The organism is Paenibacillus sp. FSL R7-0302 (assembly GCF_038006885.1).
GTDB lineage: Bacteria > Bacillota > Bacilli > Paenibacillales > Paenibacillaceae > Paenibacillus_AQ.
The window spans coordinates 56,909-114,579 of record NZ_JBBOWB010000001.1 but is presented as its reverse complement, the minus strand read 5'-3'; the positions used below and the strand labels follow the sequence as shown (position 1 = coordinate 114,579).

Sequence of the window (57,671 nt, the reverse complement as noted above, 5' to 3'; positions counted from 1 at the left end):
ATATTCATCCCCGATGCGGATCAGCGGAGTCTCGATATCATGCGGGTTCAAGTAGACAATCTCGCCGACCCGGCCATCGGTTAGGACCACTTCACGCCCAACTGACCGCTTCACGATATTTTCCAGAAAAACGGTTACAATATGCGGGTCCAACGCGCCGAAGCTGCCTCTTCTCATCTGATCGACAATCATATGAAACGGCGTCGGTTCATGATACGGACGTTTGCTGGACATCGCATGAAAAATATCCGCCACGGCCACAATTTTGCTGTACGGATCGATCTGTTCTTCCTTCAGGCCCAGCGGATATCCCCTGCCGTCATTTCGTTCATGATGCTGAAGCGCCACCAGGGCAATGCGTGAATTGGCTCCGGTGGTTTCTTTGAGAATCTCGTAGCCGTAGACCGTGTGCTTCTTCACCTGGCTGAATTCCTCGTCCGTCAGCTTGCCGGGCTTATTCAGCAGCTCTGAGGGGATCTTCAGCTTGCCGATGTCATGCAGAGTTGCCGCCATGGAGAGCACGGACAGCTCCGCTTCACTCATCTCCAGCCATCTGCCGATCAGGGTAGAGAGCACTGCAACGCCGATGTTGTGCTCATATGTATAATCATCCTTGCCCTGCACCGAATGGAACAAGGCGAAGATATCCGGGTTGCGCGAGATCTCCTGGATGACCGGAAGCACCTCCTTGCGGATATCCGCCAGCGGGATTTTGCGGGAGATTCGGTAGGATTCGAATAATTCCTTGGACAGGTCCACTGTACTGTTGACCATCTTCTGATAGGAGGGCGCCTGGTCAGCCTCATCTGCAAAAAGAATGTCGAACCTGTCGATTTTTTGTTTGCGGATAAGCTCCAGATGCTCGGCATTCAGTCTGCTTCCCGCCGGAATTACAGTCACTCCGTAGGCATTAATCAGGTCATTCTTAATCGTTCTTCCCAGATCATTGTCCATACTATCCAGCCCTCCCCAATAACCGCAGCTATGTATTTATTGCCCATATAGCTATTATCGGTTGCAGGCCGGGAAATCCTGACAGGCAGTCCGTGAACCTTACATACTCAGGCTTCTTCCTCCTGCTTGCGGTATTCTCTTGGCGTGATTCCGGCGTTTTTTTTGAAGACACGGCTGAAATACTTCTCATCCTCATAACCCACCAGCTCCGCGATCTGCGACAGCCGCAGATTCGTATTCTGGAGCAGCGTCTTCGCCTTCTCCACCCGGAGGCCGGTCAGATAATCCGACAGATTCTCCCCGGTGATCTGCTTGAACTTGCGCGATACATTCTCCCTGCTGATAAAAAAGCGTTCCGCAATATGCTGCAGCGTCATCTCCTGCGCATAGTTCCGGTCCAGGTACTCCCTGATCTCCTGGACGAGCCGGCTATCCGGCGTCTGCGGACTGCCCTTGGACAAGTGGTGAAGCAGCGATTTCAGCCGGCACTGCCAGTTCTCCACCGAGAACAGCCCTTCAGCGTCATAACAGCGCTCCAGGCTAATCTCTGCCTCCGGCCGCCAGCGCTTCAGAACATCCAGAAGCTCCGTCTGCTGATGCAGCAGAACGCGCTCTGTGAGCAGCGGCAGCCCGGCCAGATGTCCGGCCCATTCTTCTGCCACCCGCTCCATCCGCTCCAGATCGCCGGACAAGACGGCGACTCTAAGCTTGTCCAGCCGTTGTTCCAGGCCGTAGTCTTCCACAGGTCCACGCCCGTCCTCATGCTTCCTGAAGGGATGAATGCGCCCGTCCCGCTGCAATAGATTCCGCTCCGCAAGCGCCTGGCCTGCCTGTTCAAAAGCAGACCGCAGCCCCTCCGGCAACGGGTTCACCGGACTAAGCCCGATATCCAGCTGAACGCCGAACGCCCGGCGGATGGCTTCATTCATGCGGGTAAGCATCTCCTCCGCCTGCGCTACAGCACTCCACAGCAGAACTACAAGCTCGCCCCCGCCCTGCCAGTTGCGGAAGGCGTAGCCGCTCTGGCCCTCTGCCATCACTTCATTGCAGACATTGGCCAGCACGAAGGCTGTCAAGGCCACATCTCCATGGAATCTCCGCAGCAGATGGCAATCTGCGCCTTGCAGCGGGATGACGGCGATCCTGCACTCCTGCGCCCCAATCGGCATCCCCAGCTCTTCACAGAGGGCCAGCTTCAGCTCATGGAAGGAGGCCTGTCCGCTCACCAGATCGGACAGCATCTTATCCCAGAAGAGCGGACGCAGTGCGTTCAGCTGCATATTCTGGCGCTGACGCCGCTTCCGTTCCGCCTCCTCCTCCATCCACAGCTTGAAGGCATGCTCCGCAGAGGCAATCAGCTGCTTGCTGTTCAGCGGCTTCAGCAGATAATCCGTACCGCCATATACGATAGCCGGCTTCACATAATTGAAATCCTGATACCCGCTGATGACAATCGTCTTTGTATGCGGATAATGACGGTGCAGCCATTCCAGCAGCTCCGCCCCGTCCATCAGCGGCATCCGCATATCCGTGAAGACGACGGCCGGCTGATGCTCCTGCATGATCCGTATCGCCTCCTGCCCGTTGGTCGCCTCATAGATCCCGGAGATATTATAGCTGTCCCACGGAACAAAGTAACGGATGGCCTCCCGCACATGCTTCTCATCATCTACAATCAGCACCTTCATCTCAGCCGCTCCTTCAAGAAATAGTCTCTATTCGCAAAAGCCGCCGGAATTAACCGCCGATCTCCTCCAGCGGAATAATCAGCGTAACGGTAAGCCCCTGGCCGTCTTCATTATTCTTAAGCTGTATCTCCGCTGCGCTGCCGTACTGGAGCCGCAGACGGGCCAGCACATTGTACAGGCCGATCTCCTCCTGGCCTTGCTGGCTGCTGCCTCTGAGGCAGGCCGTAATCTCCTCCAGCCGCTCCGGGCTCATGCCCCGGCCGTTATCCTTCACGGCAAGCACCAGCCTGGCCGCCCCTTCCAGCCTGCACTCGATCCGGATCAGCCCCCCGCTTATGCCGTCAGCGAAGGCATGCTTGAAGATATTCTCCACAATCGGCTGCAGGATCATCTTCGGCAGGATCAGCTCCAGAGCCTCCGGTCCCGCTTCCACCTCCAGCCGCAGATTCTCTTCGCCGAACCGCTCCGTCTGCAGAATCATATAGTTCTGCACATGCTCAATCTCGTCACGCAGCGGTACCCGGGTACGCTCGGTATTCATCGAATAACGCATCATGCTGCCCAGGGAATAGATGAGATCATACACCTTCGGCGCATTATAGCGCAAGGACAGGCTGGCGATGGATTGCAGCGCATTGTAGAGAAAATGCGGGTTCACCTGGGCCTGGAGCGCCTTCAACTGATTCGTCTTGTTCGCCAGCTCCAGCCGGTATTCCTTAACGATCAGTTCATTGATCGTACGGGTCATGCCAGTGATCTTGCGGGTGAGGAGCCCGAACTCGTCCTCCCGCTCAGCTTCCATATGCGCATCCAGCTGGCCGGTCTGCACCTTCTGGGTGAAGTGAATCAGCTTCTTGATCGGACGGGTGAAGCCGATGGAGATCAGCACGGCACTGATGCCCCCGATCAGCAGGAACAGCAGTCCGATGCCCATATTGAACCGGGTAATTACCCTTGCATCTGTGTAGAGATCCTCATAGGGCACCAGCTTGATAATGCTTCCGCTGAACAAAGGGTCCTTGATCTGCTTGTACATTACAATCCCCTGGAAGCCGTCCTTCTTCCAGGCGAAATGCCCGCTGTCCTGCTCTGCGGGCAGACGGCTCCAGCCCGCTGTGACCGGCTTCCCGATCCAGCCCGGGCCAGAGGCGAACAGCGCCTCGCCTTGCTCATTCAGCACATACAGGCGTTCTGTGTCCGAATTGTACATCGATTCCACGATGCCCTTCAGCTCCTCCAGCCTGTAATCAATCGACAGATCCGCCAGTACGCTGTCACTGGGGGTCCGGTAGATCGGAAAATGGGCGGTAAAGACCGGCACACTCCCCGGCTTAAGATTCGGGAAGCCGGACTTCACCCCGTATTGATGATCCATATGCGTCACTTCGAGATAAGGGCGGTACGTCCCTGCGGCATGGCCGTTCGCGGCGTAGTCTCCGTTATCCTCGCGGCGGAAGTATCCCTTAAGCAGGAGGTTAGACTGCCTGGCGGCCCTCACGTACAGATGAATCTGATACGTATTGCGGTCGGAGAGAAACAGATTGTACAGCTGGGTGGAGATGATGGCCCGGGTGTCCGGCAGAATCGTGCCGGGCGGGGCCTGGGCAGCGCTTTTGGCGGTAAGCAGGGTGGTGTAGAAGGAGCTGGGCACATTGATTCCGCTGTAGAGCGACATCGCCTGCTGGTTCATGCCGCTGAAATAACTCCGGAGATTCGCCTCCCCCAGCGTCAGCAGCTTCGTATTCTGCTTCACGGACTGGTCCGTAACCGACTGCCTCGTATAGAGATAAGAGAAGGTCACAGAGATGCCTGACGGGATCACTGACGCCAGCAGCACTAAGGCCATCAGCCGTGTCCGGATGCTGTTTTTGAACATGGGGGAACCTCCTACAAGTTGTGTGAGCCGTATGGCCTGCAATATAATCCACTTTTCCCGGCATGAAATGAAGTGTTAGCGGTGCACCGGGCTTTCTATAATCAAGCTGTGAACCCGTAGTTATCTTACCCAAACTTACCCAAAGGAGAGTCCATATGAGAAAAACTCTGCGTATGCAGCGCGGCTGGGGACAGCAAATCGTATTTCTCGGCCCCTGTCTGCTCTTTTTCCTGACCATTGTGGTCACCCCGTTCTTCCTCGGCTTCTACTATTCCTCCACGGACTGGAACGGGCTGGATCTGGACAAAGCAGTCTGGACCGGCGCGGCCAACTGGAAACGGATTTTCATGAATGACGATAAGTTCTGGGAGTCCCTGGTGTTCACCCTGCGCTTCACCGTGATCTCGGTTGTGGCTGCCAACGTGCTTGCACTGCTGCTGGCCTTCATTCTAATGACTACGCTGAAGACGAAGAAGCTGCTCCGTACGGTCTTTTTTATGCCCAATGTGATCGGCGGCATTCTGCTCGGCTACATCTGGCAATTCATCTTCACCAAGGGCTTCGCTACGATCGGCGAGCTGACCGGGATTTCGTTCTTCCAGCTGCCCTGGCTGGGTACGCCAAGCACCGGGTTCTGGGGGCTGGTCATTGTGTTCGTCTGGCAGACGGCCGGTTATATGATGGTCATCTATATTGCCGGGCTGGCCGGGATTCCGAAGGATCTCATTGAAGCGGCCCGCATAGACGGTGCACGCGCTCCGCAGCTGTTCAAGAGCGTCTACATCCCGCTGATTATGCCGGCGATCACCATCTGCCTGTTCCTGACGACCTCCAATGCCTTCAAAATGTTCGACCTCAACCTGTCGCTGACCAAAGGCGGACCCGGCACCTCGACCCAGTCGCTGGCCTATAACATTTATGCGGAGGCACTGATCAACAACCGGTATGGCCTCGGTACAGCCAAAGCGCTGCTCTTCTTCGCCGCCGTCTCCCTGATCACCGTCACCCAGGTCTGGCTTACCAAACGAAAAGAGGTGTCCGCCTAATGAACAGCAGCCGCTACCGCCCGGGCAACTTCGTCCTCGAAATTGCCGCCATTCTGCTGGCTATTGTCTTCCTGTCACCGTTCTATCTGGTCCTGAGCAATTCGGTTAAGGGGCTGAAGGACATCCTGATCGATGCCGCTTCCTGGCCGCAGGTGTTCCACTGGAGTAACTATTCCAAGGTCTGGGATGCCATTAACTTCCCGCAGGCCTTCTTCAACTCTCTGACAATTACGATTCTAAGTGTAATCTTCATCGTCCTGTTCAGCTCGATGGCCGCTTATCAGATTGTGCGCAAGCCGACGCGCTTCAATGCCTTCGTGTTCCTGCTGCTGGTCTCGGCGATGATCATTCCGTTCCAGTCGCTCATGCTGCAATTGGTCCGGGTGACAAGCCTGCTGGAGCTGCGCGGCGAGCTGTACGGCATTGTGGCCTGTTATCTCGGCTTCGGGATGCCGCTGTCGGTCTTCCTGTTCCACGGGTTCATCAAGACGGTGCCGCTGGAGCTGGAGGAAGCCGCGCGGGTGGACGGTTCGAATCCGTACGGCGTGTTCTTCCGGATCGTCTTCCCGCTGCTGCTGCCGATTATTGTTACCGTCATTATCCTGAATACGCTGTGGATCTGGAATGACTATCTGCTGCCTGTCCTGGTGATCGGCGGGAATAAGGATCTGACGACCCTGCCTGTAGCTGTGACCAAGTTCTTCGGGCAGTACACCAAAAAGTGGGATCTGGCCCTTGCCGGTCTCGTCATGGCGATCACGCCTATTCTCTTGTTCTTCCTGTCACTCCAGCGTTATATTGTGGAAGGCGTAACGGCAGGCTCTATTAAGGGATGATCTTAGGATCGGCTTTCCTATGCAGCAATAATATCCACTTTTTCGAGCAACATATGAAGTGTAAGTCATCTATCCATTCCATTACGCTCTAAGAGCAGGAACCACAGACCAGGGAGGTTATTCTATGAAAAGAAAGTTCGCGTTCATCATGGCAACCGTTTGCACCCTCATTATCGCAGGTTGCGGGAACAGCGGCAATACGAATTCCGCAGGCAATGGAAGCGCTACGAATGCTCCTAACGCGTCAACCGAATCCGCAGCACCGGAAGCCGGCAAAGCGCCTGCCAAGGATGTTACCATCAAAATGTTCCAGTTCAAGGTGGAGATTGCCGAGCAGCTGAATGCCCTCGCTGAAGAATATGAGAAGGAGACGGGGGTGAAGGTGGAAGTCGAAACGCATGGCGGCGGTGAGGATTACGGCGCGCTGCTGAAAGCTGAGATTGCCTCCGGCTCTGAGCCTGAGATTTTCAATAACGGCGGGTATACAGCCCTTGTTCCTTATATGGACCGCGCCACTGACCTGAGCAATGAGCCTTGGGCCGCCCAGCTGATCCCAACTGCCAAGACACCGGCAACCGTAGACGGCAAGCTCTATGGCATGCCTATGAATGTAGAAGGCTACGGGCTGATCTACAACAAGGATCTGTTCGCCAAAGCCGGCATAACGGAAGAGCCCAAGACACTCCCGCAGCTCAAGGATGCCGTAGCCAAGCTGAAGACCGCCGGCATCACGCCGTTCGAAGCGACCAATGAGTGGTGGTCCATGGGGATTCACCTTGTTAACGTGGGCATGGCGCACCAGCCTGATCCGAAGCAGTTCATTGACGATGTCAAGGCAGGCAAACAGACCATCAAGGGCAATGCCGTCTTCAAGCAATGGCTGGATCTGGTCGATGTGATCATAGGTAACGCCCAGGATAACAAGATGACTACCGATTACGCGACCCAGGTGGCTGAATTCGCCTCCGGCAAGGCCGCCATGATGCTGCAGGGGAACTGGACGCAAGGCGATATCGACAAAATCGATCCGGCTCTGAACCTGGGCCTCCTCCCGCTCCCGATCAATAACGAAGAAGGTACCATCCTGGTAGGCGTGCCCAACAACTATATCGTGAACAGCAAATCCGCCCATCCGGAGGAAGCCAAGGCCTTCCTGAACTGGATGGTCAGCTCGGAAACCGGCCAGAAGTATCTGACCAAGGAATTCAAGTTCATCCCGGCGGAAGCAAATATCACCGCAGATGCCGCTGATATCGGCCAGGTCGCCGTTGCCGTGCAAGAGAAGTCTGCGAGCGCGCTGGGCTGGAACTGGGATATGTTCCCTGACGGCGTCACCCAGGGCTTCGGCGCAGCCATGCAGGAGTACCTCGGCGGACAGTTGAACCACGATCAGCTATTGGAGAAGCTGGATAAGGCTGTGCAGGATATTGTGAAGCAATAGGATGGAAGCCTTTTTTTAGACTAGGGGTGTCCTCAGCAGCCGGCAAACGGTACTGTGGCACTCCTTTTTGGGGTATGCGGCTGACATCCACGGGCAGTTTGCATCCGGATAAATTTTGGATGTAAAATTTGTTATATCCCCATACCCCTCTGTTCAAAAGGATAGGAGTGTTTTCAGTGAAATTAGAAGACTATGCATGGAATACGCATGAGCAGATATTAAAAGAAGCACAAATCGAATTTAAACATAGCAGCCCTAAAATAAAAATCATAGATAACAGCAATTTGCGGAATCGAATTGAAGAAGCTCTTGAAAAAATGCCGCAAAAGTTACTTGCGGAATGGGCTTTGCGAGTAGCTACTCCGTACTTAGATTATCTTGATGACTCTTTAAAGGAGGACCCGCGAATACTTCTGGGGATTGAGACATTACAAAAACGAATAGACGGAAGGATTCGAGCCTTCGATTTACGAAAGGTTGGATTTGTAGTGAATGATTTGGCGAAAGAATCCAAAACAGAGATTAGCAAACATGCTGCGCGTTCCTTCGCCCAAGCCATTGCAACAGGACATATGAGGGGACATGCTTTAGTTAGCAGTGACTACGCAATAAAGACAACGAATTCTTTAACAAATAACTCTATAGATGCTTCTACTAAGGAACGGGAACGACAATTAAAGTTAACAGAGCTTTTAGGCTGAAATCAAAACAAAAGGCCCTCCTCTCAAGCCATTTTATGGCTAAAGGACGACCTCCTGGATAATCTGTTATAGCGTGTTACACAAACATCTCCACTACCAGGAACAGGTTCAGCGCGACCACCAGGGCGGAGATCATCCAGCCGAGAATGGTGGTGATCCGGCGGTTCACCAGCCCCTGCATGATCCGGCGGTCACTGGTGAAGATGACGAGCGGAATCAGGGCGAAGGCAATCCCGAAGGACAGGACGACCTGGCTCATTACCAGTGCGCTGGTTGCGTTAACGCCCAAGGCGATGATGACGAGCGGCGGGATAATGGTGATCGCCCGGCGGAGGTAGAGATTGATTTTTTTATTAATGAAGCCCTGCATGACCACATCACCGGCCATCGTACCTACCGACGAGCTGGACAGCCCTGCGATCAGCAGGCCCAGGCCGAAGGAGACCGCCGTAACGGGTCCTGCCAGATTGCGGAACTGCTCGAAAGCGACATCCAGGTCTTCGACCACCAGGCCGTTCTTGAAGAACAGTGCGGCGGCCACAATGACCATGGCCATATTGACCGCACCGGCAATCAGCATGGCAATGAGAATATCGATGAATTCCAGCCGGAAGATCTGCTTCTTCTCCCGCTCATCAATCCCGACGATCCGGCTCTGGGTTAGCGAAGAATGCAGATAGATCGCATGGGGCATCACCGTTGCGCCGAGAATCCCGGCAGCCAGCAGGATGCTGTCCACGCCCTCGAATCTTGGAGTGAACATGCCGGCAACCACGCTGCCCGCATCAGGCTTCGCCATAATGACCTGGAATGCAAAAGCCAGCACCACGATCATCACCATTCCCGCGATTCCGGCCTCCAGGGTACGGTACCCGCGCCGCTGAAGCTCCAGAATGGCGAATGACCCTACAGCGGTAATCAGTGCAGCCGGGAGCATCGGTATCCCGAACAACAGATAGAGTCCGAGCGCCGCGCCGATGAATTCAGCGAGATCGGTGGCGATAATGACGATTTCACTCTGAATCCAGAGGAAAATCGACACGCCCTTCGGGAATTTCTCCCGCGCGACCTCCGGCAGATTCTTGCCAGTCGCAATGCCAAGCTTGGCGGATAACGATTGAATCAGTACGGCCATCAGATTCGAGGCGAAGATGACCCAGAGCAGCAGATACCCGTATTTCGAGCCTGCGGTTATATTGGTGGCGAAATTGCCGGGGTCCAGATAAGCTACGGAAGCTATAAAAGCCGGGCCCAGAAAAGGAAGAAGCCTCTTCAGTCCCTTGACATCTCCGTTAAGCACCGATTGCGCCGAATGTTTGTTGGTATGAGCTTTTAGTATAGGGGATGATTCTACTGCGGTATTTTGCTCCATCATGTTCTGTCCTCCTCTTGCCCGGAAAAAGTTGTCTATACACACGAAAGTTTCCCTGGTGCAACATTTGATCTGGTTTTATTATAATCCTCAAAATGAGAAATGTAAATGTATTTTCATTGGGTTTTCATGTAATGCCTGCACTCCTAATCCTCCACCCATATTATGTAAAGTCACGCGATAAAGTGAGGCTCATACCCTTATGTTATTACCCGCTCCCATTATCGAGTTGACTCCTCTGCCGGGGGTGATTGTACTTTGTGCAGTAGATTACACAATAATTTGCGATAAAACTCACTCTGTTGTATTTCATACATTTGATTTTCGGTTTTTTGTTTTAAAAGGCCATTTTCCCAATAATCTGCTGTATAAACTACAATAGAAGCTGCTTTTTGGTCGATTATAATGAAATCTAATGTACAAAGTGCAGCCAACGCTTTACTCCCAACCGATATTTCTCCCACTTGTCAAACATTAGCCTGGCAGACGCATACGCAAATCAGCGATCCTCCAGTAACAGGAGCACCGCTGCTTGTGTAACATTCTAAACTTTTTAAGAAGTTAGCCTGGCATAGCCTGCACAACCCGCCAGATTCTAGATTCACCCACTAACTTATTCGCTGCTGCTTACGTGTCCTGCGTTGCCCTTCCAGGTGTCCTTGAGCGGAACGATTCTATTGAACACCAGCTTCTGAGCTGTGCTAAGCCTGCTGTCAATGCAGAAATAGCCGTGACGCAGGAACTGGTAGGTGTCCCCGGGCTGAGGGTTACCCGAAAGCGGCTCCAGCAGGCAATCCTTAAGCAGAGTTATCGAATTCGGATTGATGTATTCCTCCCAGCTCTCTCCATCCTCCTTCGGCCCGTTATTATCCGTCAGCAGCTGCTCATACAGGTATACGTCACTCTTCAGCGCATGAGCAGCCGAGACCCATTGCACAGTCCCCTTCACCTTCCGGCCGCTTAGAGGGCCGCCGCTGCGGGTATCCGGGTCGTAGGTGCAGCGCAGTTCGAGGATGTCTCCCGTCTCCGCATCCTTCATGACTTCATTGCAGCGGATAATATAACCGCCCTTAAGCCGCACCTCGCCGCCCGGAACCAGTCTGCGGAAGCCCTTCACAGACACCTCCATGAAATCGGCCCGCTCGATATAGAGTGTGCCGGAGAACGGCACCTCTCTTGAACCCAGCTCTGGGTTCTCCGGGTTGTTGTTGACGGGAAGCAGCTCTGAGGCTCCGGCTGCATAGTTAGTAAGCACGACCTTCAGCGGGTCCAGCACAGCCATGACAGCCGGCACCTTGGCCTTAATATCCTGCCTCAGACAATGCTCCAGCAGCGAAAAGTCTACCATTGCCGTATTGCGCACCATCCCAATCTCCTCTACGAAATCCCTGATGCTCCCCGGCGTAAATCCCCGTCTGCGCAGCCCGCTAAGCGTGGGCAGCCGCGGATCATCCCAGCCGTCCACGAAGCCTCCGGCTACCAGTGCCCGGAGATGCCGCTTGCTTGTAACCACTCCGGTCAGGTTCACCCGGCCGAATTCCCTCTGTCTCGGCGGTTCCGGGGTGCCCAGCTCGTTCAGCACCCATTCGTACAGCGGCCGGTGATCCTTGAACTCGATCGAGCAGAGCGAATGCGTCACCCCTTCCAGCGCATCCTGAATCGGATGGGCGAAATCATACATCGGGTAGATGCACCAGGCATTGCCGGTGCGGTAATGCACTGCGTGAATGATCCGGTACAGCACCGGATCACGCAAATTCATGTTCGGCGAGGCCATGTCGATCTTGGCCCGCAGCACTTTAGCGCCATTCGGATAGCTCCCCACACGCATCTCCCGGAACAGCCGCAGATTCTCCTCCGGCGTTCGGCTGCGGTAAGGACTGTCCTTCCCCGGCTCGGTTAAGGTCCCCCGGTAAGCTGTTACCTCCGCTGCCGTCAGATCACAGACATAGGCTTTCCCCTTCAGAATAAGCGTCTCTGCCCTGCGGTAGATCTCCTCCGAGTAATCAGAGCCGTAGTAGATGTGCTCTCCTGGACTGCAGCCCAGCCATTCAAGGTCACGGATGATCGCCTGCACATATTCCATATCCTCTTTGAGCGGGTTAGTATCATCGAAGCGCAGGTGGAAGCGTCCGCCATATTTACGGGCGATTCCCACATTCGTGTGGATGGCAAAAGCACTCCCGATATGCAGATAGCCATTGGGCTCCGGCGGAAACCGGGTGCAAATCTCCCGGCTGAAGACTCCCGTCTCCACATCTTCTCTAATCAGCCTCTCCATATAATTCTCCGGCAGAGCCGGGTCATTCGTAGTAACAGTATCGTCAGTCATTCACTTTCCTCCTGTTCATGGGTGGTACGCCGCCTTATCTGGATACAACAAAAAAAGAACCTCACCTCCAAGACCCTAAGTCTTGGGGACGAAATTCTCGCGGTACCACCCCAGGTTCATTAATATGTCACCATATTAATCTCATCAAGTACGGCGCTGCCGTCCGGCAGGGCTTATACTCTAGCTCTGTAACAGGAGCTCCTGTCGTACCATCCCCGGCTGCTGCCTGGTTCCGGTAAGCCGCTCAGAGGCTTGTTTCCATCCAGTCTTCCCTGCTCCTTCACACCAGCCGGAGCTCTCTGTGAGGGAAGAACCTGAATGTACTCTTCTCGTCATCGCGTTTGCGTTATTGGATACAGAATAACAAAACTCACAACGGGTGTAAAGGGCTGCACCGGACTGCCGGGAGCAGCAGCCTAAGCCTCTGCCGGGGGCTGGCTCAGTGCAGCCAGCAGCTCCAGTGCTTCCTCATGCTCCGGCTCGATCAGCAGGGATCTGCGCGTATAATCCAGCGCCGCCGCATCATCCTCCTGCTCGTAGCTGCAAATCGCCAGGCAGTACAGCACGGTAATTACCGGCTCCTCCTCACTGGACTGGAGCGAATGCTCCAGGAAGCGGCGGGATTCCCCGTACTGCTCCATCTCGAACAGCAGCAGGCCGCAGTCCAGCGCCAGATCATACTTTTGCGGCATCGGGTAGAAGCCCCGCCACATCCGGTCGATCCCCCGCTGAAGGTCCAGCAGCTCCTCGTCGCTGGCATCCGGCAGCAGCGCAGAGATCCGCTCGGCACTCTGAATGAACAGCTCCGCGTCATAGCCCCCCAGCCGCCAGAAGGCCAGGATCTGCTGCATGCCGATGATGTCGTAATTCTTGTCGATCCACACCTTCAGGCTGAAGAAATCATCCGGCCCGAACCGCTCGACAAACCGCCGGTAGGCCAGCCGGGTATGCGGATGCAGCATCGGCTCCTCCAGCATCATAATGCAGCCCACATTGAGATTCTTATAATGATGCTGCGTGAACTGGGATTGTGCGCCCTTCCGCTCAAAATAATGCACCAGCGCATGATAATTCGCCGTAAGCGAGATGCTTCCGTGATGAATCAGCTTCGGCGGCTCGGCGAACTCCCAGTTCTCCAGCCGGTGGTCTCCCTTATCGGCAGTGAGCAGCAGGAAGCTTCCCCGGGAGAGTGCACCCAGACGCTCCATACAGGACAGGGCTGCCTCCGGGAACAGTACATGTGAATCCTCCAGCTTGTCCAGATAGAACGAGATCACTTCGTGATAAGGATACGAGGGGTCCTCATAGCCCGCTGCACGCTTGTAATGGTATTCCGGCACCAGATCACGGAGCACCTCGGACGGCCCCATGGCAGCGGACTGCTCAGGATATTTCAGCGAGACCTCACATTCATAAATCTTGCCTTCATCCATATAGAGCAGCTCCTGCGGGATACTGTCGAAGAAGTAGTTGGCGATTACCATCAGCGGCTGCCCCAGCTCCCCGGGCTTAATCACCAATCCGCTCTGCGTTAAGCTCAGCTCCGTATCCCGGACCGCATCGAAGCGGGCAAAGTCAAGCATTCCCTGCTCTACAAAAGGCTTCAGTCCCTCATGCTGCTGCCAGCCCTCAATGTTCTTCGAGGGCAAATCGCTCATCACGTAACGGAACGGCGGCAGCAGCACGCCCGCATACTGGATCAGCTCACACAGCTGCTGCAGCACATGGAACGCCAGACGCCCCACTCCCGCACCCAGCTCCAGCACCACTACCGGCTCTGTAGTGAATCCCTTCTGCGCACGGTCCTGAAGAAAGCCGAAGATGATCTCCGCATATGCTGTTCCAATCATCGGATTGCTTGTAATATACTGCGGAACCTGGTCATTGGCCCAAGCCTGAAGACCCAGCTGTTCATAATAGGTGCGCTGCAATTCCCATATAGGCGCTTCGCTGAAGCGGTAGCGTTCTTGTCCACTTAATGTCATTGGCTCTAACCCTGCTCTCTGATTATCGTACGGATCTTTGTCCGGTAGTCAAATATTATCACATTTGCGCATATATTTTCTTGAAATGCTGTGCGTTCAAGAAAGGAGCCTATGCGATGAATCCTGAGCATCCCCGTTCTCCAGGCCAGTCCGTCATTCCCCAGCCCATACGCAGTGACGGTGCAGGCAATATCGACCTGGGTCCACGTGACATCATGCGCGACCGGGAGAATCCCGATATGTTCGTTCCTCCGGTCACGGACAACGGGCTGATCCCGAATCTGAAGTTCTCGTTCTCCGACGCCCACATGCAGCTGAATCATGGCGGCTGGTCCCGTGAGGTGACGGTCAGGGAGCTTCCGGTGGCCACTACGCTTGCGGGGGTGAATATGAGCCTGACGCCGGGCGGCGTACGTGAGCTGCACTGGCACCAGCAGGCAGAATGGTCCTACATGCTGCTGGGCAGCGCAAGGATTACAGCCGTGGACCAGAATGGCCGCAACTTCATTGCCGATGTCGGTCCCGGCGATCTGTGGTATTTCCCCCCGGGTATCCCGCACTCCATTCAAGGTCTGGCTGAGGGATGTGAATTCCTGCTTGTGTTCGACGACGGAGGCTTCTCAGATCTGAACACCCTGTCCATCTCCGACTGGTTCGCCCATACGCCGCGCGAAGTCCTGTCCGCGAATTTCGGCGTACCTGAGTCCGCATTCGCCTATCTTCCTAACAAGCAGGTATACATCTATCAGGACCAGGTGCCCGGCCCGATCCAGAGCCAGCGGATCGAATCGCCTTACGGGGAAATTCCGCTGAGCTTCAAGCATCGGCTGATGGCCCAGCCGCCGCTCAAGACCCCGGGTGGCAGTGTGCGGATTGTCGACTCCAGCAACTTCCCCGTCTCCCGGAATATCGCCGCAGCCCTGGTAGAGATTGAGCCCGGGGCGATGCGGGAGCTGCATTGGCATCCGAACAATGACGAGTGGCAGTATTATCTCAGCGGACAAGGACGGATGACCGTCTTCGGCGGGGACGGCGATGCGCGCACCTTCAATGTAAGAGCCGGGGATGTCGGCTATGTACCTTTTGCCCAGGGGCATTATGTTCAGAATACCGGCACCGATACGCTCTGGTTCCTGGAAATGTTCAAGAGCGACCGGTTCGCCGATGTCTCCCTCAACCAGTGGATGGCGCTCACGCCGAGGGAGCTGGTCAGCAGCAATCTGCATGCCGGGCCGGAGCTGATGAACGCCCTGCGCAAGGTGAAATGGCCTGTGGTGAAGTATCCGGATCAGCAGGAGCAGCCGCAGGGAAAGGAACAGGAGCATGGGAAGCAGAAAGGGTAGGCGTTGTTACATTTTTCGCAGTTCCAATTGCCCAGGGACACGCCAACAACAAAAAGCGGCCAGACTCACCGTCTGCACCGCTTTTTCTTATATCATTTTTCCAGTAAATTACACAATTCTCACAGTGCTTAGCTATTCACCGGTCACTGCAAAACGCCTGATCCGCTTAGATTAGAGCCACTTCAGCTCCAAATATAGACCCAGCAACGTGATGAACAGTGTGGGAACCGTCAGGATCATTCCTATTTTGAAATAGGTGCCCCAGGAGATCTTCACACCCTTACCGGACAGCACATGCAGCCACAGCAGGGTGGCCAGTGAACCAATCGGTGTAATCTTCGGGCCCAGATCCGAACCGATAACATTGGCGTAGATCAGAGCCTCCTTCACCAGACCAGCGGCATGTGCGGTATCAATGGCCAGCGCCCCGATCAGCACGGTCGGCAGATTATTCATCACCGAGGAGAGCAGCGCGGCCAGGAAGCCCATCCCCATCGTGGCTGCGAACAGCCCGTGCTTCGCAATTCCGCTGATCATCTCTGCGAGCACATCCGTCAGTCCCGCATTACGCAGGCCATACACCACTACGTACATGCCAATGGAGAAGAAAACAATCGCCCAAGGCGCCCCCTTGACTACTTCCATCGTCTTCACGTAAGGACTTCTGCGGGCCATCAGCAGGAAACAGATTGCGATCACTCCCGCTACCACGGATACCGGAATGTCCAGGAATTCACTGACGAAATATCCGGCTACCAGAAGCGCAAGTACGAACCAGGATAGCCGGAACATCCGCTGGTCCTTAATGGCATCCCCCGGAAGCTTCATTCCGGCGGTGTCATACTCCTTCGGAATACTGCGGCGGAAATACAGATATAAGACCAGAATGCTTGCTCCAAGCGAGAACAGGGTAGGCAGCCACATATGTCCTGCATACTGCATGAAGGTGATGCCGAAGAAATCGGCGGAGACAATATTCACCAGATTGCTGACGGTCAGCGGAAGCGAGGTGGTATCGGCAATGAAGCCGCTGGCAATAATAAAAGGAAAGACTTTGCGCTCGTCCAGATTCAGCGCCCGGACCATCGCCAGCACAATCGGCGTCAGAATCAGCGCTGCCCCGTCATTGGCGAACAGCATCGCCACGACTGCACCCAGTACAATTACATAGATGAACATCAGCGTGCCGTTGCCGCGTGCCGCCGCCGCCATATGCAGCGCCGCCCACTCGAAGAAGCCGACACGATCGAGAATTAAGGAAATTAGAATAATCGCTACGAATGCAAGCGTTGCATTCCATACAATCAGCGTCACATCACGGACATCGCCGAAGCTGACCACCCCTGCCGCGAGCGCGAGAATCGCCCCGCCGCAGGCGGACCAGCCAATCGATAAATTCCGCGGCTGCCAGATCACAAAAACCAAAGTCACAACAAAAATCAGGCAGGCTATCACAACCATAATGCAGCCCCCCATTTGATCTGCAGCATTCCCCGATGCACTCCTTACAGTAGATATAAATATAAGCCAATTTATATATACTAAAGCAGCCTCATGTGAAGTACAAGATAAAAATTGCTGGAAGGTTCACCTGCGTTACGCAAGCCTGTTCAGAGCCATCGCCACCCCACCCGGCAGCCGTCTGCTGCAATAATATTTATATGCTTAAGTACTAAGTGTATGTATGAATACATAGGCTGGATTATGGGGAACGAAGCAGCTTCTTGGAGAGGAGACGCGGTCCGGAAGAGCCATCCTTGTTACGGGATTGGAGGTTCGGACTACCATGAGTACAGACCAGCTCATCGCACTGCTCGTTCTTGTCATTATGATCGTACAGCTTGCCGTCAAGAAGGATAAATCCTGAATCCTGAAGACAACAAGCCGCCAAAGAGGCCGGGGAAATCCGGTCTCTTTGGCGTGAGAACAAGTGTGGATCGCACCCTCACACTGGTCCAATTGTAATCGGTTTTCGATTACATTCGACCTACGAGCCGCATCTGCTCCAATTGTAATCGGTTTTTCGATTGCATTTCTCCTACCCGTCGCACCCGGTCCAATTGTAATCGGTTTTTCGATTACATCTCGCCTACGCGCCGCATCCGCTCCAATTGTAATCGGTTTTTCGATTACATTTCTCCTACCCGCCGCACCCTGGCCCAATGTAATCGGTTTTTCGATTACATCTCGCCTACGCGCCGCATCCGCTCCAATTGTAATCGGTTTTTCGATTACAATTGTTGCCCTGCTTATCACGGAGTCTTCTGTATACAATAATAAAAAAACAAAATTCGTCCATTTCACTTACTAAAGTTGAGAAACATTAAAAAGTATAGTAGAATGATGACATGAAGAAAGGGGCGGATGAACATGGCCGATGAGAAGAAGATTATGGAAATAGGAATAAGCACGTTTTTGGAGACTACACCTGACCCGGTGACGGGGCAGACGATCAGCCATGCAGAACGGCTGCGGGAAGCTGTCGAGGAGATTGTGCTCGCTGACCAAGTGGGCCTGGACGTATATGGAATAGGCGAGCATCACCGTAAGGATTATGCAGGGAGTGCCCCGGCTGTAGTCCTCGCCGCAGCGGCAGCGACAACCAAGCGGATCAGACTGACCAGTGCGGTCAGCGTCTTGTCTTCAGATGACCCGGTGCGGGTCTATCAGGCGTTCGCTACGCTGGACGGCCTCTCGAACGGCCGGGCAGAGATTATGGCCGGACGCGGTTCCTTCACTGAGTCCTTCCCGTTGTTCGGTTACAGTCTGGAGGATTACGATGAATTGTTCGAGGAGAATCTGGAGCTGCTGCTGGCGATCCGTGCCTCCGAGAAGGTCACCTGGCGCGGCGGACATCGTCCGGCGATTCACAATCTGCCGGTCTATCCCCGTGCCGTTCAGGACCCGCTTCCGGTCTGGATCGCCAGCGGCGGTAATCCTGAATCTGCCGTGCGGGCCGGAACATTGGGTCTGCCAATTGCCTTCGCCATTATCGGCGGAATGCCAGAACGGTTCGCTCCGCTGGTGAACTTGTACAAGGAAGCCGCAGCACGCGCCGGACATAATCCGGATAAACTGCAGATCGCCACACACTCCCACGGCTTCGTAGGTGAAACTAACGACCAGGCTGCGGCCTTATTCTACCCGTCCACCCAGGCACAGATGAATGTCATCGGCCGCGAACGGGGCTGGGGCGGAACCTACAACCGCGCAGCCTTCGACGATGCCCGCAGCTTACGCGGAGCACTCTATGTCGGTGACGCAGAGTATGTCGCCGAGAAGATCATTCTGCTGCGCAAGAATCTCGGCGTGTCCCGGTTCTTCCTGCATGTGAATGTCGGCTACATGCCGCACCGCGAGGTCCTGCGTGCCATCGAGCTGCTGGGTACTAAGGTTGCGCCTATTGTGCATAAGGAATTGGCCCGGATCGAGGGGAAATAACTGCACGCAAGCACAGCAAAGCATACCGAAAACACCTCAAGGCCCATTCGGCGCCGGAGGTGTTTTTTTGTGACGTCATCTGAAGCTTCTTATCTTATCTTCGTATCGTCCGGCGTTCCTTCTCAGCCAGCTAAGATTGCACCAACGCTTGAATCACAGGATACGAAATCAGATTCCGGTCCCTGTACGCCGCCGTGATTACATCCTTATGAGAGCTTAGAATCCCATTTTGCAGCAGCACCGCCTTGATTCCCCTTTCGGCAGCCCCGTTATAGGTGAACAGAACGCAATGCTCGGCGGCATAGCCGGAGAGAATCAGCAGATCGATGCCTTGCTCCCGCACAAGCTTTTCCAGATCCGTCTTCCAAAAGGCATTCGAGTATTCCTTCTTCACGTTGAAATCCGTCTCCTGAATCTCAATTCCGGGGATGATCGCGAATTTCGCTTCCTCAGAGGGCTGCATCCCTTCAATATCCTGAATATGAATCACGGCATGGCCCTTGGCCCGCAGCATCCCGGAGACATAATTGATATACTCGCAGGCGCGGTCAATCTCCTTCTGCTCTACCCCGCTGACATGGACCTCTTGCAGATCAATAATTAACAATCCGATTTTCACTCCTGCTTCCCCCTATCCGCTTATCCTTCAACATTACCCGATGACGGCTGTTCATTCAACCAACCGCATACAAAAAACTGCAGTAGAATGATCCACCGGAATGGACCTTCTCTGCAGTATGGTTTGTCTTCACAGCTATCCTGATCCGGTTATTCTTTGACTCCGCCCAGTGCTACACCTGCGATAATATAACGGGACAGCAGGAAGTAGACTATGAACAGCGGCAATGCGGTCAGCGCCAGCCCCATATAGATAGAGCCGAATTCCGTCTTGTAGATGTCCCCGCGCAATAAGCTAACCATGATAGGCATCGTATATTTCTCCTTCTGAGTAAGGAGAATTAACGGCATGAACAAGTTGTTCCAGTTGGCTACAAAAGCAAAAATGGCTTGTGTCGCAATGGCCGGCATCATCAGCGGCATAATAATCCGGTTGAAGGTTTTGAATTCACCAGATCCGTCAACACGAGCAGCTTCCACGATCTCAATGGATAGTGTAGCGAGCAGGTATTGACGCATGAAGAACACCACCGCAGGCGCTGCAATGGCCGGCAAGATCAGCGGAAGGAAGTTGTTGGTCCAGTGCAGCTTATACATGAATTGATAGAAACCGATCGCACTGGCTTGGGAAGGAATCATCATCACGCACATAATGAAGGTGAAGAACGCGCCCCGCAGCTTCCAGCTGTAGGTTACCAGTCCGTAAGCAGCCAGTGAGGAGAAGTAGACGGTACAGAGCGTTGCACCGCTGGCAATAATGAAGGAGTTCATGAAGCCTTGCAGTGGATCAAAGCTCTTGTCGAGCAGCACCTTCAGATTGCCCATCATGTGGCTCGAAGGGAGCAAGGAGAGTCCGCTCTGAATCTCCGGTGTAGAGCGTGTAGCGTTCACGAACATAATCCAGAACGGCAAAATGCTGAGTACTGCCAAAGCAATGCAAACCACGTAGATAATCGTCTTGTTTACAGTTTGGGTGACTTTACTGCTTTCCCGATTCTTCTCCATGGATTACACCTCCCTAGCCGCTGCCTGGGCAGCATTTCTGTGTGTTTGTTTTTGGATCTTCTTCAACTTGGCTGCGTCCCGGTCACGCATCACGTAGAACAGGAGGCCGGACAGTAGAGCAGAAATCAGGAACATAATCATACTTGCGGCTGCAGCACGGTTATACATGTAGCTGCCCTTGAACGCCTGCCCGTAGATGAACATGGACGTAGTAAGCGTAGAGTCATCCGGTCCGCCCGCCAGGAATAATTGCGGAATATCGAACATGGTCAGACCGCCGACCATCGAGGTAATCAGGGTGAACAGCAGGATGGTTCGCAGACTCGGCAGGGTGATCCGGAAGAAGGTCTGGAACCCGTTCGCGCCATCAATCGCCGCCGACTCGAACAGCGCCGGGTTAATCCCCATTACGCCTGCAATCAGGACGATCATCGTGTTCCCGTACCACATCCAGAACTGGATGAAGGCGATTATGCCGCGGGCTGTCGTCTTATCCTGCAGGAAGAAGATTGGAGAATCACTCCAGCCCAGCATCTGAAACAGGCTGTTGACCGGACCCATAGGATAAGCGAACAAGGTACTGAACAGCACGGCAATCGTACTTGCAGTGATGATATTCGGCATATAGAGCAGAACCTTGAACAAGCCTTGTCCTTTGACGTTCAGACGCTTGTTCGTGAACCAGGCGGTCAGCAAGAGCGCAAGGGCCATCTGCGGAATAAAGTTGGTAATCCACAGGAGGAAGGTATTGATCAGGGACTTGCGGAATGAAACATTATCGAACAGGAGATCCTTGAAGTTCTGGAACGGGTTATCAAGGATATGTATAGGCTTCGGAATGAGCCCCTTCATATCCGTGAACCCGATGACTGCTGTATACAGAATCGGGTACAGCGAAAAAATCAGAAAGGCAAGTACAAATGGAAAAGTAAAGATATAGCCGAATTTCGCATAGCTGACATCCTTGCGGCGCATGCTCTCACCTCATTAGTTGATTATAGGGGCGGGGATAATCCCCCGCCCCCTTCGAATTCCTCTTATTCGCTTTCAATACCCAGCTGGTCTTTGACTTGCGACTTGAAGGTTTCGATTGCTTTTTCCTTGGTCTTATTGCCTGCAGTGTACTCACGTACCTGTTCGCGCCAGGCTTTGTTAATCGTTTCATCGAATTGGGTCAGGTTCTTACCTGAAGCATTCGCGTTGGCCGGAACGAAGACGTCGAACATGTTCTGTCCGCCGAGCAATGGAACTTCACCATTGGACTTGGACATCACCACAGAAGAAGCTACGCTATCCTTCGTGCCTTGTTCGCCCGCTTTCATCGTACCGTTAGCCCAGTAATACTGGAGGCCCGTCTCGGAACTGTCGAGTGTAACCCATTTAACGAAGTCTGCAACGGCTTGCTTCTTCGCGTCATCCTTGGTTACTTCGGCATTGGCCAAGAGCCAAGTACCGCCCCAGAAGAAGCCTGTTGTCGGTTCAGTCACAGCCCAGTCGCCGTTGGTATCCTTCACCTGACCGTTCATCACGTAGTTGATGAGCCAAGCCGGACCGAAGAATCCGAAGATTGGTTGAGCGCCTGCACCCGACATATCGGCATACCATGCTTCTGTCCAGTCTGTTGTATCGTTATGATAGCCGTTGTCTTTCAGCTTCTTGGAGAGATCCATGAATTCTTCACGCTTCGGATCGATGTGCAGCTTGCCGTCCACGATCCAGCCCTTGTCTGAGCTATTCTCGATCGGGTGCCAGATATCGCCGTCGCCGGATACGATACCATAGCCTTTAGCCTTCAGCTTCTTCGCTGCATCGAAGAATTTATCCCAGCCGGGCCCAACCTCTGTTTTGATCTTAGCCGGATCATCGGTTCCGAAGACATCCTTGGCAATGGAGCGGCGATAGATGAAGGCACCGCCTGTAGCCTGGTAACCGAGGCCTTTCAGATGACCGTCAAGGCTGCTGCCGATATCTACAGAATACTGGGCGATGCCAGCATCTTTTACCATTTGATCATCAAGTCCGAGGTCTGCATAATTTGCAGCATAGGTGGATGCATCGCCTTGCGTGTATTTAAGTACAAACGCGGATTCCGCTGCGTAAATATCCGGGGCATCCTTCCCGCCGCCTGCCAGCGCCTGGTCAAGTGCAGGCTGATAAGCACCGTCTGTAGTTGCAATTACCGTAGTTTTGAATTCCACATTCGCATCAGGATGCGCTTCCATATACTTCTTGGTCATGTTCGGAATTTCGTCGGTAAAGCTCCACAGATTGATCGTTACCTTCTCACCGCTACCCGCTTCCGGAGCTTTGGTAGCCTCTGCAGCATTCGATGCGGCCGGAGCCGTTGTCACGGCTCCGCCGGATGAGCTGGAATCCGAATTCCCGCCGCCGCATCCTGCCAGAGCAGATGACATCACGAGTACTGTTGAGAGCCCCGTTAAAACACGCTTCATACTTTTCATACTTTGCCTCCCCTTTTATATTCATCCTCGGTTTTTTGTAACCGCCTTCATATTATAGTGCTTGTCTCTCCCCGGCATAAGGAACCCCTCATTGGGAAAAATACCACTATTTATGGGTTTTGCTCTAAAAAGTACAAAAAAGACGCCAGGGCTAAATGCCAAAGCGCCTTAACACGCAGGAGAAGAATCAATCGTGATGGATCTCTCTACTCTTAATGACTCTTGTCAGAAGCAAGCCGTCACTGAAATAGTATGCCTCATTCCTGGCAATGATAGATGGGTATAAGTTGATCGCGAGGGTCCATCCATTCTGAATAATGAAAATCAGCGGAAGGAAATAGTTCTCTTCGTTGCCGATTCAAGCAGAACCCTGCCTTTACGAAATATTTTTCACCTTAACGAATAATTATCTGAATTCATTCTATCTAACTATGGTCTATTGGGGTATAAGTAATTAGCCGCCCGAGCTGAGAATAATGAAACTTGTCGTGCCATATAACGTAAATTTGGACCATACAGACTAAAGAATAACAAACGGGAGAGGAGCTTGTACCTGATGGAGTATTACCGCCGCAATAGTTCAGACACCCTGGAAGACGTCAACAGTTCCGCAAGCGGGCTTACGTCTGCTGAAGTAGAGGACCGGCTAGCCAAGGAAGGCTACAATGAGTTGAAGGGCAAAGCGAAAGACCCGCTCTGGAAGCTGTTTCTGGAGAATTTCAAAGATCCTATGGTCATTGTGCTGCTCATCGCGGCAACCGTTCAGATCATAATGGGACATATTATGGAATCCGTCATCATCTTCGTGGTGCTGATTCTGAATGCTGTAATCAGTGTGGTTCAGACTCGGAAGGCGGAGAGCTCACTGGACGCCCTGCGCCAAATGTCCGCACCCGAAGCCAAGGTCATGCGCGACGGGGCCTTACTGTCGATTCCGGCAAGAGAGCTGGTCCGGGGCGATATCGTCTTCCTGGAGGCTGGCGATTATGTGCCTGCGGATGGACGGATTATTGAATCCGGGAGTCTGCGGATCGATGAGGGCATGCTGACCGGCGAATCCGAAGCCGTAGAGAAGCATACTGACCCGATCCCGCAGGAGGCTCCGCTGGGCGACCGGCGCAATATGGCCTTCAGCGGCTCGCTGGTCGTCTATGGCCGGGGAACGCTGGTCATTACAGGAACGGCACTCGGCACCGAGCTCGGAAAGATTGCCGGGCTGATCGAGAGTGCCGAGGCCAAGCAGACGCCCCTGCAGCGCAAGTTGGAGAGCTTCGGCAAAAAGCTGGGGATCGCCGTCCTGTTGCTGTCTGTACTGATCTTCTCCATTCAGGCCGCACGCGTCTGGCTCTCGAATGAAACTGTGGATACCACCGAGGCTATTCTGAATGCCCTGATGTTCGCTGTAGCAGTAGCCGTTGCCGCTATTCCCGAGGCATTGTCTTCTATCGTGACCATTGTACTCTCCGTGGGCACGAATAAGATGGCCCGGCAGCATGCCATTATCCGTAAGCTGCCTGCTGTAGAGGCACTGGGATCAACGAGCGTTATCTGTACGGACAAGACCGGGACGCTGACCCAGAATAAAATGACGGTTGTCGATTATTACCTCCCCGGAGGGCCAGAGGAGCAGTTCAAGCTGAAGGCTGATGACTGGTCGGAGGAGGCCCGCAAGCTGTTGCATATTGCCGTGCTCTGTAACGACTCCAATATTAATGAAGAAGGCAAGGAGCTGGGCGACCCGACCGAGGTAGCGCTGATTGCCTTCAGCAACAGCAGGGACAGGGATTACCGGGAGATCCGCGATAACTTCCCGCGCGAGGCAGAGCTGCCGTTCGACTCTGAACGTAAGCTGATGACTACGCTGCATACGTTCGAAGGACAGAAGGCCCTGCTGACCAAAGGCGGCCCGGATGTACTGTTCAGCAGATGTTCCCATGTCCTGCTGGAGGGCCGGGAGGTTCCGCTGACGGCGGAGGTCCTGGAAAACTTCAATGAAGCGAATGAACAGTTCTCCGGCAGAGCGCTGCGCGTGCTTGCTTATGCCTATAAGAACGTGCCGGATACGGTGACTGAGGTGGGGCTTGACGATGAGCAGGACCTGGTGCTGGTCGGCCTGTCGGCGATGATTGACCCGCCGCGCGAGGCTGTATATGGCTCCATTGCCGAGTCCAACAAAGCCGGTATCCGCACAATTATGATTACCGGAGACCACAAGACTACGGCCCAGGCGATCGGCCGCGACATCGGACTGATGGCGGAGCATGAGATCGCCGTCACCGGCCAGGAGCTGGATGCCATGTCCGACGAAGAGCTGGACAGCAGACTGGAGCAGATCGGCGTGTATGCGCGCGTCTCCCCGGAGAATAAGATCCGGATCGTCCGGGCCTGGCAGCGTAAGGGCAAAATCACCGCCATGACCGGTGACGGCGTCAATGACGCTCCGGCACTGAAGCAGGCTGATATCGGGGTGGCCATGGGCAGCGGAACCGATGTCGCCAAGGATTCGGCGGCTATGATCCTAACCGATGATAACTTCGTATCGATTGTCAATGCAGTGGCTGTTGGCCGGACAGTGTTCGATAACATTAAGAAGGCGATCGCCTATCTGTTCGCCGGCAATCTGGGTGCGATTATCGCCATCCTGTTCGCCCTGATCTTCGACTGGATCAATCCGTTCACGGCCATTCAGCTGTTGTTCATTAACCTGGCGAACGACTCCCTCCCGGCGATTGCCCTGGGCATGGAAAAGGCCGAGCCGGATGTAATGAGCCGCAAGCCGCGGGACATCAGCGAGGGCATTTTCGCAGGCGGGATGATGCAGGCAGTGATCACCCGTGGTCTGCTGATCGGGATTGCCGTAATTATCTCCCAGTATATCGGGCTGCAGCATTCGGATGAAATGGGGATTGCGATGGCCTTCACCACACTGATTCTGGCGCGCACCCTGCAGACCTTCACTGCCCGCTCCAACAGCCAGACCTCTGTGGAAGCCGGCTTCTTCAGCAATAAATATGTAATCGGCGCGGTCTTGATCTGCTTCGCCTTCTACGGCATTGCGGTCCTGCCGGGTGTCAGAGAGATCTTCTCGATCCCTGCCACCTTCGGGATGAACCACTGGCTGACCGCCACCGGACTCGCCCTAGGCGCAGTCATTGTGATGGAGCTGGCGAAGCTGGTCCGCCGTCTGCTGCCTGTGAAGCAGGCTGCTTAAGCCAGGCTAAGTGAATGGAACTAATAACAGCAGGAAGCCTGCACTCCCGGTATGGGGTGCAGGCTTTTTATACTCAATCACTTCTTCAAATGATAAGGCACTGTAGTGACAATCACATCGCTGCGGAACAGCAGACGGGCGCGTATCAGCAGGCTCGATTGATTATGAAGGATATTATGCCAGCCTTTCTTCGGAATGAACTGTGGAATAATGACCGTTACCCTATGGTTCAACTCTGCAGCCTTCCAATTCACTTTATCAATAAACTTGGTCAATGGCTGTACGATGCTTCTATAAGGAGTATATAAGGTTACTAACCTTACGTCAGGCTGCCACTTTCTCCACTTCTCCTCGAACACCGCTTCATCTTCCCGCTCGAAGGGCACGTAGACGGCTATTATCTGCTGCGGAGACAGCGACTTGGCATATTCCAGGGAGTTCATCACGACATGAGTGATTCCGGCGACCGGCACGATAATCACATTGCCTTCAATCTTGATCGTTTCCTCACAGGTCGAAATTCTAAGCTGGTCCGCAATGGCCTCATAATGCTTATGGATCCGGTGGAACACCAGGAGCAGAATCGGCAGAAAGACAAATACCGGCCATACCTGAGTAAACTTGGTCATGAAGAACATCATCGTCACAACGAAGCTGATTAGAGCACCAACCGTGTTGATGATGAACTTTTGCACCCAGCCCGCAGGCTTTTCCCGGAGCCATTTCACCATCATTCCGCTCTGCGACAACGTAAAGGGAATGAATACACCTACGGCATATAAAGGAATCAGCTGCTCCGTTTTCCCCTCAAAGACATATATCAGAATCATGGACAAAACACCCAATATAATAATTCCGTTAGAGTAACCCAGCCGGTCCCCCCGCATGGTGAACATTCGCGGAATGAATTTATCCTTGGCAAGGTTCACAGCCAGCAACGGAAAGGCGGAATAGCCCGTATTAGCAGCCAGGATCAGGATTAATGCAGTCGTTCCCTGGATAAAATAGTACATGGCATTCCGGCCAAAGGTTTGCTCGGCAATTTGCGAGACAACAGTAACGTCAGCGCGGGGAGCGATCCCGTAATAATAGGCTAACACCACAATGCCTGAGAACATCACAGCCAGTAACGCTCCCATGGCGATTAAGGTTTTGGAGGCGTTGGACGCTTCCGGGCTTTTGAAATTCGGTATGGCATTGGAGATCGCTTCAACCCCCGTTAACGCAGAGCTCCCGGACGAAAATGCGCGCAATAACAGAAATAGGCTGATTCCCGCTACCGGAGTACCCAGTGAGGTATGCAGTTCTGCCGGAACGTTACCTGACAAGATGTTGTACAGACCTGTACCAATCAGGATGAATAAGGCCAGGACGAATAAATAGACCGGATAAGCGAGGACGGAGGCAGATTCTGTGACCCCTCTTAAGTTCAAAATCGTGATCAGAAGCACAAACCCAATGGCAATCACCACTTTATGCTCATGCAGGCTTGGAAACGCTGAGGTGATGGCATCCGTACCCGCCGATATACTTACAGCCACCGTTAAAATATAGTCAACCAGCAGCGAACCGCCGGCTATTAACCCCGGATACTTACCCAGGTTCTCCTTGGACACCACATAGGCGCCCCCGCCGTGGGAATAAGCAAAAATAATCTGCCGGTAGGACAGAATGAGCGCGGTCAGCAGGATCAACACACCCAGCGCAATCGGGATCGAATACCAGAAGGCGGCTGCCCCAATCGTAACCAGAACAATCAGAATCTGCTCCGGCCCGTAGGCCACGGATGACAGCGCATCTGAAGACAGGATAGCCAGCGCTTTCTTTTTATTTAACTTTTGCTCTCCCAGTTCACTGGACTTTAAGGGCCTGCCAATTAAAAATCGTTTTAAAAATGAAATCACTCGGTTTCACCACTCGCTTGTTATTTGTAGGAATCTTGGTTGTACCCCATCTGCTCCTGTTCTCGAACACAACAAAAAGACCACAGAAGACTATTCTGTGACCTTCAACATATCATGTCCGGCATTAATATAGCGTTAAGGAATACGCAAGGGCATTAAGATTGCATTAAGATTATTCTTCCACGTGTTCCCCCTACTTTGCAATAGTCTATTCCTTCGGTTCTTCCCGCCACTCTCCATCCTTATAGATGAAGCGGCTGGGCTTCCCTTCCTTGTCCTGTGCAACAATCTCAACCGCAGGCCCTTCGCTGATCTCCTCCAGCACTTCAAATGAAGCCTCATCCCCGGCAGGGAGCTTCCGGTATACTTGCTCCAGCCCGTCTTTTCCCGTCTTGCTGCGGACAACGTCACTCTTAACGGCAAAGATCATATTCAAGTCTAAACGGACCTCTCCGCCCAAGACAGGCAACACCCCAAGCACCCTTCGCTGAGAGTCGATGACATCAAACCCCATTTTCCAAAAATCGCTCAGCTTGTGCACCTGATTATCTCCCAGCGGAGACACCTGTATGGCAGCCTGTGGAGTGAGCGTGAATTTACGTGGAAGCCCTTGCTCCAGCTGCACTAGCATAGCAAGCTTAAGGCCGAGATAGATCACAATAAACCCAGCACACCCCATACTAAGCACCCGTCTCCTGCCCAAAGACACCGGAAGCACGAAACTCATAACCCCCACAAACATAGGCACCCACACTGTTGGATCACCAAGATAGATCAAAGGAAGGGTATAAGCTTCGCTGGACAGCGGATAGATCAAATGAACCCCATGCCCCAAATAGTCCACCAGAATATGCCCCAGCACACTCCCCGCTAGACACAGATATAACTGGGTATACGAATATTTTTTCAGCAGCAGCCTGAACAGGAACACAATCGGAACCATAACCAGTCCCATAACTACAATGGAATGCGACCAAGGAGATACATACCTGTTCCCCAACAGATCCGGCACAATTCCCAAGAATGAGGTCAGTCCGAGCAGAACAAACTTTTCCCTGAAAGAAATCTCATAGCGCATGAGCACCATCGATACAATGAAACTGCCCGTAAGCAGATGTGTAGCAATATGCATAGCCAATATCATAGACACCTTTAATCCCCCCGCTTTGGTTGTTAAGCTTCACTACTCAGAGCCTGACAAGTTATAAACAAATGGAGCGGGGAAAAGGTTCATTTGCCTAGTTCATTCTTATATGTTTGTACCTTTATACTCATTCTATACGGTTAGCTTAACGAAGCCCCCGGACCTGCACCCCCTCTGTATCATCCAGCGTGATCTCACAAACAGCCGTCTTAATAGTTAGCGGATGCGGATAGGCTTCCTCCTGATCAGACATGAACCAGACCCGGCCTTGCTTCACAGCAATAATCAGCCCATGCTCGTCACCGGCAGCAGCGAACTGGTTACTATAGTCCTGCCAAGGAACGATTCCTACCCGGGATAGCTTGAGCAGCGCCTCCTCCACATCGGGTACAGGCAGACCGATCTCACTTACACATAACAGACTGGCTGGAGAAAAGGCTCCATTGGCGGAATTGTTCAGATTGTGCCGGGCAATCAGCTCTACAATATTACCTGACGGATCATAGAAATAGATGGAATCGGCATTCCAAGACTCGAAGCGCACAACCTCCTGGCCCTCATTAGGAATGACAGACACCTTAGGAGTAATCCACCGCAACGCTTCATTGATCTGATTCTCAGGAATATTAAAAGCAAAATGATATTTCGGCTGTCTGCTTGGATCAGACTCATTGAAGGTTAGACTGGACTCGCCCGCTCGTACACTGAAGGATGCCCGATGTTCCTGGACTACCGTCAGCCCAAGAGTATTCTCATAAAAGTATTTCATTTCTTCTAAGGTATGGGTCCACATCTCTACTTCTTTTATCATCTAGGATCACCTCTGTTTGTGGCATAACAGCCAGATCTTTGCTTCCATGGTATCCATGAAGAACATTGAAGTCAAACCCGCATCTGCAACTTCTGTGCAGCATCCGCGTCCATAACAATATGGAAAATCTATCTATTCTCTGAAAACAATAGGACAATAGAACATTACAGGAGGTTTCTATATGCGCTATATGGCAGCAATTGTGCTGGCGGCAGCTCTGCTCTCAGGGTGTCAGGGGGCAGACAAGGCCGGTGTGAACGGCTCTTCCCCAGTTCCATCCACAGCTTCCCCAACCATCGGATCACCCACGGCTACACCAGCCGTCTCTTCCCCTTCGACACCTTCAAGCGAGGAGGAGCCGTTGCTCTACATTGAGCAATTGCGAATGATCGGCGGAGGCGGACAAGTGATACAGGTAAAATCGAATAGCGATATCGAGCAGCAATCATTGGAGCAAGCGCTGAAAAGTAGTCTGCAAACCAGTGCCCCGGAGGTTAAGTTCCGCTATACACTGGAATGGGAGTCCCCGCGGTTTGTGCAAATCCGCCTGCATCTCGATGAGGGCAGTGTCTGGTCCGGGACGTTCAATCTGGATGAAGCCGTCACCACAGACGGGCGCAAGTATGCTAGTACAGAGCAGCCGTACCGTAACACGGTAGTGATCAGAGCTGGGAACGGTGAAGGCAGCCTGCTGTTCCAGGGTATCACCTCCGGCACCCGGCGCGTAGTTCCTGCCTGGAACACGGGCTGGATCAAGCCGGTCCAGACCCGGGAATCGGTGGCTCCCTCCTACCTGTTCTACGGGCAGGAGAAGCATCATCTGGTGCACGCCCTGACAGGCGAGGCGCTGGAGATTCCGGTTTTTGCTCAGGAGAAGGATGCCTACGGCAATGACTATGGTTACCATGAGATGTATTCTGACCGCTTCTATGGGGATTTCACTTATATGATCTCGGGCAATAAGACGCTGTATCGTGTAGACCTGAAGGACTTCACCCGTACGAAGCTTCATGTATTCAGCAAGCCGGTCTACGGCATGTCCTCCTCGCCTGACGGCAAGCGAATAGCTGTACTAACCGCTCATGACGAGTTCATTGGCCCCGGGGCAGACTTGACTGTACTGGATCAGCAGGGGGAAATACTGCATTCGCGGGAGAACGCCGCCTACATCTCCCATAGTGATGGCTTCTTGTTCGTGTACTCACTGGCCTGGGAGGATGACTCACATCTGATTCTTCCGGCAGACAGAGATGAGCATAATCCGCTTGGCCAAATCCGTTACAACACCGGAACCGGGGCATCTTCGGTGATGGAGGATCAGCGGATCACGGACCAATTGAAGCAGGATCTCAAGGAGCATGAGCGGCAGCCGCATAATGACCTGTTGCTATCTGGGCTGAAGTGGTCACCGGACAACCGATTCGCAGCCTTCAAATCCGGCACAGGCGCCATTCAGATGTACGACACACAGGAGCGGACCTTCACGTTCGTATCCGCAGGCACATTGCTGGGCTGGATGCCGGATGGAACGCTGGCCTGGGCGGATATTAAGGATTATGTGTATACTTTTTGAGTGAGAGTACATCCACGTTCGTTTCTTCTATATCTAATCCGGCAAAATGCCTGCAATCCTGGTTATGGGTTGCAGGCTTTTTATAATCCCTTCTGAGAGGCATCGTTATTCTAAAAAAATATTTTTGTGTAACATAGTGAGAATATTGAATGGTTTTTTGCATCTTAGAAGTAGAACAGCAGGAAAGGAGGATTACAAATGAACGACAGGGAACAGGAGCTTAGCATAATCCACGATGTTTTAAGAGGCAATAAGGCATCCTACACTTTCCTGGTAGACAAATATAAAAACAAGATTTATGGCCTGCTTTTAAAAATGGGCGCCTCTTCTGAAGATGCAAAAGATATGACACAGGAAGCCTTTATAACAGCTTATCGGAAGCTGGAAAGTCATCGCACAGACCGAAGTTTTGCAGGATGGATTTATACAATTTCGATTCATATCTTCCAGAATAGATACAGAGGAAAAAAGCACCAGGTTCATCTAGAAATCACTAACGATCTCTTAAGCTCGTTACCTGATCCGGAAAGTGAAGCTATACATCAGGAGAATAGAAAAGAACTCTCCGTTCTAGTCAACAAGCTTCCAAGCAAATACAGATTAATGATACTACTGAGATATACAAATGACCTGACTTATGAAGAAATGGAGCAAATTACAGGGTACAGTATTAATCAAATCAGAAACGGATTGCATCGGGCTAAAAAAAGACTTCATAAATTACTCATAAAGGAAGGGGTGAACTTAAATGAAATGTTGGAGCATTGCGGAGATGGAAGAGTACCTCATTAGGGGGCACCTGGATGAGTTGGAGAAGCATATTGAAAACTGCCCGGGTTGTTTGGCTTGTTATAATCAGCTCCTGCAAGAACAATCTGAATTCTCTGATGCCTTATTCCCGGCTGTATTACCATCTTCATTCACCAATCAAGTCATGGAATCACTACAAGGAACTTTAATAGACCCTGTTGTAGAGCCAGTGCAAATGAATCTCCCTTCTAAAGATTCTCCTCATCGGACACATAGAACCTTACAACGATGGACGGTTGCTGCTGCGATGCTTCTTATATTGTGGGGATCCTTAATATATGCAAAACCATCTATAGCAGAATTCGTTCGATCCATGTTTTCATCTAACGCCTCGTTAGACCCTGGACTGCTACAATCCAGAGAATTAGGGCTGATTCAAGATCCAGGAATAAATGTTAGTAATCACGGTTACAGAATTCAGGTAAATGAAGTTTCAGCAGATGCGGTCAGACTCACCATAGCGTTGAAGATCACTGACCGTTTTGGACAACCGATTAAAGACGGATTTGATCCAGAGAAACTTATCGTTAAAGATGAGCAAGGAAATGAGGTCGGCTTAGGGAGTGGGATTGCAGGATATGTTGGTGGTGTATATGTTTATAAATATACTTATAAAGGAGAACTTACTTCATCAACAATTATTGTAGAAAGCCATATTGATCAGATCAAAGAAACCAAAGGGAACTGGAAATTTTCTTTTCCTGTGGATTTGACTATAGCAGCTCCTCTGACTACTGTAAATGAGTTGAATGAGCGCTATGTTACCCCAGAAGGCCTGACAATTCAGATGGACAGACTGACCCGTACCCCGAGCGGAGTTAAATTAGAACTTACAACATCACTAAGCCAACAAGCAAGAAATAAAGTTCCGGCTGATATGGAAGAGAAGCAGAAACTGATATTTCACTTTGAAGATGAACAAGGAAGAATAATATCACAAGTTAATGGACTAGGTTCTTTTAATATGTTGGTGGGAGATACATCAGAGCGTACTGAAAAAGGGGTTCATTGGGCTTATACCTTTATTGATTTGCCTTATGATACACAACAAATAAAGATGGTTTTAGATGGATACTCCATACCCGAGAAGAGCGAGGGTTCCATAGTCATTTATCCATCAAAGCTAAGCAAAGAAAATGCCGTATTTAATATTTCTGGTGATATAGTTAGGCTCAAATCCTTTAAAATCACTCAGGACCCTGATCAACAAGCAGCAATAGCGGCTGGAGTTATTGAGAATCAAGAACCAAAATTGGCGGGAGTTTTCGAAATTAAGGGTGCCTATGTAAATACGGGCAATCCTGATATTGATAAATGGCAAGCCATTGATGATAAAGGCAATAATTATCCAGTAGAATTTCGAGGGAGAACGAGTCTCGAAGAGAAAGAACAAGATGGAATTTTTATCGTTAAAGGCTTAAACAGTATACCAAAGAGACTAACTTTAATTAGAAGTATTGTCGATCGGTATTATTCAGATTTTCAATGGTCTTTTGACCTTCCAACAGGCAAACCAATCCCGGATTGAAACTAGTATTGATATATTCTGAGAATGAAAAACGCAGAGTTGTTGATTACAACTCTGCGTTCTCGATTATCCATTCACCCGGTTCTCAACCTTCAGCGCCAGTGTTAGTGCGCCCTCGGTGTGTATACCTTTTAACTATACTTCTCCCCAAAAAATCTCAGTCTCATATTCAAATGGAACCACACCGCCCTGATTATGCCTGTCAAATATATTCTGCAGCTCTGTCATCATCGGATTGTAATTCGGATGTCCCGGAACAGGGCTGTAGGAGGAGGATAACAGCCGGCCGCTCAGACCCTCGAAATCGAACTCCTGAGTCATTTCAAACTGGCTTTTATGCATCGTATTCTCTTTAAAAAAAGAGACAAGCATCGCCTGAGAAATGTTTTTATGATTCACTTGTTCATAGTCGGTTCCGTAGGTGTGAAGCAGTTGATCGTACTCTTTACGAAATGAAGTACCGTGTGTAAGCCGGGAATTCCATATGAGTATGACTTTCCCGCCAGGCTGTAGTATTCTGCGGAACTCCGTTTGCGCGGCTGCTTGGTCAAACCAGTGAAAGGCCTGTGCACAAACAATAAAATCAACCGACTGATCCGGTAACCCGGTAGCTTCCGCAGACCCTGATCTGCTCTGAAAGCCCGGATGGCTGGATAATCTTTGCTCTGCGGCTTCACGCATGGCCTGATTGGGCTCGACCGCGATTACCTCGCTGCCGCGTTCCAGAAGCAGCTTGGACAGGCTTCCTGTGCCTGAACCGATATCTGCTATTTTACTGTTCGGGTGCAGACCAATATCGTTGTACAAATAATCAATAGCCGCTTGTGGATAGCTTGGGCGGTACTTCAAATAGGAATCGACCCGGTTCGAAAACCTTTCACCATTGTTCATCGCTGTTCACTCTCCTATCTAGTTCGTAATCCAAGGATACCGATGAATTCCATATAATAATAGAGAAGTTTTCCAGATTTCATTACCTATTTTGTTTTCTTCGGAAAACCGTATACGAATAGTATCACACCAATTAACGTAAGAATGGGCACAAAGATATTATCGAAGAAGCCTGCGATAGGAGTTTTAGGCTGGGCATCGTACATTTGCGCTTGGTATAACGCAGAAATTTCATAATTTCGAGCGATCAAAGTCCCGACACGTTCGATCGTGTAGATTAATCCGGCCGCAATCAGAAAAGCCGCCCCTAGTTTTCGGTACAGGTTGTTGCCCATAAAATATTTTTGCCTCCTCTACTCTTGGCGAATGGATTGAGTTACGGTTTCACCACTCCGGCCGGAAGCCCGGAAGCCGGCGGCCAGACGATGGTTCCGCTGCGGTTCATGTACCCTCTGATTTCCTCGCGTGTATCCGGAACCAGCAGGGTGATTTCCGCCAATTCACCGTTAAAATCAGCTGCCCAATAGAGTTGGGGCTTGACCACGAAGCGGCCGGAGGTATTAATATAGCCGTACCGCTGCCCCGGGCTGGCCGAAGCCAGACCGCCCTTAAACAACCCTCCGGCCGTAAATCCCTGGATGACTTTGGTGCCCTTCTTATTAATATAGAAGGTGACTCCATTGCGCTCGACGAACGCCAGTCCTTCCGAGAACGGCTGCGCCATGCTGAACTGCGGTTTGATCAGGTAATTGCCTTTTTTGTCGATGTAGCCGTATTTTCCGTTCACATACACGGCTGCCGCCCCGTCGGAAAACGGTGTGGCATAATCATACCGGGGCGTAATGCGAAGCTTGCCGGTAGTGTCGATATAGCCGTATTTGCCGCCAACGGCAAGCGTAACGGCCGCCATGCCATCAGAGAAATCAGTCGTCGAGCTATACTGGTACGGAACGATAAGCTTGCCCTTTGTGTTAATGTACCCTGAGGCTTTGCCCATATTGACCCGGGCCAGACCTTCGGAGAAATTAAATGCCCGGACGTAGATTGGCTGTATGGCCACCTTGCCTTGACTGTCGATATACCCGTACCGGGTCGCCTTAGCTCCACCAGCGGTCTGAATCTGCGCAGTATACAGGGCGCGGTCATTATACAGAATGCCGGCATCTCTCAGCTTATATTCGAACAGCTTGGTGCCTGCTGAACTGAAATAATATTGCTTTTTAGCCGCATGGTCCTCAACATACAGCGTTCCTCCAGGCACTCCTGAATACCCGTATCCGTCATACACCGCTTCGATGACTACTCTGCCTTTGCCGTTGATGAAGCCGTATTTCCCGTTCACTTCAACCGGATACAATTGATCGGCCGTCTTCGCCTGCACAGTGCCCGCACTGGCGGCTTGAGCCTTATCCTGTGATGGACCCGCTATGCCTGCACTGAACACCATCGTCGTCATTAATAGGGTTAAAGCCAGCTTTTTAAACACCTGTGGTTCACTCTCCTCAGAGGCTATTTTCCATTCTTTAGTATAGACGGTGATTGTACCGGTTTTGTTGTGCATGATTTGGAAGAAAAAAAGAGGGCTGCCCCAAGCAGCCTCTCAAGGCTACCGGGACAACCCTTTTATGATCACAATTAGCGAATCTCGCCTCTGGAAGCAATCAGCTTCTGATACCAGTAGAAACTCATCTTACGGATGCGGCGCAGCTGCTTCAGGTCGAACTCCTCGCGGTCTACATAGATGAAGCCGTAGCGTTTACTGGAGCCCTGATGCGTGCTGACCAGATCGATCGCTGACCAAGGACAGAAGCCGAACACCTCTACCCCATCGGTAAGCGCGAGCTGAATTTGTTCGATATGCTTGCGGAAGAATTCAATCCGGTACGCATCATTTACGGTTCCGTCCGCTTCTAGTTTGTCGAATGCCCCTAACCCGTTCTCCGTAACAATCAGCGGCAGGTGGTAACGGGAATAAATCTGGCGGAGCGTTGTTCTGAAGCCGACCGGGTCGATCTCCCAGCCGAATTCTGTGGTCTGAAGGTTAGGGTTCACCGACCCCCGGTATGCTCCCGGCTCGCCGACGATTTCGTGCTGATCGCCTGTGTGGGAGAAGTCGTTGCCGTCATTTTTGCTCTCCCCAACGGTCTGCGAAGTGTAGTAATTGAAGGCAATGAAGTCCGGGTGGCCTTGCCGGAGGATGTCCATATCCCCTTCCTCGATCTTCGGCTCATAGCCCTTCTCCACTAGATAACTCCAGGCAATATGGTTATAGCGTCCGTAGACCGCCATATCCAGGTAGAGCCAATTGCGGATCGCTGCATAGTTATCTGCGGCCAGCATATCCTCTGGCTTGGAGCTGGCCGGATAGATCACACCGATGTTGGGGGCAGGCCCAATCTTCGCTTCCGGCAGCATCTGGTGGCATAGCACCATAGCCTTTGCCTGCGCAACGAGCATATGGTGATTCTGCTGGTAGAGCTCTTTTTGCGGGTCGGTCATGTTCTCATTCAGGGTTCCGATTGATCCCGGGTGCAGAATCAGCATGTTCTGTTCGTTGATGGTCAGCCACCACTTCACGCGGTTCCCGTAATTCTCATACAACGTCTTGGCATATTGTTCAAAAGCATCGATTGTCGCCCGATTGGACCAGCCTCCCCGCTCTTCCAGCCCGTAAGGCAGATCGAAGTGGTACATCGTGACGATAGGCTCAATGCCATATTTGATCAGCTCATCGATCAGATTGCTGTAGAATTCAAGCCCCTTCGGATTGACGGCACCGTCTCCTTGCGGGTAGATCCGGCTCCAGGCGATGGAGAAGCGGTAGGCTTTGAAGCCCATTTCCGCCATCAGGGCGACATCCTCTTTGTACATATGGTAGTGGTCACTGGCTACCTTAAAGTCCGTTACCCCTTCCACATGGTTGGCCAGATCAATGACGGAAGGCCCTTTGCCGTCCGCATCCCAGGCACCCTCCAGCTGATAAGCCGAAGTGGAGCCCCCCCACAAGAAATTCTCTGGAAAAGCGTGAAGTTGTTTGTGCAGCATACCTAATTCCTCCTCAGTCTTGTATTAATCCACCAATGTCAAAAGCACTTCGTTCTGCTTGATCTGCTGCTGATCTGTCTCGAAGATCTCGACCTCTTTGGTCGTTAAGGTTACGATCACCGGCGTGATCGTCTGATACCCGGCTGCCCGGATCTGCTCCAGATCGAAGCGGATCAGCAGATCGCCTTGGCTCACCCGGTCGCCTTCCTTGACCACTGGTGTGAAGTGCTTTCCTTTCAGGCCAACGGTATTAATTCCGATATGAATTAACACCTCTGTTCCGGCTGCGGACGTGATGCCAATGGCATGACCTGTCGGGAAAATGGAGGTCACCGTCCCGTCCACCGGGGCTACTGCTTCTCCAATGACAGGATCAATCGCCATCCCTCTGCCCATGGCTCCGGTTGAGAAGGCCTCATCGGGAACGGTACTGAGCGGGAAGGCAGCGCCGGTAAGCGGGCTGTAGATCTGCTCCTTCTTCAGGTCCACCGACGGCGCTGCCGGCTTGTCCGGCTGAATGGGTTCAAGCACGGCTGCCGGAGCGGAAGCTTCGATTTTACCCTTACCCTCATATCCAAACAGCCAGGTCAGCAGCAGCCCTGTCCCCATGGAGACAACCATCGAGACAATGAATATCGACATCGGCTGCTCCACCGGAATCGAGAAAATATTATGGAACACATACGCCGTATACAGTACACCGAAGTGTCCGTTAATCGCTCCGCCCAGCGCCCCGGCAATAATAACGATTGGAATCACCCGCTTGTAGCGGAGAATCAGGCCGTATACAATCGGTTCGCTGACACCGGCCAGCAGTCCGGTAATCCCGGAAGAGGCGGCGATACTCCGCAGGTTCCGGTCTTTCTTGGCTCTTAGGAAGATCCCGAAGGCCACCCCGATCTGGGCAAACACCGCTGCTGAAGCCATGGCTTCAATCGGGTCACCGCCGTTCGCAATATTTTGCAGCGTGATTGGAGTGAAGCCCCAGTGAAGTCCGAACACAACCATGAAGGTCATCCCTCCGCCAAGTACAACCCCCGACAGAATGCCGCTTACGCCAATCAGCCAGGTCACACCGGAAGCGATCCAGTCGCCAACACTTGTACCGAATGGACCGAAGGCAATAACCGACAGTGGAACCATAATCATCAGCGAGAGCATCGGAACCATGAAGATCTGCAGGTCCTTGTGGATGATTTTCTTAAGCAGCTTGTCCAGCAAGGCATAGATGCTAATCGCAATGAAGATCGGGAAGACACTGGAGGCATAACTGACCATCACTACCGGAATTCCCAGGAAGGAACGGGCACCGTCTCCCTCCAACATCGCCGTAAAGTTCGGTTCCATCAGCGCCGCCCCTATGGCTCCTGCTACGTAAGGGTTGGCTTTTAACTTGATGCCCAGGGTAATTCCCAGAAAGATAGGCAGGAAGTAGAAGACGGCATTGCCGGCCGCAGACAGAATCTTGTAGGCATCGCCTGAATCAGACATCCAGCCCAGCAACGTAAGTACCGTCAGCAGCGCCTTCAGCATCCCCGATCCGGCCATTACAGGAATCAGCGGGGAGAAGCTCCCGGAGATAACCTCGAACACCTTCGACACTGCCGAGGTTTTCTGGCCGGAATTCTGCGCATCTGTGGAGGTGCTGGACAGGAAGCTGGTATTCTTGACAATTTCGGCATATACATTCGCTACATTGCTGCCAACCACGACCTGGAATTGCCCCCCGCTCTCCACCACGGTAATGACGCCCGGATGCTTCTCCAGCGTCTCCCGCTCGGCCTTCTTGTTATCCTTGAGGCTGAATCTCAGCCGGGTGGCACAATGGACTAGATCGTTAATATTCTGCTCCCCGCCTACGAGACGGATGATGTCTTCCGACATTTTTTTGTTATCCATGCTGACTCTCCTTTGCTTTACCGCCGTAAATTGGCATAAAAAAAACCTAAACGAAAGTTGTGAGACCACAAGTGTGATCCACATCCCGTTTAGGTATCGCCTGCTGTAGCAGTAACAATCCTTAGATTTAAGTTGTGACTCCAATATAGCGGAATAAGTAATCGTTTGCAAGCCCTTTTTGACTTCCTTTTTAATCCAACGGGTCCATATCTCTTGAGGTAACGCGCTGAATATGAATCGTCAAATAGACCTTCTCGTCAATGGACATGGCATTTCCGTACGTCTCCTCCAGGTAGCGGTTGATCTTGCCCGTACACGCAAAAGCCTGCGGAAATTTCACCTTAATCTGATCGTACAAGAAGTTGTCGCCTAATGCGGACCGCTCCTGTTCCCCGCTGATCATGCGCTGGAGGAAGTACTGGAGGTGGGTTAAGAACCGGGAATAATTGAACGAATTCTCATTGAGCTTAACCTGGTATTCCTCTGTCAAAATGCTGAAGATATCGCTCATCGCCTTGGTCACCTCGACCGTCCGCTGCATCTCCTGCCCATCCTGACGGGCATTCACGAAGTGCATCGCAATAAAGCTCGCCTCATCCTGATCCATCTCGATGTCAAAATGCTTGCGGATCAGGCTTAGCGCCTGCACCCCGATAGCGAACTCCTTGGGGTAGAACTTCTTGATCTGCCAGAACAGCGCGTTCTTCAGATTCATCGCCTTCCGGTAGCGGGCAATCGCAAAATGAATATGATCAATTAACGTAATATAGATATTGTCGTTGAAGATGTCACCCATCTCCGCCTTAGCGTGAGCAATAATCTCATCGGCCAGCGAGAAATATTCAGCAGACGTCTCCCCGATCAGATCAATCAATTTACGCGGAACCTTCTCAGGCTTCAGCATGAAGGTCTTCTCAATCCGTTCCTCTTCGACCCGCTGCCCCGCCTTCTTTTTAAAGCCTAATCCGTTCCCAATGACAACGTATTCATGTCCAACCTGATCTTCAGCCCGAATCACATTGTTATTGAAAATCTGCCGGATAATCATGGTGCTTCACCTCTTCTGTATATCTCCCTGAAAATATATCCTAAGATAACACAGTGGTGTTAGAAAAGACAAGGGGTGGGGGCTTCTGTTCATTTGGAACGTATTGGTACTAAAATGGTAGCCACGAATTGAACCAATAGGATCAGGAAAAATACGTTCCAAATACTCGGAATAGTTGCAAGGGCAAAATAGAAGGAATAGGGTGCCAGCCAGACCAACGAAATGGCCATAAGTAAGCGAAGACCACGCCAGATTGAAATAGCCATGACGGCTGAAGGTACTATGAGCATGAGGACCACAATCACTTGTGTGCTGATGGATGCCACCTGATCACTGTATGGGTTAAAAAACAGAAACAGGAAACTTAGTCCAATACCCAGCAGCGATAAGAAAAAGGCCGACCATTTCACCCCTGGACTCAAATGCCTCACCTCCTGTTCACTGTGGATGATAATCAGAGAAGCCCGAAATCAGAACTCTAGACCCCTTGGTGAGTGTTGCGGTATCCAAATCAACATATTTTCGTGATGGTGTATCTGGCCGAGATTTTCGGAGACAGCACGTAAGGGAATTAATACTCGGCCGTTGTTTATTTGACCATTGTTAATCGTTGTAGATACTCTCTCGCATCTGGTCTCTCTAAGAAAATACAATTCGGTCAAACAAAAACTCCCCAATTAGCAACAGGATTTATTAGTTCACCTGTTTACCGTGTGGGGAGTGATTTACTTACAGTAATATGGTATTAATGGAATCAGCCTTTACTATGAAGAGTAATCATGTAACCGTCTGGATCAGCAAAGGTAAAGGTACGTCCGAAGGGGCCGTCGATGGGTGCGGATGTAATTTTGACGCCTGCTGCTGCGAGTTTATCGTGAATGTCTTGCGTATCCGGGGCATAGAGCCATAGCGCAACACCAAGTCCAGGCTGAGTCCCCGTACTGAGTTCGACTCCCGGCATGAGGTCACGAAGTGCAAATGCAATAGGCTTGGTGTCAAAAACCACCGCATGAGGCGGGCCCGCCTGTGAACGGACGAGTCCAAGATAGTGTTGATAAAATTCAGCAGAGCCTTCAAGATCGCTGACCTGAAGGGAGATAAAATCGGGTCCAATGACTGACATAATAGCCTCCTAATATTTGCGTTTGTAGGTTAACATGTCTTCATTATACCCACCCTTCCTGACAGCGTTATGTCAGTAGCGTTTTATTAAGATCCGCATCCCTTTTACGCAATTTCTGAAATACCGAGTATTCGTGACTGGACTTAATATAGTTAAGGATCTGTTCGGCGCATTCTGCCGGAGTCAGCTCTTCCGTGTTCACTTCAAGGTCATATTCATCAAAACGATAGACGATGTCGAACTGGGCATCCGCCAGTCCAATCTGCCGGTCCCCTCTGGCCTGCTCTCTTCGGATGAGCTCTTCCCGGGAGCATAGGACACCAATAAACAGCGTAGTCCGATCAGCAAAATGATCCCAAAACTCATTAAATCTCTTATCGTTGTCGAATACGGTATCCACGATGACATTGAATCCCATTTCGGATAACAGCTTAATCGTCGAGTAGTACACGGAGACTATGGAGTCATCCAGTATTTGCGAGACCACCTGATGGTCTATTTCCCGTACAGGCTCGTCTGGAAATTTATGATTAATGAAATCATTGTAATTCATGAAAAAATCATCAATCGATACATGATAAAACGGAATCTCTTTCTGTTTCGTAAGTTCAGCCGAGATGGAGCTCTTCCCGGAGCTTGAAGTTCCATTTAGAACAAGCAACATACCTTTATTCAATTCGTTCCCTCCTATTCATCCATCCATTATAAACCATAGGCGATAGAGGACGGAACTCATCAGTTGTATCAGTTGAATCCGCCATTCACACGAATCGTCTGCCCTGTAATCCAGCGGGCCTTGTCACTGACGAGCAAGTCGATCACATTCGCAATATCCTCAGGCTCGCCGAGCCGTCCAAAAGCATTCATCCGCCGGAAGGAATCCACCAGCTCATCAGATTTTCCATTCAGGAATAGCTCCGTCGATACTTGCCCGGGTGCTACGCAATTCACGACGATATCCTTCGCTCCGAATTCCTTCGCTAACTGGCGGGTTAGCTGCTCAACGGCCCCTTTGGTTGCGGCGTAGACGCTATAAGTCGGCAGCATCGCGCCCGATACGGAGGTCGAGAAGTTAATAATCGTTCCGCCCCGCTCCATATGCTTCATCGCTTGCTGGCAGGCGAAATAAGTCCCTTTTACATTTACAGCAAACTGCCTGTCGAACATCTCCTCCGTTACGTCCGCAATAGGTACGCAGTCCATAATTCCGGCATTATTCACCAGAATATCGACACGCCCGAATTGCCCGATTGTCTCCGAGAAAAGTGCTTCGACCTCACTGACTTTGCTTACGTCGCCTTGAACGGCTATCGCTTCCCCGCCAGACTCCTTAATGATTTGCACGACCTCTTCCGCTTTTCCCCGGTTAGATGAATAGTTGACAGCCACTTTTATTCCTAACCCGGCCAACTGGATGGCGATTTGTCTTCCGATACCCCTTGATGCACCTGTGACGATGGCTACTTTTCCATTCTGACTCATTAGGACCACTCTCCTTAAGTTTGCTTAGGCCGGATGATGATCGGTTGGCCTTATGCATTCATTGTAAATCAATCGAAGAGTATCCAGTTATAACAGACCTGTTCACTTCTTGCCTATTTCTCTTCAACTCGTTATGATTAACAGCAAACCCCATGAGTATGGGAAAAGGAGGCTTCTAACTTGGACGATATATTGCGGACCGGACCGCTTTTGCAGCAATTGGCTGCACTGATCCTTCGCCATGCTCCATCGGCAGGTACCCGCCAGACGCACATTCCTTCCTTGCAGCTGATGCACGCCACGGATGCAGCCGAACCGCTGGAGTCTGTCTACAAGCCATCGATCTGCGTCGTTGCCCAAGGAGCCAAAGCAGCCACCCTGTCTGGCGAAAGTTACCATTACGATCCTTCCACTTACCTGGTCACTTCGGTGGAGCTGCCGATTAACGGGAGAATTACCCGGGCTACGCCTGAGCATCCTTTTCTGGGCATCAAGCTAAGCTTCGATCCGGGCACCATCCTGGAAATTGTAAAAGAAATGGATGACTCCTCCCTTATCCCGGGTGAAACGTCGCTTGGCATCACGGTTGCCCAAACCTCCAGGCACTTACTGGAAGCCATTGTACGGCTCATCCAATTACTCGACGCGCCGCAGGATATTCCTGTTCTGTCCCCGCTCGTGATCCGTGAAATTCTCTATCGCGTTCTTCAGAGCGACCAAGGCTCACACCTTCATCAATTCGCCATCATCGGCAGCCATGCGCACCGAATTGCTCAAGCCATCCAAGTGATCACTAAGCAGTACGATCAATCCCTTGTCGTTGAACAGCTTGCTGAGTCCGTAAATATGAGCACCTCTGCTTTCCACAAGCACTTCAAGCGCGTCACCGCCATGAGCCCGCTCCAATACCAGAAGGTCATCCGCTTGCAGGAAGCCCGCCGCCTCATGCTGACCGAATCCCTCCAAGCCTCCGATGCCGCCTTCCGCGTAGGCTATGAGAGCCCCTCTCAATTCAGCCGCGAATATGCCCGCCAGTATGGGAGACCTCCGGTGTCGGATGTTCAGGAGATTCTTGGGTTATCGAAGTAGCTAACTTCTTCAGACTTAGCTGTTCACATGACGACATCCAGCTTTCCGTCACGGTTTGATGAGCAGTAGGAAACTCTAACGGTTTTAACGATGAGGTGGGGTTTATTATTTGTTTCTTCCCATCCAAAAAAATGAGCCGCCCTAATTTCTCAGGACGGCTCAAGACGAATTAACTTAATCGTTGAATATTTTCATATCAACATTAATCAAAAAATTGTCAGGTGAGATAAATGTCGTGAACTTAATTTGTTGATTTTATTGGGTTTATAAAGGCATTTGATAAAGACGAAAAAAAGAAAGTCGTGAACCACCACGAAATAACGTGTAAAGAATGTTGTGAACCGCTTAGTATTATAATAATCCCTTTAAGATAAGTCTAAAAACTCGAATTGCCTATTTGAAGCTCTTCTTCCTCCTCCTTCTCCTAGGAGGTCTTGGCCTTGTTGAATTCGAAGTTTTAACAGGGAGTCGTTCTAACACTTCCAAAGCCTCTTTGGCTTCTCTTACATTTAACGACAATAGTATTTCAAATAATTCTATCCCATTCTTTCTATGAAGAATATTCCTTTGCAATGATATTGAAATACTTATAAGGTCATCAGCAACTACAGCTAACGAGTTACTTACATTAGTAACTTTCTCCCCTGTAGAATCAAGCAAATGCTTCGAAATAAGATACGCAAGATCCGGATAGTCATTTACTATTTTTACTACGTAAGTTAATAAAGGTTCAGCAACTCTTTCTAAGACCAAAGAATGGCCACTGATTTTTATCATTAAAGCCTCAAGTTGCCCATCCATTTCAGCCTCATTTAATTCATAAAAAATTGATCCGATTGCTCTATGAGCAGGTTCATTATCAATTTTTAAGGACTGGGAGAATATCTTTATGAGAATCAATTTTTCATTAAAGTGTCCCCACAATTCTGATGCAGCATAGGTTAACCCGAGCAATACTTTAGGATCATTTTCATTGATGACACTTTCAAGTTCTGTCCTTGTCCATTCATCTTTATGATAATAAAAGTATGCCAGCAGTAACTCTCCGAATGCCTGATTGGTTACGGGATGTTCTAAACTCTTTATGGCATATAAACATTCTTGTTGAATCAAACTCTGATCTTTAATTCTTAATATTGGTGCAATTGAATATAAAGCTTCCTCATATAAAAAAACTTCTGGATTTATCATTATAATCTGTTGAAACAAATTAATAGCTTTTTCAGCTTGTTTATTCTTCAAGCAGTATCTAATAAAACTGATTGCAGTTGATAATACTAAGGTATTATTACTCTTGCGCAATAACCGAGTTAAAAAAGATAAATATTTTGAAATAGCCGGTCTTTTTCTTGCTAAATAACATGTTGCAATTGCTCTTAATATATTTCCTCTGCCACCTGGTAAAACATAGCCCCCTCCTCCATTAAAAAACAATGAACCGTTACGATCATCCTTACTCGTGACTTTATAGTTATCGTTCTGTGAATCGTCAAAACTTTCGAACCATCTTTCTAAAATCTTGACAAACTCATCCGATAAACCATTATTGCGTCCCGCTCTATTATCTAGCCCAGAAACAGCTCGTAATATAAATTCTGTATTGTCGAACCCTTTCTCTATTAACTCATTCAGTAGAGCTAATAATTGTTCGTTAGATAACCCAGATTCCGACAGTCCCTGCACCCCACTACCAGCATATATCTGATGATAATTAGGAATTAGTTGTTTAAGAAGAGAAATAGATCGACCACTATGTTCTTTAGAGAATTCTTTGAAGACATTTCCTAATTCACTCGCACCTCCCGATCGTGCGAAGTTTTTTTCTGATAATCTTTTTGACATTCTTTCATCAATTTCATCTGTGATTTTATTGAAAAGGTGAATGATATCTTCATTCTTCGCGCGCTTCATTTCCTCTAAAGAGATTCTGGCTCCTATAAAGCCTCCAAATACCATACCATCATTTTCTTCTGGAAAGCCAAGAGCTCTTTCTTCCTCTCCTATGATTTTCTTTAATGGTTCTGAAATAAGGTTGGTTGGCAATGCCCTGAGTAGGTATAATCGGTGTTGCCTATTCCAATAGATTCTATTACGTTTATCAGAGACGTTCCAGTCAGGCATACTTTTCTTATATCTATTGTACCGACAAAGGTAATCCTCCAATAATTGTCTATCACTAATATTTAGATGTGGATATATTTTATCGATAAGTTTTTTACTAAAATAATGTCCTTTTCTACTATTCTCCAAATTAAGTCTTCGGGTATCCTTTAGCAGATACTCTAAAATGAAATTAGAGTAATGATCTTCTAGCTCTAATAATCCAACTGCCAGAAACTGATGCACTGCCTGAAAATCTTCTTTTTCATTCTGAGAAACAAATTCAATAAACTTCTTAGGATTATTTGAAGCAAGGGAATTAATTGCGGTTAAAACTCCCTCACCAAAAGATTGTTTATAATATTCTTTTTCCTCAAACAAATCTTTATCTAGGGTATCATGCCGATATTCTTCCAACCATTCATGATGCTCATACGCCGCATAATGTAATATCCTTATAAATAAATCCCACAACTCTTCAAGGAAATGCCCAGGTTCTTCATCAGCTAATGATACAATATCAAATGAAGAAAAAATACCCTCTGTGAGCAAATCTTCAAATGGTTTTCTAAAACTCGAGAAGATTGAACTCACAGGAAGATGCTCTTTCTCACTTGCTGAAAGTGAATTTAGAGCATCTCCAAATTTTTTCTTAAGAACCTTGTAGTATAATTTTATTGCTTGTTTTTTTTCATTCTGCGAAATACTTTCAAGAACGTAATTTACATAGTATGAATCTGTAGTTATTGCGAGTTTTTCAACAATTAGTAAGGAATTCTGATCCCATACCTGAAAATCAGACATAATAATCCAAAGAAGATGTCCGTATTTTGGAATATTATCTAACCAAGTAGTTACAATTAAATTAGTTAAATGTATGTTCCCCGATTGTGCAGCCTTACTTAGTACAGGCAAAGTGTACTTAGCGCTTTCTGGCTCCTTATTTAACCAATCTCTAAAAGATTTACGAACTAAAAAGAAATTCACAAAGAGAGTTGAATTAGAAATAGCTCTTAAGACAATAGGTCCTTCTGCATCAGTAACCATAACCTGTTCCAAAAGATCCTTCTCTACTGGTAAAGGCTCATCTTGTGATCCTATGAATTCTAACAATAGTATCCATAAATGTTTTCTCGGTCTGTCTTTAAATAGGCTAATTAATTCTTCAGTATAAGTTTTTTGCGCAGAAGTTCTTAAGTAATTCAGAGTGTTAATAACTGTCCCACGTATAAATAAAGTGTCTTGATTATTAAGAATATATTTAGAAAGTCTTTGACCTTTTCTCGCAAATGTTTTAGTTAACACAAAATCTAAATATGTTTGGTGTCTAAATCCAATTGTCCTTCCATTCTCAGACATAACTAATATTTCTGAGCTAAGAAGGTCATCCTTAGTCCTTCCATTTCCATCGAACATTGATAATGGTACCCAAAACACTTCTTCTTGCGACATATAATGCGCAACTTGTTCTAATAATTCAACTTTTTTCCAACTATCTCTATTCTCAACTTCCTTATCCCATAAACCTTGCAACAAGGCGTGAAGTGAATCATATACATCTCCCAGTTGAGCTACATTTATGAACAGATTAAGATGAAGTGGGGTTCTCAATAGTTCCTTTGTTAGCTCTGTAAAAATCTCAGTATTAAAACCTAATTCTTGAATAATAGGTTCTATTTCTCCCCAGATAGGCAATTCTAAGTAGATTGGATCAGCATTAATATTTGAGAGTCTTGAATCATGTCGATATTCAAAATCTCTACTAGAAGCCACAATATGGACATTCGGTACATCACTTAAGGTTCTAATAAGATTAAGTAAAGTGTTCAGTCTGTTAGTTTTTTGATCTGTCAACTCAGATAGAGCATCGAGCTGATCAATAATAATAATGACTTTCTGGTCTAGTGCTATCGTTCTTACAAGTTCTATTAAATTAATATCCAAATTCAGATAATCAAAAGATAACTTCTGAATACTATCAATATTTGTTGGCAAAGTATCCGACTTAATACCTAGTACCACCAAACCTTCATCGATAAGATTTTTACCAAACATGGATAATAAACTTGATTTCCCAGTACCCTTGGGTCCCAAGACCAATTGTATAGAATTAAGGTTATGTTTTATTGTTTGCTCTATTTGAATCATTTCATTACGCACAATATAGTTTCCATTTTTCAAACAGCTTGGCCATTTTAATAATTCTTCAGAACTTAAAAGTAATTTATTTTTATACTGACTATAGCCAATAGAAACACCTGCATAGTTTAGTAAATGATTAACAATATATGATCGAATCAAATTTTCAAATTCAGTAGAACCATTATACATCTTCGCTAAAGCTTTATGATCACTAAAGACTTTATTAACGAAATGGTTTAATTTATCAACTTGTTTTTGATCATACTCTAAGAAAGGGATATCTTCCTTGTTGAGGAAGAGCGAAACCCGTGGCTTACCATTCCCTTGCTCATTCATTTTCAGGGCTAAATTCCACTCTTCTTCAGTGCCAGTCCATCCACTACCAGCATCACTTCCAAGTCTCGACCAAAAGATGAAGATGATAATGTCCGGATTATACTTCCTTATCTCATTATTTATTATCGATTGTGGTCTTCCAACATCAGAATATATATCTTCCCAGCCTTTTACATCAACACGACAATTTGTAGCCTCGCAAACGGTTTTAATGGTTGGATCATTTGAAACTAACGATCTTATTACCTTACGCTCATCATTACAATCTCCGGGCGAAGCTATAAATACTTTTATTATATTGCCTAATTGCATTTCAAGCCCCCTAACCATTTTTTAATAGTTTCTATATATTAAAATTAGTTCCCTGAGCTCTAAACCTATGAGGAACTCCTTTTAATTGCTTTACTTTCCACAGAAAATCACCATCAATAAATACCTTTCCGTCAGACTTTAGTATGTTATATTGCTTATGCCGAGCATCTAATAGTCTTAACTCAAAAACAAAATCCTCTTCGCATATTCCATACTCATCACTATTTAGAGATAACGCCTGCGATGAATTAAAGCCGACAAATAGATTTCCAACAACTTCAGACTTTGGCTGTAATACTAATTTAAAATCGGCCCCGACAAACTCGTTTAGCCCAAAGACTGGGTGGCTAGTTAGCACTATTGCTCCGCTCTTATCTTTTATAAACAACTCACCTGCAATTATAGTAATAGGTATATCAGTCGTATTAGAAAAAGCTAACTCAATAGATGCACAACCTACTATATCGTATACTGCATGCAAATTCTGCTCTAGAAATCTGATTTCAAATTGACCTTTATTGAGGTACATATTATCGAAGTCTCTTCGTTTTGCTAAAGAGTTCGTACTACCTTTACGAATTAAGCATAGTCCTTCGTTAAGGCGTTCATATTTTTTCTTCAACATATATGGTTTATTTTCAGTACCGTAAATCCTGAAAACACCTAAAGTTGCCCCGTTGTATTCATACTTAAAATAGTCGAACTCTATATCGGGCTCAATATTACTGTGAACTACTTGGTTGTAGTTAGATGAGTCAATGAGTTCTTCTGGGTTAATCCCTTTAATTTCTTTTCCCCCAGGCCGCTCCTTAATTCCCACAATAATAAATTTATCTCCATTATGGCTGGAGTTAGCCATAGCCATTATATCCATAATCAAGTCCACATTTTTTTCTTTAGAGTATTGTTTTTCCTTAAAATCTAAATAGTCACATTCATATCCATCTTCTATTAACGCTTTTATAATTTTATCCATATTCACCTCGTCTGCTCTAAGCAGTTAGATAGAATTGACTTTATGATATATGTAAAATTCTACTTCAGTCATGAAAACCTTACCATTTCGTAATAAACCCAATTTTTTAGACTACAGTAACAAAATAAAAAGGATAAGCATATGCGACTATATTTCGCTGTACCCACCCTTTTTAGATCGTTACTCATCCAAGCTTTTCCTTTAAAATAAATTTTAGATCGAAATGTATTAACGTTATTCTTAAAAGAATTAAAAATCAACATTAGAGATATGCATCTCATCATCCGAACTAACTTTAGAAGCTGATAGTTTATCATCTCTAGCATCAATACAAAAATACTCAATAAGCACACCATACTTTATGGACATCTCGTTTGCTTTTTTTCGATAATAGTCACTTTTATTATATGAGCTATCATCTAAACAAACTATTGAATAAATCCCATAATCGACTTCTGTCACATGCTGATATAGTGGTAGTTGAAATTCTAACCCTTTGTTTAAGTTGCTATTTGTATCCATCTTAAATTCTATTACAACTTTATATTTTTTCCCACAGCTAATCTTAAAATCAAGGCTACCTCTTCCAGTGTCTACTTCAGGAGAAATATCGAGATCAAAACCTTTCAAGTAAATTTCTAAGTAAAAACTAAATAAAATTTGAAATTCCTTTTCGCTAAAACTCTTATTTTTTCCATTTATCAATTTATGCAATTTCTTATTCCGAACATAATGAGAAAACTTATTCATTGTTCCTCTAATAACTTCAATGAACTCCTCTTTTGAATCAAAGTTAACAAAATTGATATTTGAATTGGGATTCTTTAAGGCTTTATTTTCATTATCTTTTTTTATATGGTTATATTTCTTTCTAATATCATAAGGCATCAATTCTACATAAAGATCTAAATCAACATGAAAAATCTTCTCGAAATTGACTGGATTAATTACATAGTGTTGAAACAGCAAGCCAACATCCAAAAAGTCAACATCTTCAAAAATCAGACCAATGATATCATTAATATTATTTAATGAATTAATAACTTCAAGCTGCTCTTCCAACAATCGGCTTCCATAATCCTCGAATAGCTTATTTTGCACAAAAGTAAAGATATTGCTTTTTTCCTCTAGTTCTAATGCTTCGTCCATGTAAGTCAAAATATGATAAATTATATATTCATCTAACGGTAAAATATCGTGATAAAAGTCATCTATTATATTTTCATTTAATTGTTCTAATCTTTCTAAACAACTTTCTGGTTTGTCTCTTAAATGTTTTGGAAATGCCTCAGCATAAATATCCTCAAATTCAAGGTTATTAGCAAACTCAATAAACATTTCAAAAAATTCTTTTAAGACTTGGTTTATATATTTGATCGTATAGCTACGTTCTTCGTAAAAATTGATCATTTTTTCTCCCCCACCACATTTCAAAAATTGAAATCATTTGTTTTTTATCAAAGTTTTTCAAAAAAATATGTTAAGAAACTATACTCCCACTTTTACATACCGGACAATCAAACCCACAACCATAACTGTCCCCTTCAAATTTCGAACTATGTAAATCAATTGGAACAAGCTTTTCGCAATCTAAACAAAAAAATTAAGCAACGCTATTTATTAAAATAATCGCTAGGATTCACTGTGCCTAACATATCACTTAATTTGAAGACAATTAATTAATTATTGTATATTTTAGTAGGATTTTCAATTTTTCATAGCTCATACAATTTAAGAACTATATTGTATATATAAAATAATAGATGTGGAACTTGTTGTAACTGTATAGAATAATGCTGAAAAGGGGAGTACGTAACCAACTTCATCATAGCTGTATGCCTTAGACTTAGAAGAAAGTGGCTACCCCTTGTACAAGGCGAAGCCACTATTATAGCTACACAAAACAAAGCCCTTGCTCGCAAAAATATCATCTTGGAATCATGGTTCCAATATAATACATACTCACCCCTAGTAAAATAAATCAAGTGAATGATTATTTATTGAAAAGCGCTTCAAAATTAATTAATGGATTTAGAAAATATTTAATCAAATTAGTTCATTGTCATCTTCGAGATTCCAATATGGTATATCATAAAAAGAAGTAGCACTTGAATAATCACGTTTAGAATTATTGCAAATGTTACACAGGATTTGAATGTTCGAAGGGTCATTAGTTCCATAGAGCGATAAGGGAACTATATGATCCATATCAGGATCAATACCAAGAAATAAATCACCACTCAATGGATTTCTACATATGGTACATACTCCCTTATCGCGAAAGAAAATCCCCTTTTTAAGCCATGCCGGCCAGTTAGACATCCTCTTTATTTTACCTGTTTTTGTAATATACGAGGGAATGGTCTGATTTAAAAAATTATGATTTTCTAAAACCCACTGACCTAATCTTGTATGGAAATCAACCAAGAAGGCTTTGTCTAACATTATAATATGAAATGAAGAATGAATAATATGAGGAACTGCCTTTGCTTTTAACCTTTCAAGATGATCTGTATACTCACGAATACCCGAACAAATTTCACAAGTGTTATCTCCTGTACATTCATCATCTTCATGTTCTAATACAGGTCGAGGAAGAGAAATTGTAGCGAAAAGAGAGATGTTTTTTTCTTCAGCATCTAAATAATTCGGGTCATAATCTGTATCTCTTAAAGTATCGTAAATGTCTCTAATGTTCCCATATATCCAATTTATAAATAAATGCAAAACAGTCACTTTTGAAGATACAGCAAGTTTAATAGGAATATGTTCTTTTTCTAAATCCAGAAATGAGCTAAATTGATTTTCACTGTAAGGTACATCACTATAAAATTCAGATATAACTAAGCTCGCCAAATAAACTGATTCCTTATAGGGAAATACCTCATGCTTTACAGTTCGTCTCATGCACAATCCCTCCAAATGTTACCTACGTTTGCTTTTATAGAGGCAGCCTTCAATAATCTAACCTACACTATATTCTGGGTATTTTAGATTTTATTATTATATTTCAGGAATTTCAATATCCTAGATTATTTGAAAAAGCACTTCATCTATTCTATTACCAATTATATCACTGATAATAAAAACAAAAAGGATCACCACCACAATTCCAATCGCGGTGGTGATCTTTATTGTTTGAGATATAATTTGATATATAAGATGATAATTGAATTATCTCGAGTAATAACAAGAATTTAAATTTTCCAATTCCTTTATCAGCTTTTCCTTCAATTCTTCAGTTATATCTCTATAAGAAATTCGATATGATTGAACAGACTCAAGTCTGACTTCCCTATAGTTGTAATGTTTCCTTAGTTGCTGAACAATACTTGGCAAATATCGAATCTGATACTCTTCCTTGGTTTCCGAGAATACCTGAAGTGCTTTGGCCGTCTTTGGTAAATCTTTAATGTTATTATTAATACGTCCGCTGTCCTGTTTTGATAAGGCATTTGTTATGGCACTCTTTGAAATACGAGATTTATAATTGCTGTCTTTTAATAGAATGGATACTTCTTTTACTCTTACGGCAAGGGTTTCATCTATTTCTGACCATTTAATTTTGTGCTCCTCAGATAACTTTGAAGGTGGTAAGTTCTCTTCAAGCCATTCCTTATCGTTCTTCAATAGCCATATGTAAGCATTACTACATTTTTGTCTTATATGATTTCGACTCAATTCCTGATGCTCAAACATCACGCTTTTTAATTTCTCGCGAAACTTTATTTTTTTCAAATTCTCAACCTGCTCAAATTCCTCCTCCATTGAACAAGCAACTTCTAACTGACTTACAGATTCTAAGTAATCTCTTATTACCTTTTTTACTAGCTCTGTGGATCGATATACCTTACTTGCTATTGCCTTATATGAGAGGCCTATGCTTAATAGAGAAATGATTTGCTCTTTTACTTTTTCATTAGATTCAAAGCTTACCCTGTCACTTTTCGCCCCCTCACCTGGTATCCAGCGTCTTACATATATTGAGTTGCAATATCCACAACAGAACTTCCCGGAGTAATAACCTTGTGGTTCCCAATTTTTCCTTTCACAATGAGTTATAATTGCGATCCCAAACTTAGGACAGTATTTGTTCTTACATTCCCAGGGGCCATTCCCAAAGGGGATTTCAACACTTAAGTTCAGTGTTTCTGTCATAAATTTTTCAAATGTACCTCCCAGAAATCTTATTATTAACAATATCAGTAGTACGTTTACGACGAGTTTTTCATTTCGAAAAATATTCTCATAAGTATTATGCTTATATAAATAATCAATATCGAAGCCTAACTCAGCAAGCTTACTCTCTGAGTAATAGTTAATAAAGTCGTTGGCGAAGTCCTGGCATTTTATAGATTTCTTTTTCATATAACCCTTGATGGCAAGATATTCTGAGAATTTATATTTTATCAAGTTATCATTTAAACCTTGATGATTTTGTAGAATATACTCAATGTCAAGTTGAAGCCCTTGTTCCAGCTCTTCTAAGACCTTCTTCTCTGGAGGATGATTGTTACATACAGAATGTCCATTATTACATTTTAAATGTAGAGGAGAATACTCAAGAGCGACGCCACATTCAATACATTGGGATATAAGCTTAACTTTATGTCTTATACATGTTTTTATAAAAGAAAATTGATGTTCCCTGTGAATGTACACAGACCCGTAGAGATTCTCATCTTCATTAATACAGCAAGGACAATACTTAATTGTTTCTGAAATGCTTCTTCCATATTTATTACCTACTAACTTCCCCACAAGGCTTTCTTTCTGATTCCCTCCATTTGCAACCTCACTCATAATTTTCCCACACTGTTCTTGTGTAATGAACGGCAAAAAAACCGGAAGTAATGTATGCTGATCAATAAAGTTTTGCACATCAATTTTCGAGAAAGAAGGAAAACTACTTATTAATTTATTTAGTCCTCTTGGAAACACCGTGAAATTCGATCTTGTTCCAAACAACTCTTGATTCGTTTGAGGCATTTCTTTATTAAGTGTGACTATGTGATACCGGTATAACAAACTCCTAAAATCCTCATTTAAAAATGGTGTAGGGAAATAACATATTATACTCAAATCTGAACCTCCTTTATAAATAGACAACTAAATTCAAAATATGTTTATGGTATTAATTCCTTATATACATGAAAAACACTAGCCTTTAGGGGTGGATTTAATCCAGCTAATTTCATCAGTTTCCAGCCTTCTATTTTTCCTTCAGTATTTTCTAATTTCGTTGCTGCCCAAACCAATCTACGAATTTGAAATGTCTCAGTCGTATCCAGCTGCTCTTCTATAAAAGCTTTTGTCTTAGGGATTTTACTTGAATTTCTCAATATTTTAATTGATAAATCTCCAGCGTCAGAATATCGCGCAATCGATACATAAGTAATTCTCTGGGGATCAGGCAGGTTCTTTATCTGCTCAACAGCCTTCTTCACTAACCTGAACAATTTACTGTCCCTTTCATCCCAATTTACTCTTTTTCCCTTTATGTAAGGCGTACCTTGCTCCATAACATGTTTAGTTCCTTTAATACTTCTTTGAGACTGCCTAGACTTATACCCATTTTCATCCGTCTTACTGGATGTATCTGTAATTTTTTTCATTTGATTTTTCACTGTACCAGGATCAACACCTAACTCTTTTGCTTTTTGCCGAAGTGAAAGGTTGGTTTGATCTACCTCCCTTAGTTTCGCAAGCCAAATCTGACCGAATTCCTTTAACCGTCCAACCCGATATCTATCATGAACAGATTGATCCGGACCGGTACGTGAATAAATGAAACCACAGGAGCACTGAAAAGTACCTACTGGTCTTCCAGTTCTATTACATCGGGATATTTTGCAATCTTTTATAACATCAAGCCGATAATGCCCTGCAGCTTTGTTTAAACACGGCCAGGGTGCTTCTCCAAATGGTAAAGCGCTATGACTTGTTGGAGTATTTATAATATCTCCAAGAAATTTGACAATTAACATGTGCCTCAACGGTTGTATTATTTCACCGGAAGTTCTAATGATCTTATGCAGCCAAGTTTCGGATGCTCCCGTCACTTCGCATTTTAGATAATGTAACAGCTCATCAGTATAAAACAACCGGAGGTTTTGAATTAGCCGCTGGAACTTTACCCTTCCTTTCGGTGTTAAATACCCTTCCTTGTACAACGAATCTTTATATGCCGGTAAGGCATTTTTTTGTAAACATGAGGGCACCAGCATAGATGCCGATTGCTCAGCAATATAAACAAGAGTATCCTTCCAACTGCTACCAATATTCAACTCTTGACACTGATCCTTTTTTATCGTCGACAAGGCTACAAATTCGAATTTGTGATTCTGCGTCCCACACTCAACGTTGCTTATGACAAGTCGTTGCTTATGCACCGAGCAAACAGCTACACCCGGTAACTGGTGCGACCGGTGCCAGTAGGGTTCACATGTCTCAGCCTCCTCTGCATAGCACTCGCGGCAAAATTGAAGATATTTAGGGATTTTCACTTTAGTAGCCATCAAACCTAAACTGGCATGAACGGCTCCTTGTGCAGTACCTTCCTTCATTAACATCTCAATCTGTTCAATCTTACTTTGACTCATAAAATGCGTGTAATAGGGTAATAGCGTATGTTCCCTTATCAATTGCTCAGAAGAATACAGATTATGAATCTTTGAAACTAGAGCACTTAAATGAGTAGGTAAATCCGCAGTTGCACATACCCAGCCATCCCCAAAGAGGTCCTCAATGGTCTGTTTTTGAGTCTTATTACCAGAATTTATATGGTATCTTGCAATACCACTGTACAGTAATTCATCTTTATAAAGTGTAGGAAAATAAGCTAGCAATAGAATCATCCTCTCAGATATCTATTGCTAGTTTTCCCCTTTTAAAGTATTCTTAGTACTCGATCATGACTTATATAATGAGTTTTGAGAGATCATCTTCCGTTGACATGCTACCCATATCCATTAATTTTTCACATATAGCCTCTGTATCCTTTCCATTATCTTTTACTGCATTTCTGAGATCTTCTTCATCAAGTAATTGTGCTTGCTTCTTCTTTTGTCTCCCCTTTGTTTTAACTTTTTCCTCTTCAGTTTTTCCATCTATATTATCCCTTGTAATTTCTTTGACAAGCTGTTTC

The 57,671-nt window shown here is 47.8% G+C and carries 42 protein-coding genes and 1 other annotated feature (2 of these 43 running past the window's edge); of the genes, 11 read left to right on the top strand and 31 right to left on the bottom strand.

Translation table 11 applies throughout. From position 1 onward, the window contains the following. From MKY96_RS00560 to MKY96_RS00550, 3 genes are all read right to left on the bottom strand, one after another. Positions 1-954: the 5' portion of an HD-GYP domain-containing protein gene (locus MKY96_RS00560; RefSeq protein WP_340937880.1), read on the bottom strand. 51 nt of this gene lie to the left of the window's left edge; 954 of the gene's 1,005 nt are visible here — the first part of the coding sequence; its start codon is at positions 952-954; its stop codon lies off the left edge, out of view. Positions 955-1,061: 107 nt separating this feature from the next. Continuing rightward, a complete protein-coding gene (locus tag MKY96_RS00555) occupies positions 1,062-2,642 on the bottom strand; it encodes a response regulator (protein ID WP_340937878.1) in 1,581 nt (526 codons plus the stop codon). A gap of 49 nt (positions 2,643-2,691) precedes the next feature. After that, entirely contained in the window at positions 2,692-4,518 is a 1,827-nt protein-coding gene (locus MKY96_RS00550; protein WP_340937876.1) for a sensor histidine kinase, read from the bottom strand. A gap of 155 nt (positions 4,519-4,673) precedes the next feature. Here MKY96_RS00550 and MKY96_RS00545 point away from each other — a divergent pair, with 155 nt between their 5' ends. From MKY96_RS00545 to MKY96_RS00530, 4 genes are all read left to right on the top strand, one after another. Beyond that, the gene (locus tag MKY96_RS00545; protein WP_209876702.1) at positions 4,674-5,564 is read left to right on the top strand and encodes a carbohydrate ABC transporter permease; all 891 of its coding nucleotides are present in this window, start codon (positions 4,674-4,676) and stop codon (positions 5,562-5,564) included. After that, positions 5,564-6,400 (top strand): carbohydrate ABC transporter permease, encoded by an 837-nt coding sequence (locus MKY96_RS00540; protein WP_340937874.1) that lies wholly within the window; start codon positions 5,564-5,566, stop codon positions 6,398-6,400. The genes MKY96_RS00545 and MKY96_RS00540 overlap by 1 nt, the downstream gene beginning before the upstream one ends. A gap of 124 nt (positions 6,401-6,524) precedes the next feature. Next, complete coding sequence (locus MKY96_RS00535) at positions 6,525-7,841, top strand: ABC transporter substrate-binding protein (RefSeq protein WP_340937873.1); 1,317 nt, start codon at positions 6,525-6,527, stop codon at positions 7,839-7,841. Between the two features lie 176 nt (positions 7,842-8,017). Then, positions 8,018-8,542 (top strand): putative immunity protein, encoded by a 525-nt coding sequence (locus tag MKY96_RS00530; protein WP_340937871.1) that lies wholly within the window; start codon positions 8,018-8,020, stop codon positions 8,540-8,542. Positions 8,543-8,618: 76 nt separating this feature from the next. Here MKY96_RS00530 and MKY96_RS00525 read toward each other — a convergent pair whose 3' ends face one another. The 3 genes from MKY96_RS00525 to MKY96_RS00515 all read right to left on the bottom strand — a co-directional run bounded on the left by MKY96_RS00525 (position 8,619) and on the right by MKY96_RS00515 (position 14,231). Next, positions 8,619-9,914 carry an Nramp family divalent metal transporter gene (locus MKY96_RS00525; RefSeq protein ID WP_340944406.1) on the bottom strand — a complete coding sequence of 432 codons (1,296 nt, stop codon included), beginning with the start codon at positions 9,912-9,914 and terminating at the stop codon, positions 8,619-8,621. A gap of 613 nt (positions 9,915-10,527) precedes the next feature. Beyond that, positions 10,528-12,246 carry a glutamine--tRNA ligase/YqeY domain fusion protein gene (locus MKY96_RS00520; protein WP_340937869.1) on the bottom strand — a complete coding sequence of 573 codons (1,719 nt, stop codon included), beginning with the start codon at positions 12,244-12,246 and terminating at the stop codon, positions 10,528-10,530. Positions 12,247-12,327: 81 nt separating this feature from the next. Next, positions 12,328-12,591: a binding site (T-box leader), on the bottom strand. A 71-nt stretch (positions 12,592-12,662) separates the two neighbouring features. Beyond that, positions 12,663-14,231 (bottom strand): tetratricopeptide repeat protein, encoded by a 1,569-nt coding sequence (locus tag MKY96_RS00515; RefSeq protein WP_340937867.1) that lies wholly within the window; start codon positions 14,229-14,231, stop codon positions 12,663-12,665. Positions 14,232-14,347: 116 nt separating this feature from the next. On the opposite strand from MKY96_RS00515, the gene MKY96_RS00510 reads away from it, so the two are divergent. Further along, positions 14,348-15,574 (top strand): oxalate decarboxylase family bicupin, encoded by a 1,227-nt coding sequence (locus tag MKY96_RS00510; protein ID WP_340937866.1) that lies wholly within the window; start codon positions 14,348-14,350, stop codon positions 15,572-15,574. Positions 15,575-15,745: 171 nt separating this feature from the next. On the opposite strand, the gene MKY96_RS00505 is transcribed toward MKY96_RS00510, so the two are convergent. After that, complete coding sequence (locus MKY96_RS00505) at positions 15,746-17,035, bottom strand: arsenic transporter (RefSeq protein WP_340937865.1); 1,290 nt, start codon at positions 17,033-17,035, stop codon at positions 15,746-15,748. Between the two features lie 930 nt (positions 17,036-17,965). Between MKY96_RS00505 and MKY96_RS00500 the strand changes: the two genes are divergently transcribed. Beyond that, complete coding sequence (locus tag MKY96_RS00500) at positions 17,966-19,015, top strand: LLM class flavin-dependent oxidoreductase (protein WP_445671407.1); 1,050 nt, start codon at positions 17,966-17,968, stop codon at positions 19,013-19,015. 130 nt (positions 19,016-19,145) lie between these two features. Here the strand turns inward: MKY96_RS00500 and MKY96_RS00495 are convergent, their stop codons facing one another. From MKY96_RS00495 to MKY96_RS00480, 4 genes are all read right to left on the bottom strand, one after another. Continuing rightward, positions 19,146-19,634 carry a cysteine hydrolase family protein gene (locus MKY96_RS00495; RefSeq protein ID WP_340937862.1) on the bottom strand — a complete coding sequence of 163 codons (489 nt, stop codon included), beginning with the start codon at positions 19,632-19,634 and terminating at the stop codon, positions 19,146-19,148. Positions 19,635-19,783: 149 nt separating this feature from the next. Further along, positions 19,784-20,638 carry a carbohydrate ABC transporter permease gene (locus tag MKY96_RS00490; protein ID WP_340937860.1) on the bottom strand — a complete coding sequence of 285 codons (855 nt, stop codon included), beginning with the start codon at positions 20,636-20,638 and terminating at the stop codon, positions 19,784-19,786. A gap of 3 nt (positions 20,639-20,641) precedes the next feature. Then, on the bottom strand, positions 20,642-21,613 hold the full coding sequence (locus MKY96_RS00485) for a carbohydrate ABC transporter permease (RefSeq protein WP_340937858.1): 972 nt from the start codon (positions 21,611-21,613) through the stop codon (positions 20,642-20,644). Between the two features lie 62 nt (positions 21,614-21,675). Next, a complete protein-coding gene (locus tag MKY96_RS00480) occupies positions 21,676-23,100 on the bottom strand; it encodes an ABC transporter substrate-binding protein (protein ID WP_340937856.1) in 1,425 nt (474 codons plus the stop codon). Between the two features lie 556 nt (positions 23,101-23,656). Here MKY96_RS00480 and MKY96_RS00475 point away from each other — a divergent pair. Continuing rightward, positions 23,657-26,311: a cation-translocating P-type ATPase gene (locus tag MKY96_RS00475; RefSeq protein WP_340937854.1), complete on the top strand. Its 2,655-nt coding sequence runs from the start codon at positions 23,657-23,659 to the stop codon at positions 26,309-26,311. Between the two features lie 77 nt (positions 26,312-26,388). Here MKY96_RS00475 and MKY96_RS00470 read toward each other — a convergent pair whose 3' ends face one another. The 3 genes from MKY96_RS00470 to MKY96_RS00460 all read right to left on the bottom strand — a co-directional run bounded on the left by MKY96_RS00470 (position 26,389) and on the right by MKY96_RS00460 (position 30,170). Next, positions 26,389-28,215, bottom strand: coding sequence for an APC family permease (locus MKY96_RS00470; protein WP_340937852.1), 1,827 nt, complete (start codon positions 28,213-28,215; stop codon positions 26,389-26,391). Between the two features lie 208 nt (positions 28,216-28,423). Next, positions 28,424-29,359: a metal-dependent hydrolase gene (locus MKY96_RS00465; protein WP_445671460.1), complete on the bottom strand. Its 936-nt coding sequence runs from the start codon at positions 29,357-29,359 to the stop codon at positions 28,424-28,426. A gap of 145 nt (positions 29,360-29,504) precedes the next feature. Continuing rightward, positions 29,505-30,170 carry a VOC family protein gene (locus MKY96_RS00460; protein ID WP_340937849.1) on the bottom strand — a complete coding sequence of 222 codons (666 nt, stop codon included), beginning with the start codon at positions 30,168-30,170 and terminating at the stop codon, positions 29,505-29,507. Positions 30,171-30,351: 181 nt separating this feature from the next. Here MKY96_RS00460 and MKY96_RS00455 point away from each other — a divergent pair, with 181 nt between their 5' ends. The 3 genes from MKY96_RS00455 (at position 30,352) to MKY96_RS00445 (ending at position 34,081) form a co-directional block, all read left to right on the top strand. Next, entirely contained in the window at positions 30,352-31,743 is a 1,392-nt protein-coding gene (locus MKY96_RS00455; RefSeq protein WP_340937848.1) for a hypothetical protein, read from the top strand. A gap of 198 nt (positions 31,744-31,941) precedes the next feature. Continuing rightward, positions 31,942-32,535, top strand: a complete 594-nt coding sequence (locus MKY96_RS00450; RefSeq protein WP_340937846.1) for an RNA polymerase sigma factor — start codon at positions 31,942-31,944, stop codon at positions 32,533-32,535. Then, the gene (locus tag MKY96_RS00445) at positions 32,516-34,081 is read left to right on the top strand and encodes a DUF4179 domain-containing protein (RefSeq protein WP_340937845.1); all 1,566 of its coding nucleotides are present in this window, start codon (positions 32,516-32,518) and stop codon (positions 34,079-34,081) included. Before MKY96_RS00450 ends, MKY96_RS00445 begins: the two co-directional genes overlap by 20 nt. Positions 34,082-34,216: 135 nt before the next feature. Here the strand turns inward: MKY96_RS00445 and MKY96_RS00440 are convergent, their stop codons facing one another. The 10 genes from MKY96_RS00440 to MKY96_RS00395 all read right to left on the bottom strand — a co-directional run bounded on the left by MKY96_RS00440 (position 34,217) and on the right by MKY96_RS00395 (position 43,569). After that, on the bottom strand, positions 34,217-34,972 hold the full coding sequence (locus MKY96_RS00440; protein WP_340937843.1) for a class I SAM-dependent methyltransferase: 756 nt from the start codon (positions 34,970-34,972) through the stop codon (positions 34,217-34,219). A gap of 86 nt (positions 34,973-35,058) precedes the next feature. Then, entirely contained in the window at positions 35,059-35,307 is a 249-nt protein-coding gene (locus MKY96_RS00435; protein WP_340937842.1) for a hypothetical protein, read from the bottom strand. A gap of 41 nt (positions 35,308-35,348) precedes the next feature. Then, positions 35,349-36,533 carry a WG repeat-containing protein gene (locus MKY96_RS00430; protein ID WP_340937840.1) on the bottom strand — a complete coding sequence of 395 codons (1,185 nt, stop codon included), beginning with the start codon at positions 36,531-36,533 and terminating at the stop codon, positions 35,349-35,351. 74 nt (positions 36,534-36,607) lie between these two features. After that, the gene (locus MKY96_RS00425; protein ID WP_340937839.1) at positions 36,608-38,017 is read right to left on the bottom strand and encodes a glycoside hydrolase family 1 protein; all 1,410 of its coding nucleotides are present in this window, start codon (positions 38,015-38,017) and stop codon (positions 36,608-36,610) included. Between the two features lie 24 nt (positions 38,018-38,041). Continuing rightward, positions 38,042-39,916: a beta-glucoside-specific PTS transporter subunit IIABC gene (locus MKY96_RS00420; RefSeq protein WP_340937837.1), complete on the bottom strand. Its 1,875-nt coding sequence runs from the start codon at positions 39,914-39,916 to the stop codon at positions 38,042-38,044. A 190-nt stretch (positions 39,917-40,106) separates the two neighbouring features. Further along, a complete protein-coding gene (licT, locus tag MKY96_RS00415) occupies positions 40,107-40,964 on the bottom strand; it encodes a BglG family transcription antiterminator LicT (RefSeq protein ID WP_340937836.1) in 858 nt (285 codons plus the stop codon). A gap of 89 nt (positions 40,965-41,053) precedes the next feature. Next, the gene (locus MKY96_RS00410) at positions 41,054-41,386 is read right to left on the bottom strand and encodes a hypothetical protein (RefSeq protein WP_340937834.1); all 333 of its coding nucleotides are present in this window, start codon (positions 41,384-41,386) and stop codon (positions 41,054-41,056) included. 332 nt (positions 41,387-41,718) lie between these two features. Further along, positions 41,719-42,087 carry a VOC family protein gene (locus tag MKY96_RS00405; RefSeq protein ID WP_340937833.1) on the bottom strand — a complete coding sequence of 123 codons (369 nt, stop codon included), beginning with the start codon at positions 42,085-42,087 and terminating at the stop codon, positions 41,719-41,721. Between the two features lie 67 nt (positions 42,088-42,154). Further along, the gene (locus tag MKY96_RS00400) at positions 42,155-42,751 is read right to left on the bottom strand and encodes a chloramphenicol phosphotransferase CPT family protein (protein ID WP_445671459.1); all 597 of its coding nucleotides are present in this window, start codon (positions 42,749-42,751) and stop codon (positions 42,155-42,157) included. Positions 42,752-42,831: 80 nt separating this feature from the next. After that, a complete protein-coding gene (locus MKY96_RS00395; RefSeq protein ID WP_340937829.1) occupies positions 42,832-43,569 on the bottom strand; it encodes an SDR family oxidoreductase in 738 nt (245 codons plus the stop codon). Between the two features lie 180 nt (positions 43,570-43,749). Between MKY96_RS00395 and MKY96_RS00390 the strand changes: the two genes are divergently transcribed. Then, positions 43,750-44,658: an AraC family transcriptional regulator gene (locus MKY96_RS00390; protein WP_340937828.1), complete on the top strand. Its 909-nt coding sequence runs from the start codon at positions 43,750-43,752 to the stop codon at positions 44,656-44,658. A 393-nt stretch (positions 44,659-45,051) separates the two neighbouring features. On the opposite strand, the gene MKY96_RS00385 is transcribed toward MKY96_RS00390, so the two are convergent. From MKY96_RS00385 to MKY96_RS00355, 7 genes are all read right to left on the bottom strand, one after another. Next, positions 45,052-49,548, bottom strand: coding sequence for an ATP-binding protein (locus MKY96_RS00385; RefSeq protein ID WP_340937826.1), 4,497 nt, complete (start codon positions 49,546-49,548; stop codon positions 45,052-45,054). 31 nt (positions 49,549-49,579) lie between these two features. Continuing rightward, the gene (locus tag MKY96_RS00380; RefSeq protein WP_340937824.1) at positions 49,580-50,524 is read right to left on the bottom strand and encodes an AlbA family DNA-binding domain-containing protein; all 945 of its coding nucleotides are present in this window, start codon (positions 50,522-50,524) and stop codon (positions 49,580-49,582) included. 249 nt (positions 50,525-50,773) lie between these two features. Further along, positions 50,774-51,934, bottom strand: a complete 1,161-nt coding sequence (locus MKY96_RS00375) for a hypothetical protein (protein WP_340937822.1) — start codon at positions 51,932-51,934, stop codon at positions 50,774-50,776. A 636-nt stretch (positions 51,935-52,570) separates the two neighbouring features. Next, positions 52,571-53,431 (bottom strand): HNH endonuclease, encoded by an 861-nt coding sequence (locus tag MKY96_RS00370; protein WP_340937820.1) that lies wholly within the window; start codon positions 53,429-53,431, stop codon positions 52,571-52,573. 267 nt (positions 53,432-53,698) lie between these two features. Next, positions 53,699-55,606, bottom strand: coding sequence for a TnsD family Tn7-like transposition protein (locus MKY96_RS00365; RefSeq protein ID WP_340937818.1), 1,908 nt, complete (start codon positions 55,604-55,606; stop codon positions 53,699-53,701). 44 nt (positions 55,607-55,650) lie between these two features. Then, entirely contained in the window at positions 55,651-57,381 is a 1,731-nt protein-coding gene (locus MKY96_RS00360) for a TnsD family Tn7-like transposition protein (RefSeq protein WP_340937817.1), read from the bottom strand. A gap of 61 nt (positions 57,382-57,442) precedes the next feature. Then, a protein-coding gene (locus tag MKY96_RS00355; protein WP_340937815.1) for an ATP-binding protein crosses the window boundary here: on the bottom strand, positions 57,443-57,671 show its 3' portion. 1,499 nt of this gene lie beyond the right edge of the window; 229 of the gene's 1,728 nt are visible here — the last part of the coding sequence; the start codon falls outside the window, past its right edge — the gene reads right to left on this strand; its stop codon occupies positions 57,443-57,445.

Bases quoted from the DNA above. Each gene is read 5' to 3' on its own strand.
- MKY96_RS00555 (WP_340937878.1), bottom strand. From the start codon at position 2,642: ATGAAGGTGCTGATTGTAGATGATGAGAAGCATGTGCGGGAGGCCATC.
- MKY96_RS00550 (WP_340937876.1), bottom strand. From the start codon at position 4,518: ATGTTCAAAAACAGCATCCGGACACGGCTGATGGCCTTAGTGCTGCTG.
- MKY96_RS00545 (WP_209876702.1), top strand. From the start codon at position 4,674: ATGAGAAAAACTCTGCGTATGCAGCGCGGCTGGGGACAGCAAATCGTA.
- MKY96_RS00540 (WP_340937874.1), top strand. From the start codon at position 5,564: ATGAACAGCAGCCGCTACCGCCCGGGCAACTTCGTCCTCGAAATTGCC.
- MKY96_RS00535 (WP_340937873.1), top strand. From the start codon at position 6,525: ATGAAAAGAAAGTTCGCGTTCATCATGGCAACCGTTTGCACCCTCATT.
- MKY96_RS00525 (WP_340944406.1), bottom strand. From the start codon at position 9,914: ATGGAGCAAAATACCGCAGTAGAATCATCCCCTATACTAAAAGCTCAT.
- MKY96_RS00520 (WP_340937869.1), bottom strand. From the start codon at position 12,246: ATGACTGACGATACTGTTACTACGAATGACCCGGCTCTGCCGGAGAAT.
- MKY96_RS00515 (WP_340937867.1), bottom strand. From the start codon at position 14,231: ATGACATTAAGTGGACAAGAACGCTACCGCTTCAGCGAAGCGCCTATA.
- MKY96_RS00510 (WP_340937866.1), top strand. From the start codon at position 14,348: ATGAATCCTGAGCATCCCCGTTCTCCAGGCCAGTCCGTCATTCCCCAG.
- MKY96_RS00505 (WP_340937865.1), bottom strand. From the start codon at position 17,035: ATGGTTGTGATAGCCTGCCTGATTTTTGTTGTGACTTTGGTTTTTGTG.
- MKY96_RS00500 (WP_445671407.1), top strand. From the start codon at position 17,966: ATGGAAATAGGAATAAGCACGTTTTTGGAGACTACACCTGACCCGGTG.
- MKY96_RS00490 (WP_340937860.1), bottom strand. From the start codon at position 20,638: ATGGAGAAGAATCGGGAAAGCAGTAAAGTCACCCAAACTGTAAACAAG.
- MKY96_RS00485 (WP_340937858.1), bottom strand. From the start codon at position 21,613: ATGCGCCGCAAGGATGTCAGCTATGCGAAATTCGGCTATATCTTTACT.
- MKY96_RS00480 (WP_340937856.1), bottom strand. From the start codon at position 23,100: ATGAAAAGTATGAAGCGTGTTTTAACGGGGCTCTCAACAGTACTCGTG.
- MKY96_RS00475 (WP_340937854.1), top strand. From the start codon at position 23,657: ATGGAGTATTACCGCCGCAATAGTTCAGACACCCTGGAAGACGTCAAC.
- MKY96_RS00465 (WP_445671460.1), bottom strand. From the start codon at position 29,359: ATGATATTGGCTATGCATATTGCTACACATCTGCTTACGGGCAGTTTC.
- MKY96_RS00460 (WP_340937849.1), bottom strand. From the start codon at position 30,170: ATGATAAAAGAAGTAGAGATGTGGACCCATACCTTAGAAGAAATGAAA.
- MKY96_RS00455 (WP_340937848.1), top strand. From the start codon at position 30,352: ATGCGCTATATGGCAGCAATTGTGCTGGCGGCAGCTCTGCTCTCAGGG.
- MKY96_RS00450 (WP_340937846.1), top strand. From the start codon at position 31,942: ATGAACGACAGGGAACAGGAGCTTAGCATAATCCACGATGTTTTAAGA.
- MKY96_RS00445 (WP_340937845.1), top strand. From the start codon at position 32,516: ATGGAAGAGTACCTCATTAGGGGGCACCTGGATGAGTTGGAGAAGCAT.
- MKY96_RS00440 (WP_340937843.1), bottom strand. From the start codon at position 34,972: ATGAACAATGGTGAAAGGTTTTCGAACCGGGTCGATTCCTATTTGAAG.
- MKY96_RS00435 (WP_340937842.1), bottom strand. From the start codon at position 35,307: ATGGGCAACAACCTGTACCGAAAACTAGGGGCGGCTTTTCTGATTGCG.
- MKY96_RS00430 (WP_340937840.1), bottom strand. From the start codon at position 36,533: ATGCACAACAAAACCGGTACAATCACCGTCTATACTAAAGAATGGAAA.
- MKY96_RS00425 (WP_340937839.1), bottom strand. From the start codon at position 38,017: ATGCTGCACAAACAACTTCACGCTTTTCCAGAGAATTTCTTGTGGGGG.
- MKY96_RS00420 (WP_340937837.1), bottom strand. From the start codon at position 39,916: ATGGATAACAAAAAAATGTCGGAAGACATCATCCGTCTCGTAGGCGGG.
- licT (WP_340937836.1), bottom strand. From the start codon at position 40,964: ATGATTATCCGGCAGATTTTCAATAACAATGTGATTCGGGCTGAAGAT.
- MKY96_RS00405 (WP_340937833.1), bottom strand. From the start codon at position 42,087: ATGTCAGTCATTGGACCCGATTTTATCTCCCTTCAGGTCAGCGATCTT.
- MKY96_RS00400 (WP_445671459.1), bottom strand. From the start codon at position 42,751: ATGTTGCTTGTTCTAAATGGAACTTCAAGCTCCGGGAAGAGCTCCATC.
- MKY96_RS00395 (WP_340937829.1), bottom strand. From the start codon at position 43,569: ATGAGTCAGAATGGAAAAGTAGCCATCGTCACAGGTGCATCAAGGGGT.
- MKY96_RS00385 (WP_340937826.1), bottom strand. From the start codon at position 49,548: ATGCAATTAGGCAATATAATAAAAGTATTTATAGCTTCGCCCGGAGAT.
- MKY96_RS00380 (WP_340937824.1), bottom strand. From the start codon at position 50,524: ATGGATAAAATTATAAAAGCGTTAATAGAAGATGGATATGAATGTGAC.
- MKY96_RS00375 (WP_340937822.1), bottom strand. From the start codon at position 51,934: ATGATCAATTTTTACGAAGAACGTAGCTATACGATCAAATATATAAAC.
- MKY96_RS00370 (WP_340937820.1), bottom strand. From the start codon at position 53,431: ATGAGACGAACTGTAAAGCATGAGGTATTTCCCTATAAGGAATCAGTT.
- MKY96_RS00360 (WP_340937817.1), bottom strand. From the start codon at position 57,381: ATGATTCTATTGCTAGCTTATTTTCCTACACTTTATAAAGATGAATTA.